This is a genomic window from Kribbella soli, from assembly GCF_004331345.1.
In the GTDB taxonomy this organism is placed as follows: Bacteria; Actinomycetota; Actinomycetes; order Propionibacteriales; family Kribbellaceae; genus Kribbella; species Kribbella soli.
In genome coordinates this window covers 971,649-1,027,773 of the sequence record NZ_SJJZ01000004.1, presented here as the reverse complement: position 1 = coordinate 1,027,773, position 56,125 = coordinate 971,649, and the positions used below count along the sequence as shown (strand labels likewise).

Sequence of the window (56,125 nt, the reverse complement as noted above, 5' to 3'; positions counted from 1 at the left end):
ACTGCCGCGTACGCTGGCACGTCGTGGAGATGTCCGACCCCGCGTTCCGGCAGGCCTTGCAACGCTACGACGACGGTACGGCGGAACGCGCCGACCTGAAACTGCTCACCAAGGAACTGTTGCAACGCCTGGTCGCGAAAGCACCCGGCCACGCGGTCGAGGTACGCGTTCCGCCGTACGGCGCTGTGCAGTGCATCGAAGGCCCGCGACACACCCGCGGTACGCCGGGCGCGGTCATCGAGATGCCGCCGGACCTGTGGATCGACGTGGCGCTCGGCCGCATCAGCTGGCCCGACGCCCGGATGACCGGCAAACTCCGCGCCAGCGGCGAACGCACCGACCTGTCCGCCCTGCTGCCCCTCAGCTGAAATCAGGTTCGTCCGGCCGGTCGGACCTGTCACTATGACTCGGTGGCAGCAAGTCTGAGCGCGCGGCTGGCCCGGTTGCGCGTCGATCTGACTCCGTGGCGTGGTTCCCGCGACTTCCGCATCCTGCTGGTCGCCGGATCGGTGTTCTTCCTCGGCGGCATGGTCGGGTACGTCGCCCTGCCGTACCAGCTCTACCAACTCACCGGCTCGAACTTCGCGGTCGGCGCGATGGGCCTGGTGACGATCGTCCCGCTGGTCGTGTTCGGCCTGTACGGCGGTGCGCTCGCCGACCACGTCGAACGCCGCACGCTGCTCGTCTCCACCGGATTCGCGCAGGTCGTGATCTCCGCGCTGATGGTCGCCAACACGCTGCTCCCGAACCCGCAGGTCTGGCTGATCTACGTCTGCGGCGCGCTGAACGCGATCGCCACCTCGCTGCAGCGGCCTTCGCGGGAAGCGCTTCTTCCGCGGGTGGTGAAGCACGAGGAGATTCCGGCCGCGGTCGCGCTGAGCTCGCTGACCTCGCAGATCGGGCAGCTCGCCGGTCCGGCGCTGGGTGGTGTCCTGGTCGGATCGGTCGGCGTGACCTGGGCGTTCTCCGTCGAGCTGGCCGGCATCGTCTTCGCGACGCTGCTCTACGCCCGGCTCGGTTCGTACCGTGCCGGCGAGCAGTCCACGGCGCCGAGCCTGCGGGCGATCGGCGGCGGGATCGTCTACGCGTTCCGGCGCAAGGACCTGCTGGCGACGTACCTGGTCGACATGGTCGGGATGTTCCTGGCGATGCCGATCGTGCTGTTCCCGGCGTTCGCGACGGACATCCTGAAGGAACCCAAGCTGCTCGGCCTGCTGTACAGCGCGGAGGCGATCGGGGCGATGTGCGCCAGCCTGACCAGCGGCTGGGCGAAACACGTCCACCACCAGGGCAGGGCGGTGGTGCTGGCCACGATCGGCTGGGGCGCCGCGGTCGGGATCGCCGGCCTGGCGCCGAACATCTGGTTCGCGATCGCGTTCTTCGCGGTGGCCGGCGCTGCCGACATGGTGTCGGTGCTGTTCCGTTCGGTGATCTGGAACCAGACGATCCCCGACGAGATGCGCGGCCGGCTGGCCGGGATCGAGATGCTCGGCTACTCGCTCGGCCCGCTCGGCGGTCAGGCCCGCTCCGGGTTGGTCGCCGACCTCACCACGGTCCGGACCGCGATCGTCAGCGGCGGCGTGCTCTGCGTCGCCGGCGTGGTCGGCACGTCCGTCTGGTTGCGCGAGTTCTGGCGGTACGACGCCCGTACCGATGAACACGCGGTCCGCGAAAGGGAGCTCCGGTCCGCGGGTTAAGGTTCTGAGTCATCATGCGTATCCGCCGGGTAGTGACCGCCTCCGCGCTGACCGTCGTACTGCTCGCGGGCTGTGGCGGTCCCGCCGAGGAGACGGCGCCGAACATGCCGCCGCTGGTGTCGACCGGTACGCCGCCGAGCTCGGAGACTCCCTCTCCGACGCCTTCGGTGCCTCCGTCGGAGACGTCCAAGGTCGCGGACACGATGTGCGTGCGGATGGACCCCACCTTGGTGCAGACCACGCTCGCGGTGCCGGTCGCGAACATCCAGCCCAAGGCACCACCGCCCGAGTTCGACATCCCGACGTACGACGTGTGTCAGTTCGCGCTCAGCACCAGCCCTGACGGACCGGTGCTGAGGGTCGGGGTGTCGGTGCTTCCGGCCACGCCGGCGACGCTGGCGGCGACCCAGAAGGCGTACGCCGCGCATCCGCGTGAGCCGGCCAAGCCCGTCCAGATCGGTCGGGGCGGGTACGGCACAAGTACGTTCCTGGTGTTCCTGTCGGCCGGCAGGATGTACAAGCTCTCCGGGCCGCAGGCGACCCTCGCGAAGTACGTCGCACTCGGCCAGGAGGTCCTGCGGCAGGGTGCCGGGCTGCCGGACGCCGACCGGCTGATCACGCGCCCGGACTGTGACCGCGGTACGGCGGCGGCCGAGAAGGTGCTGGGTGCACCGGCGATGGCCCGGCGCGACGGTGAGACCCTCGTCGGTGACCTGGTCTGCGGCTGGGTGACGTCGACAAGCGTGCTCTCGACGTCGGCACGCCGCGAGCCGGACGCCAAGGCGCTGATGGCCCCGATCCGCAAGGCCGCCACCTCGCAGTCGATCCCGCTCGGCGACGAGGGGTACGTCGACACCGCCACCGGCCGGACGACGATCCGCGTCGGCGACGACAAGATCGTCGACCTGGTCCCGCTCCCGGCCCGCAAGATCAACCCGGACCTGATGACCCAGTTCGCCCTCGCGATCGCCCCGCGCTACACCCGCTGAGGCTTGAAAGCGCCGTACCGCTTCAGCTCGGTTCGAGCGGGGTCAGGTAGCCGACCAGGGCCTGGTTGAGTTCGGCGATCCACCGTTCGCGGTGGGTGGCGGGGGTGGTGACGATGGTGCCGAGCAGGGCGGCGAAGATCTGGGTCGCGACGGCCGCGGTGGTTTCGAGGCGGTCTGTCGGTAGTTCGGGGTAACGGACGGCCAGGACCTCGGCGACGCGGCCGGTGACAGCCTTCTGGAGCGCGCGGGTCGGCGCGGTCAGCTTGTCCGGCAGGTCGCCGCTGCCGAACAGGGCCTTGAACCCCGGGTTCTCCAGATTGACCTCGACCATCGGGCGGATCATCCGGTCGACCAGGTCGGGCAGCGGGAGTTGCGCCGTACCCGGGTCGAAGGCCTTCTGGTGCGCGGCGGCGAGCTCGCTGCGGTAGCGCTCCGCGAGCGCCTCGGCGAGGGCCTCCTTGTTCGCGAAGAACTGGTACAGCGTGCCCGGTGAGACGCCGGCCTGGCGGGCGATCGCGTTGGTGGTCGCCTTCGCATACCCGGCCTCGGCGAACACCACCGCGGCGGCGTCCAGCAGCTGCACCATCCGCCGCTGCCCGCGTGCCTGACGTCGCGGCTCCTCGGGCATGGGTCGACCCTTCGTTGACAAACACGAGTAAATGCTCGTATTTTTCTGTATGCGAGCAACTGCTCGTGTTTGGTCATCCTACCCCCGCTCACCCGGAGGTCCGCCATGCCCGAAACCACCCAGCCGGTCCTGGTCCCGCCTGTCCTGCCGGAAGGCTCAGGTCACCGGCGCGAAGCCGGTCTGCTCGCGCGCCTCGGGCGGCTGGTGGTCCGGCGCCGGCGCGCCGTCGCGGTACTTTCGCTCGCCTGCACGGTGCTCGTGCTCGCCGTTGCGGCCGGCGCGCTCAACGCCCTCTCGCTGTCCCGGATCGCCGATCCGGCCGCGGAGTCGGATCGCGCCCGCCGGGTGCTCGCCGACCAGTTCCACACCGGGCCGCCGAACCTCGCTTTCCTCGTGACGGCGAAGACGGGGACTGTCGACGATCCCGCCGTACGGGCCGCTGGTGTTGGACTGACCAATGAAATCGCGAAGCAGTCAGGGGTCGCCGAGGCAGCGTCGTACTGGTCGCGTGACGGCAGTTCGGCCTTGCGCAGCAAGGGTTCCCGGCAGGCGCTGATCCTCGTCCACGTGCCGGGCGAGGTGAACGAGGCGCGACAGCGGGTCGGTGAGCTCGCCGCGCAGTACGCCGGATCGCGTGACGGGATCACCGTGCAGTCGGGCGGCCAAGACGAGGTGTTCCGCGAGATCGGGGCCCAGGCCCGTGCGGACTTCCTGCGCGCCGAGCTGATCGTGATCCCGATGGTGCTCGGGCTGCTGATCCTCATCTACCGCAGGATTTCGCCGGCTCTCGTGACCCTGGGGGTCGGGGTCTTCGCGACCGGCGGTGCGCTGGCCGGCCTGCGGGTGATCGCAGCGTTCACCGAGGTCTCGACGTTCGCCGCCAACCTCGCACTGGTGATGGGACTGGCGCTCGGCGTCGACTACTGCCTGTTCGTGATCGCGAGGTTCCGCGAGGAGTTGGCGGCCGGCGCCGAGGTCGACGACGCCGTGGTGACCGCGGTGCGCACGGCCGGGCGGACTGTCTTGTTCAGTGGCCTGACGGTCGCGGTCTCACTCCTCGCGCTGCTGCTGTTCCCGCTGTCGTTCCTGCGGTCCTTCGGGTACGCCGGTGTGCTTGTTGTCCTGTCCGCGCTGATCGGTGCGCTCGTCATCCTCCCGGCGGCGCTGGCGCTCCTCGGCCGCCGAGCGGTCCGTCCCGCGGCAACAGGCTCCGGTTCGGGTCGCTGGGCAACACTCGCGATCGCGGTGATGCGCCGCCCGGCACTCATCGGCGGCGCCGTCCTCGCGCTGATCCTGTTGCTCGCGTCTCCCGCCTTGGGTCTGCGCCTCGGCCTGCCGGACGCCCGGATCCTCCCCGCGGACGCGAGCAGCCGGATCATGGCGGACCAGGTGCGCCAGAACTTCGGCCAGGAGGAGTCCGACGCGCTGTACGTCGTGATGCCCGAGACGACCGATCCGGCGCGACTGGCGCCGTACGCGAAGACCCTCGGGCAGCTGGACGGGGTGGCGCAGGTCGACACCTATGTCCGCAACGGCGGGGCGTACCTGACCGTCGTCCCGACCGAGGCGGTGCTGGAGGGAGACATCGGGCAGCTCGTCGAACAGGTCCGCGCGGCCGAGGCGCCGTACCCGGCGATGATCGGTGGTTCGCCGGCCGAGATGTCGGACTGGCGTGCGGCACTCACCGAACGGATCCCGCTGGTGCTCGGGTTGATCCTGCTGCTCAGCGTGCTCGTCCTGTACGTCGCGACCGGCAGCGTGCTGCTGCCGTTGAAGGCGACCGTGCTGAACCTGCTCAGTCTCGCGGTGATGTTCGGCGTCATGGTGTGGGTGTTCCAGCAGGGCAATCTGTCCGGGCCACTCGGCTTCACCGCGACCGGCGTACTGGAGGCGAGCATGCCGACCCTCATGTTCTGCATCGTGTACGGACTGTCGATGGATTACGAGGTGTTCATCGTGTCGCGGATCCGGGAGGAGTACCTGCGGACCGGGGATACCGAGCGGGCGGTGGCGACGGGGCTGCAGCGATCGGCCCCGTTGGTCACGACCGCGGCCGCCGTACTCGCGCTGTCGTTCGCGGTCTACGCGACCGGTGGGGTCGTGTACCTGAAGATGATCGGGGTCGGGATGGCCGTCGCGGTGCTCGTGGACGCGACGGCGATCCGGGGCGTGCTGCTGCCCGCGTTCATGAAGCTCGCCGGGCGCGCGAACTGGTGGAGCCCGATCAGCTGACCTTCGCGATCGTCGCGATGGCCTCGGTGATTTCGGTGGGGGTGCGGGCGGCGTAGCCGAGGACCAGGCCGGGGGCGTGCGGGAGTTGGCAGTGCCACGAAAGAGGGTGGGTTTTCACGCCTGCTTCGAGGGCGGCTGCGGCCAGTTCGGTGTCGTCTCCTTCTGCAAAGGTGATGGTGAGATGCAGGCCGGCGGCGGCGCCGTGAATGGTTGCGGTGGGCAAGTGGTTGCGGATGGCGCTGACCATCGCGTCGCGGCGGGTGCGGTGCCGACGGCGGAGGAAGCGGAGTTGGCGCTCGAGCTCGCCGGACTCCATCAGAGCGGCGAGGGTGAGCTGCGGGAGGCCCGCGTTGCCGAGGTCCGCCAGGCGCTTGCGGGCAATCAGTTCTTCCTTGTACTGCGGGGGTGCGAGCATCCAGCCGATCCGCAGCGCCGGGGCGAGCAGCTTGGACACGCTGCCGGCGTAGATGACCTGGTCGGGCAGCATCGAGCGGAGCGCCGGGACCGGCGGCCGGTCGTACCGGTGCTCGGCGTCGTAGTCGTCCTCGATCACCAATCCGCCGTCCGTTGCCCACTGGATCAGCTCGCGACGACGTTCGCCGTCCAGTACGACGCCGGTCGGGAAGTGGTGCGCCGGCGTCACCATCACCGCGCTCGCGCCGGAATCCCGCAGTACGTCGACCTGCAGCCCGCGATCGTCGACGGGGATCGGCGGCGTCCGCATACCCCAGTTCTGCAAGTGCTGACGGGAACCGAGCGAGCCGGGGTCCTCGACCGCGATCTCGTGGATGCCGTGCCGTTCGAGCATCTGGGACACGAGCCCGATCGCCTGGGCCACGCCGGCCACGATGATCAGGTCGTCCGGGTCCGCGGTGATCCCGCGGTACTGCGCCAGCCACGCGGCGACCGCGCGTCGCAACGTCGGCGTACCCGCCGGGTCGCCGTACCCGAAATCGGCCGACTCCAGATCCGCTAGCACTGCTCGCTCCGCGCGCAGCCAGGCGCTCCGCGGGAACGCGGCCAGATCGGGCACGCCGGGCGTCAGGTCGATCCGCGCCGGCAGATCCCGCAACCGGTCGAACACATCGTCGGCCACTGCCAAGCTCGGACGTCCGAAGAACCGTGGACCCTCGGACTTTCGGACGTCACCGATCATCGGGGCAGCGACGACGATGGTCCCGCGGCGGCCGTGCGTGGAGACGTGGCCGTCCTCGGTGAGGCGCTGGTACGACTCGGTGACCACGCCTCGGGAGAGGCCGAGGTCGGTGGCGAGGGTGCGGGTCGCGGGGAGGCGGGTGCCGACCGGGAGGTGGCCGGTGGAGATCGCCGTCCGCAGGCGATCGGTGAGCCAGTCCGCGAGACCGCCAGGTGGCGCATCGGCCGGGTCGAGTTGGAGGAAGTCCGCTCCGCCATTGGACCTGCCACTTATCGCCGGATTGGACCTGTTCACAGGACCATTGTGGCGCGACCTTGGAGGTATGGGAACCGACTACGTCCACGGCTACACCCCGGCGGAGACCCGCCGGCTGTCCGACCAGGCCGGCACGCTCGCCGACCTGCTGCACGGCGGCACCACCTACCCACCCGGCAGCCGCGTACTGGAGGCCGGCTGCGGAGTGGGAGCACAGACCGTTCAACTGGTCACGCGAAGCCCCGGCATCGACCTGGTCTCGATCGACATCTCCGAAGCATCCCTCGCCCAGGCCAAGGCTCAGGTCGCCGAACACGCACCGGACGCGACGGTCGACTGGCGGCACGCGGACCTCCACGACCTGGCCGGCGAGAAGTTCGACCACGTCTTCGTCTGCTTCGTCCTCGAGCACCTTCCCGACCCTGCGGCCGCGCTCACCCGGCTCCGGGGCCTCCTCAACCCCGGCGGCACGATCACCGTGATCGAAGGCGACCACGAGTCCGCCTTCTTCCACCCGCGCAGCGCGCACGCCCAAGCCGTCATCGACTGCCTCGTCGACCTGCAGGCTGCCGCGGGCGGTGACTCGCTGATCGGCCGGCGGCTCCAGCCGTTGCTCGAGCAGGCCGGGTACGACGACGTACGGGTCGGACCGCGCACCGTGTACGCCGACCAGAGCCTCCCGCAGCTCGTCGACGGCTTCACCCGCAAGACCTTCATCGCGATGGTCGAGTCCGTCCGCGACCGCGCGATCGCCGCCGGCCTGCGGACCGAGGCCGAGTGGGCCGCGGGCATCCGCGACCTCGAGAAGTCCGCCGGACACGGCGGCACCTTTCACTACACGTTCTTCAAAGGAGTGGGCAGGACATGATCGCCTTCCTCGTCCTGATCGGATTGATCTGCTGGGCCCTCAACCACAACCGGCGCCGGCAGATCCGGCCCACGATCGGCGGCTGCACCGACCGCGATCTGCAACGATTGGTCGCCGATCTCAGGGCAAATTCATGAACGGCTGGTAAACAATGGGGTATGGCCCCGACTGAGCAGCTCGAGATCGAGACGAAGTACGACGTCGACACGAGCGTGATCCTGCCGGCGCTGCACGAGCTGCCCGGGGTCGCGAGCGTCGCGCAACCGGTCGAACTCGAGCTGGAGGCGGTGTACTACGACACCGCCGCCCTCGACCTGGCCGCTCACAAGGTGACGCTTCGCCGACGGACCGGTGGTGAGGACGACGGGTGGCACGTGAAGTTCCCGGGGTCGTCCGGTGGACGGCTCGAGGTTCGGCACCCGCTCGGCCGGTCGGTGCGCAACGTGCCGATCGCGGTCGTCCGTACGGTCCGCGTGCATGTCCGCGACCAACAGTTGGTGCCGGTCGTGACGCTGCACACCCGACGGATCGTCCATCGGTTGCTGGACGCGGACGGCGGTGTCCTCGCGGAGCTCGCCGACGACCACGTGACCGCGACGGTCGCGGGCGGTGAGCCCGAGAGCTGGCGGGAGTGGGAGGTCGAGCTGGTCGACGGCGACGGCCTGCTGCTCGAGGACGCGGGTGAGTTGCTGACGGCCGCGGGCGCTCGTCCGGCGAGCGGTCCGAGCAAGCTCGCACGGGCGCTCGGCGATCGCGTTCCGGCGTACGACGAGTGGACCTTGCCGAAGAAGCCGCGGACGTCGGACCTGTTCCGCGCGTACGCCGGCGCGCAGGTGCAGGCGATCCGCGAACGGGACCCTGAGGTACGGCGGGACGTCCCGGACTCGATCCACAAGTTCCGGGTCGCGACGCGGCGGCTGCGGTCGGCGCTGGCGACGTACCGTCCGGTGATCGATCGTGCGGTCGGCGACCCGTTGCGGGACGAGTTGAAGTGGCTGGCCGGTGAGCTCGGGGTTGCTCGGGACGCGGAGGTGCAGCGCGAGCACTTCGCGGCCGAGGTCGCGGAACAGCCGGTCGAGCTGGTGATGGGACGCGTCGCGGGGCGGATCGACGACCATCTGCGGCGGGTCTACAAGGACGGCCGCGCCGGGGCGCTGGCCGCGCTGGAGAGTCCGCGGTACTTCCGGCTGCTCGACGCGCTCGACGAACTGCTCGCGAAGCCGCCCGTGACGGGGGACGACCGGAAGGCGAGCAAGCAGATCGGCGAACTCCTCGACCACGACTACCGGCGGATGCGCAAGGCGGTACGCCGTTCGCAGCGGGCCGAGACCGTGGCGGAGCAGGACCACGAGCTGCACGAAGTACGCAAGTCGTCGAAGCGCCTGCGGTACGCCGCGGAATCCGCCGTACCCGTCCTGTCCGACGAAGCCGCCGACCTGGCCGCCCGCGCCGAGCAGGTCCAGGAGATCCTCGGCGAACACCAGGACTCGGTCGTCTCCCGCGAACTCCTCCACCACCTCGCCCTCGAGGTCTACGCCGAAGGCGGCAACCCCTTCACCTACGGCCGCCTCCACGCCACGGAGGAAGCCCGAGGCAACACCTCCCGCGAAGCCTTCTACGAACTCTGGCCCACCCTCAAATTCCACTGAGCCTTTCCGGAAGTTTTCTGCCGCCCGGTGACGGTTTTGTTCCGGAAAGACGTGCGAGACGGACCCGGTGCAGGGGCCGGGTCCGTCTCGGGGGGGCGGGGTGGGGCTGCCAGGCAGGACCGCGTCGAATCAGCAGGGCCTGCCTGACAGGTCTTCTAGTGCGGGACCGCCTTCTCGGCGCCGGCGCCGGTCAGTGAGCGGACCTCCATCTCGGCGAAGCGGTCGACGTCGACCGGCTCCTTGCTGGTGATCGTGCCGAGCCAGCCGAGCAGGAACGCCAGCGGGATCGAGACGATGCCGGGGTTGTCCAGCGGGAACCAGTGGAAGTCGATGCTGGTGTCGGTGATCATCGACAAGCTCGCGCCGGTCTTCTTGTCCACCTTGCCGGAGACGACCGGGCTGAAGATGATCAGGATGATCGTCGAGCTCAGACCGCCGTAGATGCTCCACAGTGCGCCGCGGGTGTTGAAGCGCCGCCAGAACAGGGAGTACAGGATCGTCGGCAGGTTCGCACTCGCCGCGACCGCGAACGCCAGGGCCACCAGGAACGCGATGTTCTGCCCGTTCGCGAAGATGCCGCCGACGATCGCGACGATGCCGATCACGACCGCGGTGTACCGCGCAACCCGGACCTCGCCGTCGCCGCTGATCTGGCCCTTCTTGATGATCTGGCCGTAGATGTCGTGCGCGAACGAGGTACTCGCGGTGATCGTCAGACCGGCCACCACGGCCAGGATCGTCGCGAACGCGACCGCCGAGATCACCCCGAGGAGCACCTCACCACCGAGCTCGAAGGCGAGCAGCGGCGCGGCCGAGTTCGCCTTGCCGGGTGCGGCCTTGATGCGGTCCGGTCCGACGATCGCGGCAGCGCCGTACCCGAGGACCAGCGTGAACAGGTAGAAGATGCCGATGATCCAGATCGCCCAGCTGACGCTGCGCCGCGCCTCCTTGGAGTCCGGCACCGTGTAGAACCGCATCAGCACGTGCGGCAGGCCGGCGGTGCCGAGCACCAGGGCGAGCGCGAGCGAGATGAAGTCCAGCTTGGTGACACCGGTGAGGCCGTACTGGAGACCCGGGCTGAGCAGCTTCTCGCCGGCCGCCGGGCTCTTGTCGACGGCCGCACCGAGCAGGCTGGACAGGTTGAAGGAGTACTTCGCCAGCACCCAAATCGTCATGATTCCGGCGCCGATGACCAGCAGCACGGCCTTGACGATCTGCACCCAGGTGGTGCCCTTCATGCCGCCGACCAGGACGTAGGTGATCATCAGGATGCCGACCACGGCGATCACGATGCTCTGCCCGGCCCGGTTGCTCACCCCGAGCAGCAGGGCCACCAGACCCCCGGCGCCTGCCATCTGCGCCAGCAGGTAGAAGAAGCAGACGCCGAGGGTCGAGATCGCGGCCGCCATCCGGACCGGCCGCTGCTTGAGCCGGAACGACAGTACGTCGGCCATCGTGAACCGGCCGGTGTTCCGGAGCAGCTCGGCGACCAGCAGCAGCGCGACCAGCCAGGCCACCAGGAAGCCGATGGAGTACAGGAAGCCGTCGTACCCGTTCAGCGCGATCGCGCCGGCGATGCCGAGGAACGACGCGGCGGACAGGTAGTCGCCGGCGATCGCGATGCCGTTCTGCGGGCCGGTGAACGACCGGCCGCCGGCGTAGAAGTCGGCCGCGGTCTTGTTGTTCCGCGACGCCCGGAACACGATCCCCAGCGTGGCCAGCACGAACAGCGCGAAGATCACGATGTTGACGGTCGGGTTACCGATATCCGTTGCCATTGGCAACATGAGCGGGGCGGTCACTGCGGTGCTCCCTCGATCTGGTGGCGCAGCTTCTCGGCGTCAGGGTCGATCCGGCGGTCCGCCCAGCGGACGTAGATCATCGTGATCGCGAACGTCGACACGAACTGCCCGAGGCCGAACAACAGGGCCACGGTGATGTTGCCGCCGACCTTGTGCGACATGAAGTCGTGCGCGTAGGCGGCGAGCAGGACGTAGACGAAGTACCAGACCAGGAACAGCGCGGTCATCGGGAACACGAAGCGCCGGAACCGGCGACGCAGCTCGGAGAAGTCCGGTGACAACTGGACATCCCGGTACGTCGTCAGGTCGCGATCACCTATATCACTCATCGCGAGGACCTCCAAAGAGGGATCGTGCCGGGCGGATTTGAAGCCGGCGAGGTTGCTGCGTCGTACTGTGGCCCGCGTCACGGCCCTCCCGACAGCACCGGCGCGCACCGGTCGCTCAGCGGACCACACCAGTCGCTCGGTGGATCACTCAACTGCGGTGAGCGGTAGGAATCACGCGACGAACGGCGGACGCCCAGCACTCACCAACCGTCGGCCCGCGGCGCCCGCTAGGCGTGACGCGCGGGTCGCGCGGCGCTCGTCGAGCGGTTGGTGAGTGGCGCAGGTCCTCGATCCACGTCGACCGCTTCGGGGGTGTGGAGCCGCACCATGCTGCGGGCCGTGCCGGCCGGGATGCGGTCCGGGGTGAGCTTCGAGACCACGATGACGGTGAGGAACGCGAGCGGCATCGTCCACGCGGCCGGCTGACCGACGAGCGCCCGCGGCCAGCCGCCCTGCGGCGCGCCGGACACGTTCACGAGCGCCGCCGCGCTGGCCGCGATCCCGCCGACGACCAGGCCGGCCGCGGCGCCGGTCGTCGACATCCGCCGCCACCAGATCCCCAGCACCAGCAGCGGACAGAACGTCGAAGCGGCCAGCGCGAACGCGAGTCCCACGGTGTCCGCGAGGCTCAGCGCCCCGGTCACCGTGAACGCCAGGTACGGCACGATCATCGCGATCAGCGCCGCGATCCGGAAGCTGTTCACCGCGACGTAGTCACCACCGGTCCACCGGTGCAACCGGCTCCGCAACAGGTCCTGGTCGATCACCCCCGCGATGGCGACGGTCAGCCCCGACGACGTCGACAGGAACGCCGCGAACGCCCCCGCCGCGACCAGTGCGCCGAGCAGATCCCCTGCAGTACCAGGGAAAACTCGCCCGGGCAGCTCGAGTACGACGGTGTCCCCGCCCGTGCCCACCAGGTCGGGCGCGAACGTCCGCCCGAGTACGGCGTACATCGGTGGGAAGAGGTAGAACAACCCGAGCAGTGCCAGTACGACGACGGTGGTACGCCGGGCCGCGCGGCCGTCGGGGTTCGTGTAGAAGCGGACCAGGACGTGCGGGAGCCCCATCGTCCCGAAACAAAGGGCCAGGAGCAACGAATAGGTCGCGTACAACGGGTGGTCGCGCCCGCCGGCACGGGACAGCGGCTCGGCCCATTCGGCGGCTGCCCCGTGCAACGAGTCGAGGACGCCGACGGGCTGGTGCCAGACGAGCAGGATGACGAAGATCGGCGTCGCGAGTGCGGTCAGCTTGAGCCAGTACTGGAAGGCCTGCACGAACGTGATGGATCGCATCCCGCCCGCGGCCACGTTGATCACCACGATCACCGCGACGATCATCGCGCCCACCTGCGGCGGCGCGCCGGTGACGGTCTGGACGGCGAGGCCGGCGCCATGCAGTTGCGGCAGGAGGTAGAGCGTCCCGATACCGACCACGAGCCCGGCGCAGATCCGACGTACGACGGGGGACTCGAAGCGGGTCTCGGCGAAGTCGGGCAGCGTGTACGCACCGGACCGGCGCAGCGGAGCGGCGACCAGGACCAGCAGCATCAGGTAGCCGACGGTGTAGCCGACCGAGAACCACAGCATGTCGGCGCCGTTCACCAGCACCAGCCCGGCGACGCCGAGGAACGACGCTGCGGACAGGTACTCGCCGCTGATCGCCGAGGCGTTCCAGCGCGGGCTGACCGCGCGGCTGGCGACGTAGAAGTCACTGGTGGTCCGCGAGATCCGCAGGCCGAACAGGCCGATCCCGATCGTTGCCACGACCACCAAGCCGATCGCGGTCAGGCTGATCGCCGGCGACACGCTACTGCCGCCCCACGAACTCGGTGAACTCTGTCTCGATCCGCTCCGCGTTCCGGACGTAGATGCGGGCGGCGACGTACACGACTGGGTACACCAGGATGCCGAGGATCACCCAGGGCAGCGGCAGGCCCAGCACGGACAGCGTGCGGGTCGGAGGGACCAGCCAGAACAGCATCGGGATGCTGCCGAGCACGAGCACCACGCTGCCGATGACGGCCAGCGTGAGCCGCAGTTGGGACTGGATCAGCGACTGCATGTAGACCTGGCCGAGACGGGTCTGCTCATCGATCTCACGCGTACCGGTGGGCATGATCGGACGCCGGGCCGCACTGGTCCGAGGACTGGTGACGCGGACCCTGCGCGGTCCTTCCGGCGTACTCATGTCATCTCAGCGACGTCGAACGGACCAGGAGGTCGCGGAGCTCCCGCGTGTGCCGGCGACTGACCGGGAGCCAGTCTTCACCGACCCGGACCGCGCAGCGGCCGCCGTCGACCCGCATCTCGTCCACGTGCTGCAGAGCGACCAGAGTGCTGCGGTGGATCCGCGTGAAGCCTGCGTCCCGCCAGCGTTCTTCCAACGTGCTGAGCGGGATGCGGACCAGATGCGAGTTCTGGCCGGTGTGCAGGCGGGCGTAGTCGCCCTGGGCCTCGACGTACCGGACCGTGGAGCGCTGGACGAACCTGGTGACACCGGCGAGCTCCACCGCGATCACCTCGTCGTCGGTCTCCTCCGGTGACGGCAGCGCGGGCGGTGCGCCGTGGGAAATCACGCGCTGGATCGCTTGGGACAGGCGTTCGGGCCGGACCGGTTTCATCACGTAGTCGGTGGCCTCCAGCTCGAACGCCGCCACCGCGTGCTCGTCGTACGCCGTGACGAAGACGATCTGCGGGCGGCTGGCGAACTTGGACAGCACCTTGGCCAGGTCGATGCCGTCCAGCCCGGGCATCTTGATGTCGCAGAACACCACGTCCAGGTCGCTGGCCTGCAGGATCTTCAGCGCGTCCGGCCCGTTGGAGGCCGTGCGGATCTCGCCGATCCGGGGGTCCTGGTTCAGCAGGTACACCAGTTCGGCCAGGGCAGGCTCCTCGTCGTCCGCAACCAGCGCGCGCAAGGGAGAGTCGGCCATAAGGCGAACACTAAACCCTCAGGTGCCGGCCTGCCTCGGCGCTGGCGGCGCCCAGGCACGCACCTCGCGGCACTTGAGGGCCATCCACGATGCTCCGCATCGAGGACGCCCCTCAAGCACCCCGATGCACGCACCTGGACACCGCCATCGCTCGAGCCAGACCGGCACCTGAGGGTTACGGCGACGCATGCACTCCTGAGGAGTATTTGGGGATCCGGAACGTCACCTTGGTTCCGGCGTCCACGGCGGTCTCCACGACCAGGCCGTACGTGTCGCCGTACACCTGCCGCAGCCGGGCGTCGACGTTGCCGAGGCCAACCGAGTCGCTGCCGGACTCGCCGGACAGGGCCGCCCGGATCACCTCCGGGTCGCTGCCGGCGCCGTCGTCCTCGACGCTGATCTCCGCCTCGTTGATCTGGTCGCGCGCGCGGATCGTGATGTTGCCGACGCCCGTCGTACCTTCCAGGCCGTGGCGTACGGCGTTCTCCACCAGGGGCTGGACGACCAGAAACGGGATGACCACCGGCAGCACCTCAGGAGCGATCTGCAGCGACACCTTGAGCCTGTCGCCGAAGCGGGCCTGCTCCAGCACCAGGTAGCGCTCCACGTTGCGTAGCTCGTCCGCCAGCGTGGTGAACTCGCCGCCACGCCGCAGGGCGTAGCGGGAGAAGTCCGCGAACTCCAGGAGCAGCTCACGCGCCCGCTCCGGGTCAGTGCGCACGAAGGACGCGATGGCCGCCAGAGCGTTGTAAATGAAGTGCGGGCTGATCTGGGCGCGTAGTGCGCGCAGCTCCGCCTCCATGGCACGCGTGCGCTCCTTGTTGAGCTCTGCGAGCTCTACCTGACCAGAGACCCACCTGGCGACCTCCTCGGTCGCTCTGACGAGTGCTGCGGAGGTGTTGTTGCTGTACGCGACCAGTACGGCGACCACGCGCTCCTCGGTGACGATCGGCGCGACGACCGCGGTACGGATCGGGCATTGCGGGTCGCCGCACGCCACATCATGCGCGCCGAGTACCGCCGTACGGCCGGAGCGGAGTGTCGTTGCAGCGAGGTCCTTGGCGTCGCGGCGGTGGTTGCTCTCGTACGGTCCGCCTACGCCGTCCCACGCCAGTACGCCGGAGGAGTCGCAGATCGCGATGGCCGCCGTACCCAGGAGGTCTCTCAGGTGGCGGCTGGCCTTGCCGGCTGCAGCGGGTGTCAGGCCCTCGCGCAGGTGGGGACTGGCCAACGAGGCGGTATGCAGGGTCGCATACGTCGCCTTGTCGGCCGGAGTCCCGAAATGCTTCCGCCGCCGCGCGAACACCCCCTGACGGTAACCGCTCAGCCCTCCGCGCGCGGCCTGAACGCCTCCAGCGCCTCCGTGTCGGAGTAGGTGTGCAGCAGGTACTCAGCGACCCACTCCGCACGACCCGGGTACGTCGACTCGCTCTCGATCCGGGCTGCAGCTTCGGCCGCGTCGAGCGGTGCACGCCGCAGCTGTACGCCGTCCTCGGTCAGGAGCGCCCAGCTCGGACCGGGAGCGCCGTACGGCATCCCGACGCTTCCGGCGTTCACCACCAGCCGCCGATCGACCTGCCGGGCGAACGGCATGTGTGTGTGCCCGCAGACCACCGTCCTGACCTCGTCCGGCAGTCCCTCGAACACCTGCGCCCACCGGGAGATCGGGCTGTCCACCAGCACCATCTCCTCGTCGTCGCGCGGAGTGGCGTGACAGAACAGCACGTCCCCGATCGTCACGGTCGTAGGCAGTGCAGCAAGCAGCTCAACCTGGTCCGGCCGCAACTGCTCCGCAGCCCAAGGACTCACCGCATCCGGCGCCTTGGCGTCATAGGTCCCCCGAGCCATCTCCACAAGCTCCCGGTCCGCGTTGCCGCGCACCCACACCACCCGCTCGCCCAGCCCCGTCAACAAATCCAACGTCTCCACGGGCTGCGGCCCACTCGCGATGTCCCCGGCCAGCACGATCAGCTCGGCCTGCTGTGCATCTGCCAGCACCGCCTCCAGCGCAGGCAGCACGCCATGAATGTCAGCCAGAACGGCAACCGTCGTCATGCCCGCAGTCTGCCGCGAAAACCCTTGTGGTGCGGGGACATCTGCTCAGGGCAGATCACCGGGCGAAGTCGATCTGTTTGGCGCTGACGACTTCGGTCGCGCGTTCACACGCTGCGGTGCCGAGGGAACAGCGTACGACTGTGCTCTTCGTGTTCGGATCCTGACCGCCGCCGGCCACCACCGCGACCATCAGCAGGTGCTGTTCGTCCTCTGCGACGGCCTCGTAGAAACAGCCACTCCACTGATGCTGTACGGCGCCGGTGCGCGAGTCCAGCGCGGTAATGATGTTGCTGCAGTAGCTGTCGCCGTACGCCGGTGTACCGATCGCAACGGCGCCATCGGGGGTGAAGCCGGTGACCCGGTAGTCGCAGGTCTTGAATCGCTTCTTGCCGGTGGCGATCTCGATGACTGTGGAGCAGCCGTCGCCGCTGCTGTTCGCAGGCAGTGCAGACGCCAGGCGGCCGTCCTGCGAGACAGCCATCGCGTCTCCGGCGACTGTCTTCACCAGAACGGCTTTTGCTGCGCCTGGCGTCCAGGAATACAGCTTCAAGGTCGTCTCGGCGCCCTTGACGGAAGCCTTGTAGTAGATCGTGTCCTTCGTGTAGGCGAGCACAAAGATGCTCTGGACGTCCGGGAGCTCCAGGGACTTCGCCGAGGCCCCGTTGTCCGCGTAGAGCGTCGCGCCGTACGTCTGCTGCCCGACGACCACTGGTGGGGTGGTCGCGTACGCCACGGCCGACTGGTCCGCCGTCCCAGCCAGGGTCATGACATGCGGCGTACGGCGAACCACTGCGCCGCTGGAGCTGACCTTGAGCAATTCGCCGCCGGAGGTCGTTGCGAGCACGCTGGTACCCAGGCGGGCGACCTCCATGAGGCTGCCGCTGCTAGGGACCTTCAGCTCCTTCCCGGCGCCGAGCACCGTGCGATCGAAGCGATAGGCCAGCTGCGGATCCTGGCCCTGCGTCAGCTTGGCGGCCTCGAGAGCAACCGGACCGGAGGGGATCTGGGGTGTCGTCGACGCAGACCTCGGCGTGAGCGACGGCTTCGGTGTCGGGGTCTGTGTGGGCACTACGACCGGGGTCGTGCTGAGCACCGGGGTCGGCGGCGTGGGTGACGGCGTAGGGCTCGGGGCGCCGCCCAGTGGTGCGGCGACGGTTGAGGAGGCTGACTTGGGGCCCTGGCGGTAGGCGAGGCCTCCGCCGGCAGCGACAGCAGCCACAGCCGTGACCGCCACAACAGCGATCAGACGGCCAATGCCGTGTCGCACCGGCGGAGGCGTCACGTCAGGCGCCGATCAGCAGCTGGCCCTTGGCGAGCGGAGTGGCGAGCTCGCAGGCGCCGCTGGAGATGGTGCAGCGCACAATCGACGCCGGAGTCTGGTCGCCGGTGTCGGCGAGCAGCAGGATGTGCTGGTCGTCCTCGGGAACCGCCTGCCGGAACACACCGGACCACTCGTGCAGCAGGCTGCCGTTCTTCGCCGACAGCACTGCCGCGATGCCGTCGCCGTACCCGTCCTGGTACTTCGACCCGGCGATGACTGTGGCGCCGTCCGGTGTAAAGCCGGTGATCATGTAGTCGCAGGTGCGCCACAGCCGCTTGCCGGCCGGGACGGTGAGGAGGCTGCTGCAGCTGCTCTGGTCTGCCAGCGTGGTCAGCGAGCCCGCCGTACCTGCACCAGACACCGCCAGCGCCTTCGGGATGCTCTTGAGCAGGGTGGCCTTCGACTCGCCCGGCGTCCACTCGTACAGCGCGGAGACCCCGTCCTGCGTGGTGGAGGCGTCAAAATAGACCTTGCCGTCGACGTACGCCTCCAGCGTGGTGTTCCAGATATCCGGGACGGTGATCTTCTGGACGCCCTGCGCCTCGGCCTGCTCGGCGTAGATGGTAGCGCCGGCCGTCGATTCGCCGGTGTCCTTGAGCTTCGTGCCGGCGTACGCCGCGGCGCTGCCGTCGTCCGTGGTGACGATCTGGGTGACGTCCGGCGTCCGTCGGGTGATGTTGCCTTCGCTGTCGAGGGTCAGCATCTCGTTGCCGAAACCCTTGGTGACCACGGCGAGCGACGTATTGCCCAGCCGCGCGACCTCCTGGATGTCGGTGGCGCCGGGGATCTTGACGTCCTCGCCGGCGCCGCCGCGGATCGTCCGGCCGCTCAGGTACGTGATCTGCGGCGTCCGGCCCGGGGTGAGCTTCTTCAGGTCGATCTTCGTCTTCACCGGACCGGCCGACGTGGTCGACGGTTTGGAGGAAGGAGTCGACGTCGGGGTCGGCGTCGGTTTGGCCGTGGTGGTGCTCTTCGTCGGGGTGCTGGTCGCCGGTGACGGGGAGCTGGACAGGGGAGCCGCGTCGGCTTCTGCATTGGCCTGCGGGCCTTGGCGCCACGCGAGGGCTCCGCCGCCCGTGATGGCGGCGACGGCGACAGCTGCGACGAGGGCGACCAGGCGGCCGTTCTGCACTCGCATCGGCGATCTCCTCAACAATTCATGGTCAGGTCACGGTTACGGACCGTGCGGCGGACCACGGCCGGGGCGGGAGATCAGCATCCCGCTGTCGCAGATGTGACGCCGGAAAATACCGCTTTGTTCACTCCAGCGAACGGGTCGCAGAACGGATCGAGCATAATTACGCCATGGACCAGCCACCGCGGATCGGCCGGTACTCCCTGGTCCGCCGGGTGGGTGCCGGGGGTTTCGCGACCGTCTGGCTGGCGCGCGACGAGCAACTGGACGCCGAGGTCGCGGTCAAGATCCTGTCCGAGAACTGGGTCGAGGACGAGGACGTCCGCCGGCGGTTCCTGGCCGAGGGCCGGTTCCTGCGCAAGGTCGACTCGCTGTACGTCGTCGGCGTGCACGACATCGGCGAGGCCGACGACGGCCGCCCGTTCATGGTCCTCACCTACGCCGACGGCGGCACGCTCGCGGACCGGATCAAGGCCGGCCCGCTCGAGTTCGGCGAGGCGGTCCGGATCATCACGCAGGTCGGCCGCGGCCTGAAGCACCTGCACGCCCGCGGTGTCCTGCACCGCGACGTGAAACCGGCCAACGTCCTGTTCCGCAGCGATCCGAACGGCGACCGGGCGATGCTGTCCGACCTCGGTCTGGGCAAGTCGCTCGCTGAGGTCTCGCGGATCACGATGCCCGGCGGCACCCCGGCGTACGTCGCACCGGAACAGGTGATGGGCGAACGGCTGGACCACCGCGCCGACCTGTACTCGCTCGGCGCGGTCGCGTACGCCGCCTTCACCGGCCAGGCACCGCATGGCGTGGCCAGCCTCGGTGCGGTGATGCAGATCGAGGCACCGCCGCCCTCGATGACCACACTGCGCGAAGACGTGACGGATGCGATCGACGTCGTCGTACGGCGTGCTCTCGAGCCCGACCGGGACAAGCGCTGGCCGGACCTCGACAGCTTCCTCAACGCACTGCGCGAGGCGCACACCACGGGCAAGATCCCGGCGGGGCTGGTGCCGGCCGCAGAGATGCCCACACCGAGCGCCGCGACCGCTCCGGTCGACCAGGCGACCGCACTGGCCAGCGCCGGCCAGTCCACCGTTGCTGCGAAGCCCCAGCGTCGCGGGCGGGCAGGTGTGTTCACAGCACTCGCTGCAGTGGTGCTGGCAGCCGGCGGCGGGTACGGCGGCTACCAGTACGTCCTGACCCGCCCGGTGAACGTGGAGAACAGAGGCCTGTCCGTAGAGGTCCCCCGCCAGTGGGGCGAGCAGGCGACCGCCGACAAGTCTCTTGTGGTCAGCACAAACACGTCTACGTGGCAGACCGACCCGGACACCGAAGGTGTCTACCTTGGCCTGGTGAACGCCACTCAACTGCCGACGAGTGCCTCCCCGCCGCCTGGGTGCACCGGAGGAGGTGACCCGGAGAAGTCTGGAGATGTCGTCACCTTCAGGTACAGCTGCAACGACGTGCCAACCGTGCTGGAGCAGTACAAGAAGGTGAACGACACGACTCTCCTCCGGGTGCAGGTACGCGACGACAACCCGAAAACGCGTCAAGCAGTCGTGGACTCAGCGACGTACACGTCCTAAGGAACCAGTGACGTCAGGGACGAGATGGTTGCCTTGTGCATGCGGGGGATGACGTTCAACGTGGCGGGGTCCGACGCGTACAGGTGTGAGCCGGACTCGTAGACCAGGTACGCGGTGCCGTTGTACTCCGTGATGCCCTCGGTCATGCTCGGGGCGCGGAAGCAGCTCAGCGCCGCCGCGTCCAGATCCTTCTGACCGCGCTTCACCACGTAGATGTTGCTGCGGTTCCCACGCCCGTACGACGTGCTGTAGATGAAGTGGTTGGCGGTGATCGTCAGCCCCTGCGTCTTCGTCGGGACCTCCCAGGCGCCGGCCAGCGTCGTCAGCGTTCCGTCGTCCGCGATCTTGTACTCGTACATGGTCCCGCGACCGGTCTCGTTGAACGTCCCGGAGAACAACGAGTCCCCGTAGCTCCCCATGAACGACGATCCGGCCACGTCACGCGCCGTACCGACCTGCCCGAGGTACGGCGTACCGGCGGCCTTCAACGCGTCGCGCAACTCCGTCAGCCGGTACTTGCGGATGCTGCTGCCTTGGCCGGACACGAACGCCCAGCCCTTGCTCACGGTGATCCCGCCGACGTGGGACTCGGCGATCGCGACCACGCCGACCGTCGAGCCGGTGGACGGATCGATGCCGTAGATCTGCGAGTCGGCGCCCGCGCGGTACGCCGCGATCAGGATCAGGTTCTTGCCGGAGCCGTCCCAGTTGTACCAAGTACCGGCGCCTTGCGGGGTGTGCGTGCTGAGGTTGGGGATGCTCGCGCTGTTGCTGAACCGGGCGTCGTACTTGTAGGAGGCCGACGGTCCGTCGTAGAACGTCGAGCCGCCGCTGGTCGAGGTGTCGCAACTGATCGCGGCATGCGCGGGCAGTGCAGTTGTCAGGGCGCTCGTGAGGGCGGCGGCTGTGGTGAGGATGGCGGTCGAAATGGCAAGAAAGCGCATGATGACCTCTGGAGGTTGGGCGGAAACCTACGAGAATTTCAGAGTAAATCGGCAATGAGCAACGCGCGAGGGTTCACCGGGCGTCGGCTCCGCGAACGGACGCCGTACGGTTGTCGCATGAGCGATCTGTCAGCGGCGATCGACCGCGTTCTGCCCAGCGTCCGTGCCGACCTCGAGGACCTCATCCGGATCCCGTCGGTCAGTTACGAACCGGCCCGCGCGGCCGATGTCCAGCGATCCGCGGAGGCGACCGCGGCGTTGTTCGAGGCCGAAGGCTTCACGGTGAAGATCGTCCAGGCCGGCGAGGGCGCGCCCGCGGTCATCGCGAAGAAGGCCGCGCCCGCGGGCAAGCCGACGGTGCTGCTCTACGCGCACCACGACGTCCAGCCGACCGGGGCGGTCGAGCAGTGGACGTCGGACCCGTTCGAGCCGACCGAGCGGGGCGACCGGCTGTACGGGCGGGGCGCGGCCGACGACAAGGCCGGGATCGCCGCACACCTGGCCGCAGTACGGGCCTTCGGCAACGATCTGCCGGTGGGCGTGACGGTGTTCGTCGAGGGCGAGGAGGAGATCGGCTCACCGACCCTGCTGCAGCTGCTGGACGAGTACTCCGACGAGCTCGCCGCCGACGCGATCGTGATCGCGGACTCGGGCAACTGGGATGTCGGCCGGCCGGCGCTGACGGTGTCGCTGCGCGGTCTGGTCGAGGCGTACGTCGAGGTGCGGACGCTCGATCATGCGGTCCATTCCGGTTTGTTCGGTGGGCCGATCCCGGACGCGCTGTCGACGTTGTGCCGGCTGCTCGCGACCTTGCACGACGACAAGGGCGACGTCGCGGTGGACGGGCTGCACGCCTCCCGGGCAGCCGATGTGGAGTACCCGGAGGACCGGCTGCGGGCCGAGTCGAGCGTTCTGGACTCCGTTCGGCTGACCGGCTCGGGCTCGTTGGTCGACCGGTTGTGGACGCGGCCGGCGATCGCCGTACTGGGGATCGACGCGCCGTCCGTGGCGGAGGCCAGCAACACGCTCGTGCCGGTCGCGCGGGCCAAGGTGAGCCTGCGGGTCGCGCCGGGCGACGACGCGATCAAGGCGAGCGCGGCGCTGAAGGCGCACCTCGAGAACCACGCGCCGTGGGGTGCGCAGGTCACCGTCACCGAGGGGCAGAACGGTCAGCCGTGCAGCGTGAACGCCCGCGGCGCCGGGTACGAAGCGGCCCGGGCGGCGTTCAAGACCGCGTGGGGTGTCGAGCCGATCGACATGGGTATGGGCGGGTCGATCCCGTTCATCGCGGAGTTCCAGCAGACCTTCCCGCAGGCCTCGATCCTGGTCACCGGCGTCGAGGATCCGGACACCCGCGCGCACGGTATCGACGAGGGTCTGCACCTCGCGGAGTTCACCAAGGTCTGCCTGGCAGAGGCCCTTCTGCTGCAGAACCTCGCAAACCAGTCGTGACCGGGCTTTTCGGCGACCCAGTGTTTGGCATAGGTTTCGGCGAGTGAAGATCGCAGTCGTACGGGAGACCAGACCGGCGGAGCGCCGGGTCGCGCTGGTGCCGGAACAAGTCGCGAAACTGATCGAGCTCGGTTACGAGGTCGCGGTCGAGCCGGCCGCCGGTGAACGCGCGCTGTTCTCCGACGACCAGTACCGCGACGCCGGCGCCGAGGTGGCCTGGGGTGCTGACCACGCCGCCACCATCGTGGCGTCGGTGCAGCCGCTCGAACGCGAGCGCCTGCAACGGTTGCACGCCGGTACGGCGCTGATGTCGTTCCTGCCGACGAACCCGCCAGACGTGGTCCGGACCGCAACCCGGGCCAAGCTGACGGTGTTCGCGATGGAGCTGATCCCGCGGATCTCCCGGGCCCAGTCGATGGACGCACTGTCGTCACAGGCGCTCGTCGCCGGGTACCGGGCCGCGATCGTCGCCGCCGAACGGCTGCCGCGATTCTTCCCGCTGAACATGACCGCGGCCGGCACCGTCCCGCCGGCCCAGGTCCTCGTGCTCGGCGCCGGCGTGGCCGGCTTGCAGGCGATCGCCACCGCGAAACGCCTCGGAGCGGTGGTCAAGGCGTACGACGTACGTACTGCCGCCGCGGAGGAGATCGCGTCGATGGGCGCCGTACCGATCGAGCTCGAACTCGGCACGCTCGACGGACCCGGCGGCTACGCCCGCGAGATGACCCCGGAGCGCGCGCAACTCCAGCGTGAACTGCTCACGCCGTACGTCGCCGCCGCGGACGCCCTGATCACGACGGCCGCCGTACCGGGCCGGACCGCGCCGATGCTGGTGACACGGCAGATGGTCGAGCAGATGAAGCCGGGGTCGGTCGTGGTGGACCTGGCGTCCGAGCAGGGCGGCAACGTCGAGGGATCCGTCGCCGGGACCGAGCTGACGATCGGCGACGCACTGGTCTGGGGCGGCGCGAACGTGCCGTCGCAGATGGCCGGGCCCGCCTCGCGGCTCTACGGTCAGAACATCGCGAACCTGATCCGGCTGATGACCCGGAACGCCGCGTTCGATCCCGACTTCGACGACGAGATCGTCCGCGGCTGCTGCGTCACCCACGACGGCGCCGTACTCCACGAGCCCACCCGAGAGCTTTTGAAGGGCCAGGCATGACGGAATCCATCGCGTTGCTGACGATCTTCGTACTCGCGGCGTTCGTCGGGGTCGAGGTGATCAGCAAGGTCTCCTCGACACTGCACACCCCGCTGATGTCGGGGGCGAACGCCATTCACGGCGTCATCCTGGTCGGCGCCATCATCGTCACCGGCGCGGCCGACTCCGCGATCGTGGTGATCGTCGGGCTGCTGGCCGTCGTACTGGCGACGGTGAACATGGTCGGCGGGTTCGTGGTCACCGACCGGATGCTGGAGATGTTCAAAGGTCCGGGGGCTCGCAAGAAGGAGCTGCACAAGTGATCCCCACCTGGGCCCAGATCGGGTATCTGGTCTCCGCGGTCTGCTTCATCGTCGCGCTGAAGGCACTGTCGTCGCCGCGCAGCGCGCGCACCGGCAACCTGATCGGCGCCGCCGGAGCTGTCCTCGCGGTGATCATCACGTTCGCTGCCTACAAGCCCGACCACCTGGCGTCGATCCTGATCGCGCTGGCGATCGGCACCGTCGGCGGTGTGATCGGGTCGCGGCGGGTGCAGATGACCCAGATGCCGCAACTCGTTGCCTTGTTCAACGGCGTCGGCGGCGGCGCGGCCGCGCTGGTCGCCCTGGTCGAGCTCGGCGACGTGCCCTCCGACGCGACCGTCGCGGCGATCGCCACGGCGTTCACGGTCCTGGTCGGCGCGATCAGCTTCTCCGGCTCGGTGGTCACGTTCGCCAAGCTGCAGGAACTGATGACGACCCGTCCGGTGACGTTCCCGGGTCTGCCCGTGCTCTTCGTCGCCTCGCTGCTGGGCGGCATCGCGCTCGCGGCCTGGCTCGTGTCGGATCCGCGGGTGTGGGTCGGCGTACTGCTCTGCCTCATCGGTCTCGCGATCGGCGTGATGCTGGTGCTGCCGGTGGGTGGTGCCGACGTACCGATCGTGATCTCGCTGCTGAACGCCTTCACCGGTCTGACGGTGGCCGCGGGCGGTTACGTGCTCGGGAACACGCTGCTGCTGGTCGCGGGCACGCTGGTCGGTGCCGCCGGTACGTTGCTGACCAAGCTGATGGCGGACGCGATGGGACGGTCCGTCTTCAACATCCTGTTCGGTGCGGTCCGCGGCGGGTCGACGCTGGGCGCCGGTACGGCGTCCGACCGGCCGGTCATCTCGGCGGGACCGGAGGACGTCGCGATCCTGCTCGGGTACGCGAGCAAGGTCATCATCGTGCCCGGGTACGGTCTCGCCGTCGCGCAGGCGCAGCACACCCTCCGCGACCTCGTCGAGGAACTGCAGAGCCGCGGGGTCAAGGTCGACTACGCCATCCACCCCGTCGCCGGCCGGATGCCGGGCCACATGAACGTGCTGCTCGCCGAGGCCCAGGTGCCTTACGAGCAGCTGCGCGAGATGGACGACATCAACGGCGACTTCAAGACGACGGACGTGGTCCTGGTCGTCGGCGCCAACGACGTGGTCAACCCGGCCGCCCGCAACACCCCGTCGGCCCCCATCTACGGCATGCCGATCCTGAACGCCGACGAGGCCCAGCGAGTCATCTTCCTCAAACGCTCCATGCGCCCCGGCTTCGCGGGAATCGAGAACGAACTCCTCTACGACCCCCGAACCACCCTCCTCTTCGGCGACGCCCGAGACTCCCTCACCAAACTCCTCACCGCCCTGAAAACGGTCTAGACCCGCACCAAATGCAACGGCCGTCGGCGCCCGCTCAAGCGGTGCGCCGACGGCCGAACTGTTTTCCGGTAACTAATTGGCACCTGGTGGCAGAAAGTTTCCGCAAAGCGGCCCCGGAAGCAGGTGGCCACCCCCGGCCAACGACCTCCCCGGCCAGTGCCGCCCGTTGCCCGCGCCGCGGGCGCTCTGTTTGACTCTCGTACCGAGAGGCCGGGCGGCGCACCTTTCCTCTCTCCCTTCGCGCCCCACAGAGGAGAACCCTTTGACCCGCCGTACCAAGCCCCTTTCCCGCTCCTGGGACTGGGGCTAATCCACCCACCCCCGCTGCGCCGCCCGAACCCCCAACTCAAACCGCCCCGAAGCCCCCACCTGCTCACTCAACTTCGCCGCAATCCGCCGCACAGTCCGCATCGAAACCCCAAGCTTCCGAGCCACCTGCTCATCGGTCGCCCCATGCACCAGGAGCCGAAGAAACTCAGCCTCCTGAGCACTGATCCCACCGTCCCGAGCACGCTGTTCCTCGGCGAATGGCTCGAATCCCTGGTCCCACAGACTGAGGAACAGTTCTTCAGCCATCCGCACCACAGGGCGACTGTGATGCACAACGGCGCCGACTGAGCTGTCATCGGGGTTGATCCCCATGACTGCCGATTCGCGGTCGAAGATGACCAGTCGGAACGGCACAGCCGGAGCGATCCGTACCTTCCCGCCTTCGCCGACGATAAAGCGGTCGAACTCGGGTGCTCCAGGGCGCTTCCATTAGGCGTCTGGAAAGAGGTAGCGAATCTTGATGCCACGCTCGAGATGCTGCTTGTCGGGAAAGACTTCGGGATCCATGCTGGTAGACCTCTGGGATTGAGTCATTCCCCAGAGCGAGTTCTTCGGATGGAAGCGCTGCATTCTCTGGTTAGCGAGTTCACGTCCTTCGAGGATTTCGACGTCACGCGTCGTCCGCTGAGCCAAGAAATTTGCAAGGTCGGGTCCGCCCCATTTCGGTGGCAAGCTCGTTCAACCGCGTGGCACGCCCGAGCTCCGGCCGCTGCAGCAGGAGCCGGTAGACCGCGAGGAGATCCTCCGTAAGTCCTGCGGAGTCGAACAACGTCGTTAGACCCAGCCGCGCTTGGCGGCAGCCACTCCGAGTTCGAAGCGGCTGGCGGCGTCCAGGCGTTCGGAGAGGTTGGCGGTGATGCGGCGGGCGGTGCGGAGCGAGATGCCGAGGAGGCGGGCCACCTGCTCGTCTTTGGCTCCACCGGCCAGAAGGCGCAATACCTCGGCCTCGTGTGGTGTGAGCGGCGTCTCGTCGTCGCGGTCGTCGGCGTCGAACATCTCGGTCGCGCGGGACCAGTAAGCGTCGAACAGCGCCAGGGCGACCGACACCACCGCCGGGGTGCGGTGGATCACCGCGCCGGCGGTCGGGCTCTCCGGGTCCATCGGCATGACTGCGATCTCCTGATCGAAGATCAGGAGCCGCATCGGCAGCGTCGGCGTCGCCCGAACCTCGCCACCGAGCCTGTGTATGGTCTCGGCGTACTCCACCGCCAGTTTCGAGGCGGTCATGCTCTGGAGGTACACGGTTCTCATCTTGATGCCGCGTCCCAGGAGCTCGAAGTCAGGCGAGCGCTCCGCCCTCGGGACTGCGTCGTCGAAATGCGCTGGCACCAGGCCCCAGGACGTGTCCTTGGTCTTTAGCGCGAGCTCCTCGATCCGGCGCGAGGCGTTGGCGCGGCCTTTGAGTACCTCGACGTCCCCGCTGCTGCGCGATGTCAGTAGTTCGTTGTACTGCTCTGCGATGACCTCGGCGGAGGCTTCGGCTTCCTTCAGCTCGCCGAGCGCCTTGTTCAGCTCGGTCCGCCGCCGTTCGGCCAGGCCGGTTAGCCCGACGCGAGGGTGGACTGCGTGCTCGCCTTCGGGGTTGGTCCAGGTCGGGACCAGAAGCTCCAGCCTTCGGAGCTGGTCCATCAGTTCTTGGACTTCGGCCGTCGAACGATCTACTAGCGCCGCAATCTGCTCGGGCGTACTGTCTGGGTGGCTGAGAAGGGCGTGATAGACCGCAAAAGTGGCTTCGTCCACCCCCAGCGGCTCCAGCACGATCCTTCTCCTCCAGAAACTTGTCGGAACCGACCATATACAGAGTGCGTCGACAATGAGCACCCAATGGTGGTTTCGGATTATTTCTGAAGGGACGATACGTGATCAAGAAGCTGCTGACGGTAGTCGGCGTTGCGCTGCTTCTCTTCGCGGCCACACCCACGGTTTCGTTCGCGGCGCCTGGCAGCGACCCCGACTGCATCGGGCACATCTGCTGGTAGGACGCTGGTAAGTCGCCGTCGTCGCGTCCCGTAGACTGCTGGTGTGGCTCGTGGCGATGGTCGGCTTACTCATGAACTCGACCCGCAGGATCTGGGTCCGCAGGACGCCTGTGGCGTCTTCGGGGTCTGGGCGCCGGGGGAAGAGGTTGCCAAACTCACCTACTTCGGGCTCTATGCCTTGCAGCACCGGGGGCAGGAGTCGGCCGGGATCGCGGTCAGTAACGGGAGTCAGATTCTCGTTTACAAGGACATGGGGCTGGTCAGCCAGGCGTTCGACGAGGCGACTCTCGCCTCGCTCCGCGGGCATATCGCGATCGGCCACTGCCGGTACTCGACGACCGGGTCCAGTGTCTGGGCCAACGCGCAGCCGACGTTCCGGTCTACCGCGACCGGGTCGATCGCGCTCGGTCACAACGGCAACCTGACCAACACCAGTGAACTTGCCGCGAGCCTGAACGGCGAAGGTGACCTGGATCTCGGTCTCGACGCCGACGTCGACCACGCGAAGGCGAACGCGAAGCACGGTGCGTCGAGTGACACCGACATCCTCACCTCGATGCTCGCCGGGTACCCGGACCTGACCATCGAGCAGGCGGCCGCGAAGATCCTCCCGAAGGTCAAGGGCGCGTTCAGCCTGGTCTTCATGGACGAGAACACGCTGTACGGCGCCCGCGACCCGCAGGGCATCCGCCCGCTGGTGCTCGGCCGGCTGGAGCGCGGCTGGGTGATCGCCAGCGAGACCGCCGCCCTGGACATCGTCGGCGCGAGCTTCATCCGCGAGGTCGAGCCGGGGGAGATCGTCGCGATCGACGCCGACGGGCTCCGCTCGACGCGGTTCGCCGAGACGGACCCGAAGGGCTGTCTGTTCGAGTTCGTGTACCTGGCCCGCCCGGACACCCAGATCTCCGGCCGCCGGATCTACTCGACCCGCGTCGACATCGGCCGCCGCCTCGCCCGCGAACACCCGGCCGAGGCCGACCTGGTGATCGCGACGCCCGAGTCCGGCACCCCCGGAGCGATCGGGTACGCCGAGGAGTCCGGCATCCCGTACGGCTCCGGCTTGGTGAAGAACGCGTATGTCGGCCGCACGTTCATCCAGCCGAGCCAGACGATCCGCCAGCTCGGCATCCGCCTGAAGCTGAACCCGCTGCGCGAGGTGATCGAGGGCAAGCGCCTGGTCGTCGTGGACGACACGATCGTCCGCGGCAACACCCAGCGCGCCGTCATCCGGATGCTGCGCGAGGCCGGCGCCAAGGAGATCCACGTCCGGATCACCGCGCCGCCGGTGAAGTGGCCGTGCTTCTACGGCATCGACTTCGCCAGCCGCGCCGAACTGATCGCCAACGGGCTGAACACCGAGGAGATCTGCCGTTCGCTCGGCGCCGACTCGCTCGGGTACATCAGCCTGGACGGCCTGGTCGAGGCGACCACGGTGCCGATGGACAAGCTGTGCCGCGCGTGCTTCGACGGGGTCTACCCGGTGGCGCTGCCGGAGCCGGAGCACCTCGGCAAGCACCTGCTCGAGCTGCCGGTGGCGACCGATGCCGATGGCCTGGCGACGGTCTCCGGCGGTGGCGGCGCCGCGGACGCGCTCAGCCGCCCGTAGTACCTCAAGGGAGAACAGAACGTGAGTCAAGGCGCGAGTTACGCCGCTGCCGGGGTCGACATCGAGGCCGGTGACCGGGCCGTCGAGCTGATGAAGGAGTGGGTGGCGAAGGCGACCCGCCCCGAGGTGGTCGGCGGGCTCGGCGGTTTCGCCGGGTTGTTCGACGCGACCGCGCTGACGGCGTACCGGCGGCCGCTGCTGGCGACGTCGACGGACGGGATCGGGACCAAGGTCGCGATCGCGCAGAAGCTGGACAAGCACGACACGATCGGGTTCGACCTGGTCGGGATGGTCGTCGACGATCTGGTCGTGTGCGGCGCGGAGCCGTTGTTCATGACCGACTACATCTGCACCGGCAAGGTGGTGCCGGAGACGATCGCGCAGATCGTGAAGGGCATCGCGGAGGCGTGTGTCGAGGCCGGTACGGCGCTCGTCGGCGGAGAGACCGCGGAACACCCGGGGCTGCTGGAGCCGGACGAGTACGACGTGGCGGGTGCGGCGACCGGTGTGGTCGAGGCGGACGAGGTGCTGGGCGCGGAGCGGGTGCGCGAAGGGGACGTCGTACTGGCGATGGCGTCGTCGGGACTGCACTCGAACGGGTACAGCCTGGTGCGGCACGTGTTCTTCGACCGTGCGAAGTGGGAGCTGGACCGGGTCGTGCCCGAGCTCGGTACGACGCTCGGTGAGGTACTGCTGACGCCGACGCGGGTGTACGCCAAGCACTGCCTGGAGCTGATCCAGGAGCTGAACGGCGGCGACGACAAGCCGTTGCACGCGATGTCGCACATCACCGGTGGCGGCTTCGCCGCGAACCTGGCGCGGGTGATCCCGGACGAGCTGTCCGTGCGGATCGACCGGTCGACGTGGACGCCGGCGCCGATCTTCGGGCTCGTCGGGCTACTCGGCGACGTCGCGCTCCCAGAGCTCGAGAAGACGCTGAACATGGGCGCCGGCATGGTCGCCGTACTGGACCCGTCGTCGGCCGACGCCGCGATCCAGGCGCTGGCGGCCCGCGATATCCCCGCCTGGGTGTGCGGCGAGGTCACAGCAACCCCGAGCGGCACGGTCACCCTCGAGGGAACCTACGCCAAGTAGGTCAGCTGACCACCTGCGAACGGTTCCGCAGTCCAGCCGTCCGACGCCTCGGGCGGCTGGATCGCTGGTCCCGTCACAGGTGGTGCTGGTGTGATGGAACACGTCGGCGCACGGAGAACCGCCCAGCCACCCGCGAGGGGCACCTGAGCAGCTCAGCCGGGCTGATGTTGCTTACCGACGGGGGTGGTAGTCGTCGGCGTCGTCACCGTCGCCGTCGTTGTCACCGTTTGCAGAACGGTCGCCACCCTGGTCACCGGACAGCTCACGCTTGAGCTGGTCCAAGTCGGTGTCCCAGGTGCGGTACTTCAGGTCGCGTGCGACCTTCGTCTGCTTGGCCTTTGCACGGCCGCGCCCCATAGCGTCGACCCCCTCGCACAAGTCAACCGGGTACGCTGCGTGGCGCCCACGGATCAGTCGTCAGTAATCGTGGTTCAAGGATACCCGGAGCGGCGGATCGACACACGCACCGCCCCCTGACCGAAGCCCAGAGAGGTCCGATCATTGCGTCGGCGGGGCGTGCCGGTCCCCTCAAACCAGCCCGCCCCGCCGCCTCCGCCCCCGCTACTTGACCTCGCGACGTGAGCTTGCCCACAGTCCGAGGACGGTCGGAAGAACGATCCACACCCCCACCGCGACCAGCGTCTCGGGCACCATCCCGTGCAGATCACGCTCCGCGATCCGGCCGAGCGCGCCGAACACGTCCAGCCAGTTCGCGTTGTCCTTGAACAGCGCCGGCCCGGCCAGCGACCAGGCGGTCGGCGCGATGAAGTACGCCAGGATCGCGACCGCGGTCTGCGGGATGACGGCACCGAAGGCAGCGCCCATCACGACGTTCAGCGCGACGGTCAGGTAGGCCCCGGCGAGCTGCCCGCCGAGTCCGGCGTACGACGCGGCGTGGTCGGTGATCCCACCGGCGAGGGCGGTGCTCGCGAGCGCCAGTACGACGACCGCGGTCATCACGACCACGCTCAGCACGACCGCCGACACGAACTTGGCCAGCTGCACGCGGACCCGGCGCGGCGACAGCGTGAACGTGGTCAGCGCGGTCCGCTGGGTCCACTCCGACGTCATCGCCATCACGCCGATCACCGGCAGCAGCAGCATCACGCCGGTGGACGCGGCGCCGAGGAACCCCTCGAAGCCGGCGTCACCCGTCGGCATGTGGGTGAACTGCCAGGTCAGCGCGGCGAGTGCGATCAGCAGGATCGCGGCGATCAGGACCCGGCCGCTGCGGGTGTTGACGGACTTGCGGAGCTCGATGGTGACGAGCTTCAGGAAGGACTGACCGCGTGCGGGCGGCAGGCTGGTCGCCACCTCGCTGCGGTGCTTGCCGGTTGTCGCAGGCGCGACGTCGGTCACGGTGGTCATAGAAGTCTCCAGAGAAAGTTCGAGGTGATCAGGCGGCTGCGGCAACGGGCTGTGACGGTTGAGCTGTCAGCTGGAAGAACAGGTCCTCCAGGCCGGCGCCGTCGCTCTGGCGGAGTTCGAGAAGGATCTGACCGGAAGCGGCGGCGACCCGCCCGACCTGCTCGGCGGTGGCGTCGACGCGCAGCGCGCCGTCGTGCAGCGGCTCGAGGTTCAGGCCGGCAGCGGTCAGGGCCTCGTTCAGGCCGATCGGGTCGAGGCCGCGGACGAGCGTGCCGGAACCGGCCAGCAGCTCCTCCAGCGAGCCGTTGGCGACGATCCGGCCGCCGCCGATGACGACCAGCCGGTCGACGGTCGCCTGCACCTCACCGAGCAGATGGCTGGACAGGATCACCGTGCCGCCGCGGGACGCGAAGTCCTGCAGCAGGCCACGCATCCAGCGGATGCCTTCCGGGTCCATCCCGTTCGCGGGCTCGTCGAGGATCAGTACGGCGGGATCGCCGAGCAGCGCGCTGGCGATACCGAGCCGCTGCCGCATACCGAGCGAGTACTGACCGACGCGGCGCTTCGCGGCGTGGCTGAGTCCGACCGCCTCGAGCATCTCGTCGGCGCGCGTCTTCGGCACGCCGAGCAGGCTCGCGTTCAGCAGCAACGTCTCGCGGCCGGTGCGGCCCGGGTGCTGCGCGGCGGCGTCCAGCATGACCCCGACGACACGGCCCGGGTTCGGCAGGTCGACATACCGCTTGCCGGTGATGGAGGCGGTGCCGGACGTCGGCGGCGTCAGCCCGGTGAGCATCCGCAGCGTGGTGGACTTGCCGGCGCCGTTCGGGCCGAGGAAGCCGGTGATGCTGCCGGGCTGAACGGTGAACGACACGTCCTGGACAGCCGTGGTGCTGCCGTAGCGCTTGGTCAGGTTCTCGACGGTGATCATGACATCGAGTCAACCGTCACCGACCCCCGTCGCACATCGGACGAGCGGCTGCTGTGACCCCCTACGAAAGTTGTCCGATCGGCTACGGAACCCACCCGGAAGGGGGACGTGATCGCGTCGACCATCGAACTACAGTGACGGAATGCGACGGTTGCGCCGGTGGTACGCCTGGTGGTTCAGGCATGCCCCGCGCCTGCGCGACATCCTGTTCGTCGGCTTCAGCCTGCTGACGATCGTCCTGCAGGCGGCGTCCGGTGCCGGCGGCTGGAGCCCCAGGGACTGGTACGTGCTGGGCGCCGGCATCGTCGCCTCGGTCGCGCTGCTCTGGCGCCGGCGGTTCCCGGTGACCGTCACCGCGATCGCCGTGCTCGCGATGCTCACCGGGTCGATCTTTGTCCCGATGGGTCTCGCCCTGCTGACGCTGGCGATCCGCCGCCGCGACATCGCACTCGCGATCCTCGGCCTGGCCGCGTATGCCGCCTACGTGCTGAACAGCTGGGGCACCCAGAACCAGATCTGGGTGTCGATCTTCACCGGACCGTTCCTGGTCGGCACCTGGATCGCGATCGGCGCGTACATCGGTGCACGCCGCGACCTGATGGCGTCGCTGCGGGACCGCGCCGAGCGCGCCGAGGCCGAACGCGAACTGCGCAGCGAGCAGGCCCGCCTGGGCGAGCGCGCCCGGATCGCGCAGGAGATGCACGACGTCCTCGCGCACAAGGTCTCGCTGATCGCGCTGCACGCGGGCGGTCTCGAGGTGAACCCGTCCGTCGGCCCCGACAAGGTCGAGGGCTCGGCCAGGTTGATCCGCGAGACCGCGCGGCAGGCGATGGAGGACCTCCGCGAGGTCCTCGGCGTACTGCGGTCCGACATCAGCGTGGACGGGGCGGACCTGACACCCGTTCCGAAGGCCTCGGACCTCGAGCGGCTCATCATGGCCTCGCGAGACGCCGGAGTTGCCGTGGGGTACGACGTCGCGCTGCCGGACGACGTACCGGTTTCTGTCGGGCGGACCGTCTATCGCTTGGTGCAGGAGTCGCTGACCAATGTGCACAAACATGCGCGCAGCGCCGCGACCGACGTACAGGTCCATGGCGCACGTGGTGAAGGCGTGACGGTCAGGGTGACGAACGTCCGGCCGGTCGCTGCTGGTTCACTGCTGCCTGGTGCCGGTGCCGGTCTGGTCGGTCTGCGGGAGCGGGTGCAGCTGGTCGGCGGCCGGCTCTGGACCGGACCGACGACGGAAGGCGGCTGGCGGGTGGAAGCCTGGCTGCCGTGGGCGGACAGCCGCGAGCCGTCCGACCCGCTGCTGCCTGACCAGGTCGAGGCCCTGCACGGAGACGCGGTATCGCACGGAGAAGAAGGAGAGCGATGACTCGGCTGTTGATCGTGGACGACGAGGCACTGGTGCGGGCCGGGCTGAAGATGATCCTCGAGTCCGACGACGAGCTCGAGGTGGTCGCTGAGGCAGAGGACGGCGCGGACGCGGCGAGGATGGTGAAGGAGCACCGGCCGGACGTGGTGCTGATGGACATCCGGATGCCGCGGCTGGACGGGCTGGCCGCCACCCGGGAGGTGCAGGCGCTGCCGGACCCACCGAAGATCGTCGTACTGACGACGTTCGACCTCGACGACTACGTGTTCCGTGCGTTGCAGGCCGGGGCCAGCGGGTTCCTGCTCAAGGACACGCCGCCGCGGGAGCTGGTGCAGGCGATCAAGGTGGTGGCGGCCGGGGATGCGATGCTGTCGCCGGCGGTGACGCGACGGCTGATCGGGCACTTCGCGGGGGATCCACGCGCTGACCGGAAGCGGGCCGCGCAGGAGCGGATCAACAAGCTGACCGAGCGCGAGCGGGAGGTGCTGGTCGCGGTCGGCCGCGGTCTGCAGAACGCCGACATCGGCCGGAAGCTCTTCATGAGCGAGGCCACCGTGAAGGCGCACGTCTCCCGCGCCTTGGTGAAGCTCGACGCGACCAACCGCGTCCAGGTCGCGATCCTGGCCTACGAAGCCGGCCTCCTCGACGACTGAACCCGTCACAAGGAAGACGGCAAAAGGAAACCGGCCCGATCCGTCGGAGGGGTGGGGGCGACGGTTCGGGCCGGTTTCACAAGTCAGCGTGCCTGGGGGGATAGGACGCTGACGACCGGCGGCGCCCAATGGGGGGAAGGACGCCGGCCGGTCAGGACTCAGACGCGGCCGAAGGCCACGCTGCTGGTCCAGATCTTCGCCTTCCGGACTGGGGTGCCCGGCTTCGAGGCGTGCCACAGCATGTTCCCGCCGGCGTAGATGCCGACGTGGTACACACCGCCGCCACCGTTGCGGAAGAACACGAGGTCACCCGGCTTGGCGGTCTTGCGGCTGATGTGCTTGGTCGCGCTGTACTGCTGGCGCGACGTGCGCGGCAGCTTCTTACCGGCCTTCTTGTACACGAAGCCGGTGTAGCCGGAGCAGTCGAAGCCGCGGGTCGTCGTGCCGCCGTAGCGGTACGGCGTGCCCTTGAGCTTGGCCGCCTCGCGGAGCACCTTGGCGCGGAACGTGGTGGTGCCGCTGCTGGCGCCGTACTTGCCGTAGAGCACCTTGTGCTTCGCGGCCCAGGTCAGCCGGCCCCAGGTCTTCTTGTCCATGTAGCCGGTGGCCTTCAGACCCCAGGAGGTCTGGAACTTCTTCAGGACCCGGACGGTGCTGGTGCCGAAGTAGCCGTCCGGACCCAGGTGCAGGGCCCTCTGGACGTACTTCACGGTCGGGCCGCGGTCGCGGAACCGGAGCAGCGGCTTGCTCGGGATGCTCCAGTATCCCCGCGGCGTCGTCGTCGCGGTGGCGGAGGTGGTTGCCGCGGAGGCAGCGGGGGTGGTGCTGACGGTGAGAGCGGCTCCACCGCCTACCGCCAGGCCGACCGTCAGAACGGCGGCTGCAGCCCGGGGAGTCCCAGGACGGGTGGTGGACCTACGGTGCTTCGCCAGAGTCCGGCCGGTAGGCCGGTTCGTACTGGATTCAGCGGTCTGGCTGACGGCGCGCAGAAGCGACGTCCGTCGGGCAGTGACGGGCATGGTTGTCTCCCGACGCCTGTGAAGTTAGCTGTCGGGTTCGGGCTGGGATTCATAGCCCGGTCCGCTCCCGCGGACTTCACCCCAGGGTCTCGGCCACTCACGGTCGAGACCCAACTTCATGGGTCCCCCACCCCTGCCATGTAGTTCGAGGGGAGCACATGGGCCCTGGCAGGGCTCGGCGTTGACCCGTGTGCGGTTCGTGTTGTTTACCGAACCGCCGACGACTGTATAACAGAACGATCACGACGCAAACCCTTAGATCCACAGAGTCGCTCCCAAAAGGCCCTGAGGGGGCTCCTGACGGGTCAGTGAGTCCTGGTGAACACCAGGTGTCCTGAGCGCGTCTGAGCGGGGCTGAGGCGGCAAATGAGCGCTCCCATGTGGCCTCGGTCACATTCTGCGGTAGCTTTCTGTGACAACGGGCACAGAGGGTGGTCAGGGCACCCTAAAGTTCTTGCGTCTTCAGCTATTTCCGAGCAGCTCGTGGAAGCGCTCCAGCCCCACATTCCCGCCTGACAGCACCACTCCGACGCGCTCCGGCAGCCCGTGGATCCGTCCGGCCAGCAACGCGGCCAGCGCACTCGCCCCACTCGGCTCCAGCACGATCTTCAGCCGCTCGAACGCGAACGCCATCGCCTCCAGGATCTCCGCGTCGCTGACCAGCTCGAACGACTCCACCAGCCGCTGGTTCACCGCGAACGTGAGCTCGCCCGGCGTCGAGATCGCCTGCCCGTCCGCGATCGTCCGCGGTATGGCGATCTCCACCCGCTCGCCCGCCGCCAGCGACCGGGCGTGGTCGTCACCCGCGGCCGGCTCGACACCGATCATCCGGATCCCGGGCGAGATCATCGTCGCCGCGGTCGCACAACCGGCCATCAGCCCGCCGCCGCCGACCGGGACGAGCAGCGCGCCCAGGTGCCCGACCTCCTCGATCAGCTCGAGCGCCACGGTTCCCTGCCCGGCCATCACGTCGGGGTGGTCGTACGGCGGGATCAACGTCCGCCCGCGCTCGGTCGCCAACTCCTGAGCCAGCGCGGTCCGGTCCTGCGTGTACCGGTCGTACGTCACCACCTCGGCGCCGTACCCGCGGGTCGCGGCCAGCTTCGTCGGCGGGGCGTCCTCCGGCATCAGGATCACCGCCGACGTCCCGGCGAGCCGTGCCGCCAGCGCGACGGCCTGCGCGTGATTGCCCGACGAGTACGCCGCCACGCCCGCTGCGAGCTGCTCCGGGGTGAGGCGGCTGACTGCGTTGTACGCCCCGCGGAACTTGAAGGCGCCGATCCGCTGGAAGTTCTCCGCCTTGAGGAACACCCGCGCGCCGACGCGCTCGTCGAGCGTCCGCGACGTGAGGACCGGCGTACGGTGCGCGACTCCGGCGAGGCGATCAGCGGCGGCCCGGACATCTGTGAGACTCAGCACGGTCATGGGCTGACGTTATCGGTGCGGAAGGCATGTCAAGGTTCGCCGGCCCGCTCCGTACTGATGGATGAGAGGCGCCCACCAACGGGGGCCGCGTGCGAAGGAGACATCGTGAAGTACCTACTGGTCCTGAACATCAACCCCGACGTGCTCGCCGCGCTGACCGAGGAGGAGCAGCAGGCCATCGGCAGCGGGCACCAGAAGTTCATGGACACGATCAAGGCGTCGGGCGAGTTCCACAGCACGGTCGCGCTGCAGCAGCCGGCCGACTCCGCGGTGGTCAAGGTCCGCGACGGGCTCCCGGCCGTCACTGACGGGCCGTTCGTGGAGTCGAAGGAGTTCCTCGGCGGCTACTACCTGGTCGACGTCGCGTCCCGGGAGCGCGCCTGCGAGCTGGCCGCGCTGATCCCGGACGCGGGGATCGAGGGTCTCGGCGTCGAGGTCCGCGGGGTCGAGTTCGCGGACGGTCTCTGAGACGAACGAGGAGGGTTTCTCCACAGGATCGTGGAGAAACCCTCCTTGTTTTACAGGGTTTACAGAGTTTGCAGGGGATTGCAGGGGGTTTCAGTCGGTCTGGTCGTCGACCTTCGCGTCGGCCGCGTTCTTCTTGATCGACTCGATGCCGTTCTCGGCCGCGGCCTTGGTCGTGTAGCTCTCGCTGCTGGTCGCGATCACCTCGCCGTTGCCGGCCTTCAGACGAAACCGGAACTCGCCGGACTTGTCCTTGTACAGCTCGAACTTCCCCGCCATCGGTGTACCTCCATAGAGAGTGGTATCGCTCCGTTTCGGAGCGTAGTCCTCTCCGGCCGCCTCCGCCGCCCGCACACGCCCTAGCTTCTGGCTACGCCGCGGATGCCGGCGACGACGAGCTCGAGGCCGAGGTCGTAGTACCGGTCCCGGGACGACGGGCAGATCAGCGCGCCCGCTGCGGACGTGATCAGCGGGTAGCGCTCGGGCGACAGGGCGCCGAGCGAGGCTCGCTTCCGCCGCAGCGACGCCTCACGGGCCTCCGGGTCGCTCACCTCGCGGACGATCGGGTCGGTGGTGACCAGCGCGATCAGCGAGCAGATCGACTGCCGGCCGACCTCGGCCGCGTCGTCGGTGGAGAATCCGCCCTCGATCAGCAGCCCCAGTGCCCGCTCGGCCAGTTCGAGTCCGGACTCGGCGACCAGGATCCGCGACAGCGTCATGTCCGCCAGCCGCGGGTGCGCGCGCAGCGCGGTGACGAACGCGCCCAGCAGCGCCTGCAACTGCACGTCCCACGGCTCGTCGGTCGGCTCCGGGAGTACGACCTCCGCGAGCAGGCGGTCGCCCAGCGCCGCCAGCAGGTCGTTCTTGTCCTTGAAGTGCCGGTACAGCGCCATCGGTGTGACGTCGTGCTGCGCGGCCAGCTTCCGGAACGAGACCGCGGCCGGTCCCTCGTCGTCGGCGATGGTCAGCGCGGTGTCGACGACCTTCTCCGGATCGAGGCGGCGCGAGGTCTCTTTGGTGATCACGTTGACAAGTGTACACCGTAGACCTACTGTCTACTGCGTAAGCGTACGCCGTATACATACGGTGTAGACAAACCTTGCTACCGAATGAGGTACGGCGATGCGACGCAGTCCCTGGGCCACCCTGGCGGTGCTGGCTCTCGCGCAGTTCATCGTGGTGCTGGACGTGACGATCGTGAATGTCGCGCTGCCCCACATCCAGGCGGACCTGAACTTCTCCGCCGACTCCCTGCAGTGGGTGATCAACGCGTACACGTTGCTCTTCGGCGGCTTCCTGCTGCTCGGCGGGCGGATGGCCGACCTGCTCGGGCCGCGCCGGGTCTTCACCGGCGGCCTGCTGCTGTTCGGCGTCACCTCGCTGATTGCGGGGCTGTCCAACTCGCCCGAGTTCCTGATCGGGGCCCGGGCCGTCCAAGGCCTCGGGGGTGCCCTGCTGTCGCCGGCCGCGCTGGCGATCCTGACCATGACCTTCGCCCATGGGCGCGAACGCAACATCGCGATGGGCGTCTGGGGCGGTCTGGCCGGCCTCGGCGGCACGCTCGGTGTCGTCGCAGGCGGCGTACTCGTCGACTCGCTGAGCTGGCAGTGGGTCTTCTTCGTGAACGTGCCGATCGTGCTCGCACTGATCGCGCTGATCCCGGTGTTCGTCCCCGACGTACGACTCGCGACGGGTCGCCGTACCTTCGACACCCTCGGGGCGGTGCTCGCCACGACCGGTCTGATGGCAGTCGTGTACGGCGTGGTGCGGTCGGAGCCGTCCGGATGGGGATCGTTCGAGGTCGTCGGCGTACTGACCGCGGGTGTTGTCCTGCTGGTGGCCTTCGTCCTGGTCGAGAGGCGGTCGTCCGCCCCGCTCGTCCCGTTGCGGTTGTTCCGGTCCCGGGCGTTGAGCGTGTCCGGCGCGTCGCTTGCGTTGAACGGTGCCGGATTCCTGTCGATGTTCTTCTTGACTGCTATCTACCTGCAGCAGGTTCGCGGGGACAGTGCGCTGGATGCCGGCATCCACTTCCTGCCGATGGGCGGCGCGGCGATCGTCGGCGCGGTGCTCGCGTCGCAGTCGGTGCAGCGGTTCGGGACGCGGACGGTTCAGCTCGCGGGTGCGGTGCTCAGCGTCATCGGGTTGCTTCTGCTGTCGCAGGCGGACGCCACCGGTAGCTACAGCTCGCAGTTGCTTCCCGGTCTGATCGTCTTCGGATTCGGCATCATCGGCGTCGGCGTACCCGGTCAGATCAACGCGGTCTCCGAGGTCCGTCCCGCTGAGGCCGGCGCAGCGTCGGGTGTCGTCAACGCGATGTACCAGGTGGGCGGCGCTCTGGGTCTGGCGATCGTTACGACGCTCTCCATCACCCACACCACCAACGAGCTCACCCACGGCGCGACTCAGCTCCAGGCGCTCCAGGCCGGCTATGAACGAGGCCTGCTCGCGGCCGCGGTGTTTGCCGTCGCCAACGTCCTGCTCACCTTCGCCACACCGCAGCTCCAGCCAACCGCAGAGCAGCTCGCCGAAGCCACCGCCGCCGCATAAGTTGCCTGCAGCAACGTCCGGCCGATCTAGGGTGGTTGTCGTGCTCCCTCTGATCTGGCCGGACTGCAGCAACGTGCGCGACCTCGGCGGCCTACCGACCACAGTTGGTGAACTAAAGCCCGGCCGCCTGATCCGAAGCGACAACCTCGACCAACTGACCCTCGCCGGCCACGCCGCCGTCGAGGCCGCCGAAATCACCAGATTCGTAGACCTCCGCAGCGCCTGGGAATGCGAGACGTGGCCGTCGCCGTACGCCGATGACGCGCGGTGGCGGAACGTCCCGCTCTGGGACCCGGCGGACCCGGACGTGTCGGATCTGGGATTGTTCGAGCAGTACGTCGTACTCGTCGACGACTACGGCGCTCGCATAGCGTCCGCCATGATTGCGATCGCCGACGCACCACCCGGCTGCGTTGTCGTGAACTGCCACGCAGGCAAGGACCGAACCGGCGTCGTCATCGCCCTGACCCTGGATCTGGCCGGCGTACCCCAGGCCCTCATTGCCACCGACTACGCCTCCTCCGAATCCACGATTCTGCGCCTGCTTTCTCATGTGCAGCAGCGGTACGGCGGGACTCGTGAGTACCTGTTGAAGTCAGGGGCTACCACTGAAGAATTGAATGCGTTGACCAGTCGTCTGGCGGGGTGAATCCCAGGGCGATCCCCGATGTTTGTGCTGTCCGCTGCCGGGAGGGTTGAGGTCATCGGACGCACAAGAGGAGATCGGGATGCTGGTGGCATTGGTGACGGCGGCGGTTGTGGGGTTGACACCGGGAGCGGCTTCGCCGTTGCAGAAGGGGCTCGATGGCGTGGTGGCGATCGGGGCCGTTGCTGAGGTGCGGGACGGCGGGGCGGTATGGCGGGGGAGCAGTGGGGTTGCGGAACTCGGGAGTTCGCGGAAGGTTCCGGTGGCGGGGCGGTTCCGGATCGGGAGTATCACGAAGACGTTTGTTGCCACCGTCGTACTGCAACTCGTTGCCGAGAAGCGGATTCGCCTCGAGGACTCGGTAGAACGCTGGTTGCCGGGCGTCGTGCCGAACGGCGCGAACATCACGGTGCGCCAATTGCTCAACCACACCAGCGGTTTGTACGACTTCAAGGACACGTTGCCGATGCCGCCGAGCGCAGAGTTCTACGCGCTGCGCTACCGCACCTGGACCGCGGCCGAGCAGATCGAGCGAGCGCTCGCGAATCCGCCCGTGTTCGACACGCCGGGCTCGCAGTACGACTACTCGAACACCAATTACCTGCTCATCGGCGAGATCATCGAGAAGGCGACCGGCCGGACGTACGCCGAGGAGATCGAGCGTCGCCTGATCCGCCCGCTCGGGCTGCACGGTACGACGCTTCCCGGTACGTCGACGTACATCAAGGGACCGCACCCGCACGGCTACATCCCGAAGGACGGCGGGCAACTCGACTTCACCGAGATGAACCCGACGCTGTTCGGTGCGAGTGGCGACATGATCTCCACGACGCGCGACCTGAACCGCTTCTTCGCCGCCCTGCTCGGCGGGCACCTGCTGCCGGCCCGGCTGCTCGACGCGATGAAGACACCAGGTACCTCGGGCGGGTCGTACGGCCTGGGGCTGTCGTGGCACGACACCGCGTGCAAGGTCCGGGTGTACGGCAACGACGGCGACGCGCTCGCGTACCAGGCCTACTCGTTCTCCACGGAAGACGCCCGGCGGCAGGTCACCGTCGCCGTGACTCCGCACCTCCCGGACAACCCGGACAAGTCCGTCGACGCGTTCGTCGACCAGGCAATCTGCCGCTGAAACCGGTCACTGGATGTGACATTGTCGGCGAGCCGGTTTGGTGCTCTGCGGTTTGATGATGGGGGGAAACGGCGACACTGGTATGGATGCCTTGTTGCCATCTCCCGAAGGGGTCCGGGACCTTGGAACTCGCCATGCTCGGTGCCGACGACTGGCCGATCGCCCGGGACGTCCGTCTCCGGGCCCTGAAGGACTCGCCGTCGGCGTACATCGCCGACTACGAGGACGAGGTGACCGTCGGTGAGGACGGCTGGCGCGAACGTTTCACCCGCATGCAGTGGGCGGTGGCCCGGGACGAGACCCGGATCATCGGCTTGGCAAGCTCCGTCCGCGTCGCCGCCCGCCCGACGTACGAACGCCACATCGAGTCGGTCTGGGTCGACCCGCGGTACCGCCGCAACGGCGTACTCCGAGCCCTCCTCGGCCAACTGGCAGCAGCAGAACCCCAAGTCACCGAGTGGCGAGTCTGGGTCCTGGACACCAACACAACCGCCCGCGAGGTCTACGACCGCCTCGGCTTCTACGCGACCGGAGAACGTCAACTCCTAGCAGACAGCTCCGGCCGACGCGAGATTCGTCTCCGATTCGGTCGGTAGACCGTAGCCACAGGAGATCCATCTCGGCAGCTTCAGTTGAGCCAGCGCGTCCTGCTTGGTCAGCCTCGACGGAAGGTTGCTGAGCATCTTCTGCCAGAGTTCCTCGTCTTCCTGCCAGCTCTTGACGAACTCCACACACAGCTCCGAGGAGATGCTCAAGGCCCAGTCCTTCGCGGTCTCCAGCGACTTCTCGATGCGTCGGTACTCGGTGTCGCCGAGCGACGACTTCGCCGCCTTGATGTCGGCGAGCGTCTCCGTGATCGTCTTGAGCCGGACGCCCTTGAAGTAGTCCCAATAGCCCGGCTGCATGGCGATCCGCAGCTGCTCCTCGAACGTCGCACCCGACTGGCCCTCGAACGCGGCGTACAGCCCCTCGGCCAGCAGGTCGCCGAACTCTTCCCGGGCTGCCCGTTGCGGATCGGCGAACGGGTCGTACTCCAACTGCCGGACCTCGCCGATCTTCGGGATGGCCCGCCGCGCTGCGTGCCGGGCGAAGAAGAACCAGTCTTCGTTGTAGATGTCGGCGAAGAAGGACAGCTCGGGGCGTTGCAGATCGACGCCGAGTACGGCGCCGCTGACGAACACGTCCTGGGGCCGGACCTTGCGCCGGGCATGGCAGACCACCGAGTTGTCCGGGAAGTCCGAGCTGACCATCGATGCGACCGGGTGCCGGTCGAGGTACCCGGTCAGGCGCCTGACGTCTCTTGCCTTGAGCGCCCGGATGTCGTCGTCGACGAAGAGGATCTTGTTCCACCCGAGCAGCCGACCGAGCAGCAGGCCGATGTTGCGCTTCACGCTGAGGTCGCTGGACCGGCCGGCCGAGGCCTGCTGGAACTTCTCCGCGGATGTCTTCGGAGCCGGGCACGGCGGCCGGTAGTCCTCTGGCACCTCGATCACCAGGGCCTGGGCGCGGAACGTGTCCTTCACGCGTCGGACGACCTGTCCGAGCTGTGTACTGCGGCTGCAGAGAACGACCAGCGGCACGTCCAGTTCGGCGGCCAGGTTGATCACGGTCTGCAGCTCCGACGCCGGCCGCGCGGCCGGGACGACGATCGCGTCCAAGCGCGTGTTCGCGGTGGCTGCTACCGGCGCGGAGCCGTCGAAGAGCAGGCCCGCGTGCGATGCCTTGATTTGTCTGGTTCGACGGCTCATGCGTCCTCGTCCTCCTGGGACCATTCGAAGAGCCGGTTGTCGTCGATCTCCAGGTCCGGGGTGACGGCCTCGCCGTTGATCACCGGGACGCGCATCAACAGGCCGAAGATTCCGCCGGGGAATCTTTCGGCCAGATACGCCTCGTTGCGCTCGCGCACGGCGTCGTCGGTCAGCGTCCGGACGGCGCCGAGGACGCCGCGACTGTAGACTCCGTTGCAGATCGTGATGGTACGGCTGTGGTTGAAAGGATTGGGCAGCCGGGCCAACAGGGCGACGTCCTCGACGAGCTCACGGGGAGTTTCGTCGCGCCACGCGTCCTGGGCCTGGACTGCCTCGAGCTCTTCCTGCGACGGGGCCTCGTCCTCGGGGACAGCTTCCTTGCTGTCCTCCCAGACCGGCCGATACTCCTGACCGTCGCGGGAGCGGAAGATCTCGCCGTCGGCGAGGTCCGGCACCGCCATCTGCCGGATCGGCAGGTTGTCGAGAACCCGCAGCAGCCTGCCGGTGACCCGGTTCCAGGCGATGCCGCCGATCAGGATGAGATGGCCGGACAGGTGGTCCGCGCTCACCTCCGCCGGCAGGCGGTGCCGTACGCGCAGTTCCGGGTTGGACGCGCGTACGTGACCCCACATCTCGATCAGTGCGTCGAGGTCGGCATACCTATAGAGCTTGGTGTGGTTCGGGTTGTTCTCGTCCGCGAGTGAGGAGCGCCCCACCGCGGGGACCTCAGGGCAGATCAGTGTGATCCGCCCGGACTCGAAGTCGAAGGTGTACGAACTGCTCGACGACGGCGAGCCGGTCTGCTGCTGGCGGACAGCTTCGCGCAGCGAGCTCAGTTCCCGGTGCAGAGCGTTGAACCGCTCGCGTTCGGCGGTGCTCAGGTCCTGCTCGCGCGGCAGCCGCCCGAGGGTCGGGGACATCGCGAAGAACAAGGCGTACGTCCGCAGCCGCTCCTCCGGGGGGAGTTTCGGATTGGACTGCGACTCCCATGAGCTGATCGTTGCCACCGCGACACGGGTGTCCGCGCTGAGTGCCTGCGACAGGTCCTTCTGCGTAAGTTGCTCGGACTCACGCAGGTCCCGGAGACGCCTGGCGAGTCGTACGGCCTCTGGAGGGGGGGCCACTCTCACTCCCGTAAATGGTCGACCAACTTGCGGGTGCGGCGGATCGGCTGATCCTACACCCCGCTCTACCCGACTTCACCGAGCCCGCTGTACTGCGCACCGCCGGGGGTCACCCGGCCGTCCTGCTGTCCTGGGGAAGGGGCTCTCTTATACGGCTTGGATCGCCATTGCTCCTGACAAACTGGCGATTGACCGCAGTTACACCGTGGATCTACCGTAATACTGAAGTCGACCTGAAGCCAACTGAAACCACGCGACGCGCGGAGATAGGGGAAATTCAAGGATCCGGACGGGGTGTTCGTACCAACCTGAGCAGGTGCCCATGCGCAGATCATCAGCCTCACCGACGATCGCGGCAGGCGATCTCGAGGCGATCGGCGCATTGGAGTCGGGGAACTGGCGAACCGCCCTGCGGGTGCTCGGTGCTGGCCGGGTCGCGGACGCGTATGTCGGGGCGAATCTGCGGACCGTGGCGCGTGCGATGGCGTTCCGTGCGGCTGGTGAGCACGGGCGGGCCTGGGAGACGCTGGGGGTCGCGGCGGCCGGCATTGCTCGTCGCCAGCCAGGAGTACCGGTGGTGACCACCGACGTCGTACGGCTGGCGCTTCCGCCGGAGCATGCGGGCCCGGCGTTCCGGACGATCCGGTTGATCTGGCGGGAACAGAGCGAACTCAGCAACCTCCGTAGCCTGGCCGCGGACCGGCCGAGTGGGATGCCTCAGGACCGCCACATTCTGGTGCTCGCGTTCGTCGAGTACTTGTCCTGGCTGGAGCTCGATCTCGACACCAGCCTGACCGAGCTGACGACCGACGAGGGCCGCCCGCTCGTCGGGCAGCAGCTCTGCGAGCTGCGTGATCGGCGCCGGGAAGGGTTCTTGCGCAGCGCGACCGACCTACGGCAGCTACCGCTGCCGAGGGCGGGCACGATGACGAAGACGGTCTGGGGTCGAGCCGGCGGGTACCACGGTCTACGCCGCTTGGCCCTGCTGGAGCTGGCGGACCGGCCGGAGCCGCCGTGGACCGATTCGCCCGCGCCGGCGAGCTGCCCGGCACGTACCGGTGCGCGGATGGCCTGGATGCTGGCGCAGGCCGCCTGATCGGTGCTCTCTTTACCTGGCCTTTACCAGGCGGAACTTGGGTCATAACCTTTGGAGATCGTCTCCATCCGATGGTGCGCTGTTCGAGATCGTTGACTTCGACAACGATGGCGGGCGCCGACCGGCCGCGCGTGAAGGAGGGTTCGACCTGATGTTGACCCTCCGGACTGCCCCGGGGATCGTCGGGCGCCCCGACGTACGGCTCACGAGATCGACGCCGGCCGACCTGGTACGGACGACGGAACTGGCGCCTGGGGTCAGTGTCGAGATCGATCTCGCCGACCCGTCGCGCTGGTACGCGGCCGACGTACGGCGCTGGGCCGCGGCGGACCGGGATCTGCTCGAGGCGCTGCTCGGGCCGGCCGCGGTACGGGAGGTGACCGGTCTGCTCGCGTCGGGTGATGCGGAGGCCGGCGTACCGCTCGAGGTCGCGCCGGCCACGGTCTGGCGGCGGCTCGCGGTCATCGATGCGTTGGACTGGTGGTTGCAGCTGCCTTTGAACCAGGGGCTGCTGGATGCGGAACGCGCGATCGTCCGCGCCCGTGCTGCGACGTCGCTTCGGTCGGGTGCGCTCCGGCGTACCTTTGTCGATCGTGCCGTTGTCCTCGCTCGCCGGTCGGCTGACGAGGTCAGCACCTATCTGAACGGGATCGCCGGGGCGTCGTTGCCTAGGGCCCTCTTTTCAGGGCTGTCCCGACTGGCCGGCGGGTATGCCTCGTTGGCTCGTGAGGTCGACGGGCCGGACGCGGTGCTGGCAGCGGTACAGACCGCGTGGGAGCGCGTCTCTCGGGCGCCTTCGATGTCGGTGGCGCCGGTTGTCGGGACACTTCCGACGCTGGCAAGATCGACGAGTGGGGTTGACCCGCGACAAGTACGTGCCCGCATCGTCGGTAGCGACGTACAACTGATCCCAGCCCCACAAGGTACGGCGGTGCGCGTGGTCGTGCCCGCTTTCGCGCCGCAGCCGTCGCCCGTCGTTGCCGATCGGCTGATGGTGCGCCTCGTCGACCGTCGCTCCGGTGAGGCTCAGGTGCCGACGCTGCTGACGCTACACACGAGCGCGGCCGGAACGCCTGTGTTCACTGAGGTTGTGCCGCTTCGCGGGGCGTCGGTAGAGGACCTGCGCGCGGATGTCTTCGACGCTGACAGTGCGGAGCCGGCCACCTCCGACACCGACCTGCTGCGTCAGCGGCGCGCACAGCTCGTTCTGAGCGAGTGGCGACATGCGGCGGCGGAGTCGCGGCTGTCGCGCAGCCTGCGTGCCCGCAACCGCGGGCTCGTTCGCCTCCTCGATGCACTCGCTCCCACCACCGGACCGCTCTTCCACGGCGGTCCTGCTCGCTCAGACATCTCTGACCTCGTCAACGGCAGCAGCAACCACCCGTGGTTCAGCACCACGGCGGCGGCCGGCGGTCCCTTGGTGGCCGAGTTGGCCGCCGCGTACGACGACCACTGACCAGGTGGTGCCGTCGCGGCATCGATGTTCGCGCTCTGTGTGCAGGTCATCGCGTAATGGAACACGCGACCGATCGACCTCCCGAGGAGCGAGCCATGACCGTCGTCTCTCGAGCCACCAGCCGCCGCACCCGCCCCGGCAACAACCGCCGTACCCGCACCACTCCCCGCGCCGGCCGCGGCCCGACCCGCGGCCGGACTCGTAGTACGAGGCGCTATCTGGTGCCGGCACTGCTCTCACGCACCTCAGACCGCGCAGTGGTCCGCAAACGTGCCGACGTCCGCGCTGCGATCGTCCTCTGGTTCCTGATGGCTGCCGACTTGGCCACGGTGATCTGGATGTACACGCTGGGCGAGTGGCTGGACCACGCCTCCAAGTTCACCGCCACCGCAACCCTCGGCGGCCACCACTACATCGTCCTGGCCACCGCTGCCGCAGCCTTCACCACGCTGGCCGCAGTCGCCATCCTCTCCGACGGCTTCACCAAAACCACCCGTTCCCTGACGATCGCCAGAACCGCCGCCTGCGTCCTCTCCCTAACAGCCCTGACCGGCCTGGTGGCTCTACTCCTAGCTGCGCTCGTAACTCGCCTACTAGTAGGCCCTCTCCGCCCCTGACAGCCGCAACGAATTGCCATGCTCAGCGCGTCATCTAGGTATGAGGCCCTCGTACTTGATTCCTGCCGCTGTACTCGTCGCCCTGACTCTGCCGGCGTGTGGGAACGAGGCAGCGTCAACCCCTACCGCAAGCAGCCCCACGCCCTCCGCCCAGCCGGCGACGGCGCATGATGCGGTTCCGACGCCGATCCCGCCAGGTCCCGCGATTCCGGCGTTTCTCGATCGGGCACGCGCTGTCGAGAAAGCCGTCCGGGCCGCGGGGATCCCGAAGCCTCCGGAAGGGATCTTCCTGTACTCGTCCCGAACGCCTGGCCTGGGCTTCGACACGACCGTGCAGAAAGTTGCGTGGGGGGCCGGGTACGTCACCTTCGCGCCGGGCGTACGACTCGGATCAGCTGGCACCACCAGCATCGATTTCGGCGGCGGATCGAGCGTCTCGGTGAACGTCCTCGATCCCCGGACTGCGCTGACTGAAGGGATCGGAGAGACGTACGACAACTGCGGACACATGGCAGTACCGGCAGCGAAGTGCAAACTCACGATCACCGGCGCCTCCTTGAAAACAGCCGACGTGGACACGAGCGCCGGCCGCGCGACCGTGCCTGCGTGGTCCTTCACCGTGAAGGGCTTGTCGAGACCGATCGTCGCCTTGGCCGTTTCCTCAGCCGTACTCAAGCCCCTGGTCGATCCCGCCCCACTGCCGGGCCTCGCCCCGCTGGACCGCAACCTCCTCCCGATCGGGAGGCTCACCCAGGCGGACGACAACACGCTCACCTTCAACCTTCACCACGGGAAATGTGACCCCGACCTGCAAGCCCACGTCCTGGAGTTGGAGGACATGGTGATCATCGGCGGAAGCCACAGCCCAGTGCGAGGCGGCTGCGTAGACGTAGGCCTCAGCACTCCAGCCACCGTCACCCTCACCGAACCCCTCGGAGACCGAGCCATCATCAGCGCCGGCACAGGCGCCAGACTCACCGTCTACCCGCACCTCAAGTAGACCTCTTGGGTGATGTGGTCTCCGATCGGACGGCAGGTGCGTACGTCGATCGTATTGTCGACGCATGGTGTTTAGATCGCCCGTGGAGCGGGCCACGCCGAATCGTCTGGCTGACGAGCGCGACGCGCTGACACAGCAACTCGACTTCCATCGCGCCACCCTGCTGCAAAAGCTGGAAGGACTCGAAGGCGAGCCGCTGCGCCGGCCGATGACGGCGTCTGGACTCAGCCTGCTGGGGTTGGTGAAACACCTGGCCGAAACGGAGCATGGCTGGTTCCTCAAGATCTACGGAGGGTTGCCCGAGCCAGATCTGTTCTCGACCGACGGTGACGCAGATGCGGACTTTCGCATCGGTCCCGATGAGACGGCCGACGTCGTGGTCGGGCAATACCTACGGACCTGCGAGCGAGCCCGGGCCGTCGTGGCCGCCGGCGACCTCGACGACGTGGCCACAACGCCGTCGGGAGCGCAGGCCAACCTGCGGGCGATCCTGCTCCACATGATCCAGGAAACCGCCCGCCACAACGGCCACGCCGACATCATCCGAGAGACCATCGACGGCGCAACAGGCCACTGACCGCTTTACTCGGAAACACTGACCGATTCACGCTCAGAGATAGCGACTACGGGCGGTCGCCGGTTGAACCAGGCCGGCGTCCACCAGTTTGCGTCGCCCAGAAGTTTCATCAGGGCCGGTACGAGGATCAGTCGGACGATCGTCGCGTCGACGAGGACCGCGGTGGCCAGGCCCAGGCCGAACATCTTGGCTGTTGGGTCGTCGGCGAGGGAGAAACTGACGAAGACCGCGATCATGATCAACGCTGCCGAGGTGATCACGCGGCCGGTGGTGGTGATGCCGTGGATGGTCGAGGCGGTGTTGTCGCCGGTCCTGACGTACTCCTCGCGGATCCGGCTGAGCAGGAAGACCTCGTAGTCCATCGAGAGCCCGAACACCACGGCGAACATGAACATCGGGATGAACGGGAGGATCGGAATGGTGGACTCCAGCCCGATCAGGTCCGCGGCCCAGCCCCACTGGAAGATCATCACCATGACGCCGAAGGACGCGCCGATGCTGAGCAGGTTCATCAACGCGGCCTTCAGTGGTACGACGACCGACCGGAAGACCACGGTGAGAAGTACGACGGACAACAGGATCACCGCGCCGATGAACCACGGCAGCCGATCGTTGACCTTCGCCCCCACATCCGCGAGGGTCGCCGTCTGACCACCGACATGAGCCTTCGCCGGACTGTCCCGCAGTACCGAGGGGAAGACCTCCTCGCGTAGCCGTTTGACTGTCGTCATCGTCGCGGCGTCCTGCGGTCCCGTCGTCGGTACGGCGATCAACGACGCGACTCCGGCCGCGGTATTGACCGTAGGAGGTGCGACCGACGCGATGCCCCGATCGGCGCGGACGGCGTTGAACAAGGGCTGTACGACGGCCGGGTCTCGAGAGATGTCGATGGCGATCACCAGCGGACCGTTGCTGCCGGCACCGAATCCCGCGGCAACCAGTTCGTAGGCACGACGCTCGGTGCGTTGCACGGGAAGCGCGCCGTCATCCGGCGTACCGACGCGGAGTGCGAGTACGGGTGCGGCCAGCGCCAACAGCAGGATTGTGGCGCTGACGGCGTACGCCGCGGCGTGCTTGGACACATGCCCCGCCCACCGCTGCCAGCCAGCACCTGGAGACGACTTCACCCGCCGTACCCGAAGGCGGTTGATCCAGTGCCCGGCCAGACCCAGGAAGGCGGGCAGCAAAGTGATCGAAGCGAGCACCATGGTCAGCACGATCAATGAGATGGCAATCCCGCCGGCGGTCATGAACGGTACGCCGGCCACCACCAGCCCGAGGATCGCAATCACTACCGTGCCACCGGCGAACAGCACCGCCTGTCCAGCCGTGGCGACCGCCCGCCCGACGGACTCCTCTACCGTCATCCCGCGGGCCAGGTACTCGCGATGCCGGGTAACGATGATCAGCGCGTAGTCGATGCCCACGCCGAGCCCGATCATGCTGCCGAGCACGGGCGCCCAACTGGGCAGGTCGATGAGGTACGTGACCAAGGACAGCGAGCTGATCGCCAGCGCGAGGCCGAACAAGGCCATCCCGATCGGAAGTCCCATCGCGATGATCGATCCGAACGCGAGCAGCAGGATGACCATCGCAGCGATCAGCCCCACCGCCTCGCCGAGACCGGCCTGGGCTTCCTCGAACGCGTAGAACAGATCCCCGCCCAGCTCGATCCGCAGCGGTGAGTCAACCGCCGTCAGGGTCTTGAGCTGCTTGAGGTCGCTCGGCTCCAGCTTGTCCAGCACCGGGTACTGCAGCCGGATCAGCCCGACGCGGCCGTCAGGCGAGATGACGGGATCGCCGGCTGCCAGCACGTGCGGCAGCGAAGCCGCGGTCGACCGGACCTGCGTCAGCGCGGCCTGCAGCTCGGGCGAGGTGAGTGTCGCGCTCTTATCGAGCGGAGTCACGACCACCTTCGCGGTCAGCCCGGCTTGATCCGCTCCCGCGGCCGACAGCAGGTCGGTCGCGTACTGCGAGTCCACGCCAGGCGCTCCGAACGACTCCTCGAGCTTCTTCCCGAAGGCGCCGGATGCGGCGATCACGAGCGCTGCGACCACCAGCCACGCCCCGATCACCACCCAGGGCCGACGTGCGGCGTACCGGCCCAGTCTGTACAGATTCGACCTCATCGTGGATCCCCTTCAGCCAGAGTTGGACTCATCGTGTGGCCGACGGGCCGGCCCGCACCTCGGGCGATGAGCCGGACTTCCCTCGGCCGAACAGCTGGGTCGTGTCCCGTACTTTGAGCCGATCCGATCGGCGCCCGGAGTCCCTACGCTGTGGTCATGTTGAGAAACGCCGTCCGCTCGCTACTGGCCGAGCCGCGAGCACCCGACGCACCCGGGCGGGTGTGGCGCGACTGGGTGCTCGTCGCCGGCCTGCTGACGGCGGCCGTTCTCGAAGGCGTACTCCGTGAGGACGTCGTCTGGAGGCCCGCCGCGCTCGTGGTCGCTGCGGTGACCGTGTGCGCTCTGCTGTGGCGTCGTACCCACCCGTTGGGCGTGGTGGCCGCCGTGTTCGGCGTACTGATCGTGGTCAACGTCGTGGCCCTGATCAGCGGGGACGCGACCTTCGGCCTCTACATGATGATCTGTGTGGTGTTGCTGCCGTACTCACTCGTCCGCTGGGGATCCGGCCGCGAGATCCTCATCGGGCTGGCGTTCATCCTCGTGGCGCTGGTGCTGGGACTCGCCAGTGACTTCCCCGGGTACGGCGAGGCCGCGGCCGGCAGCATGTTCCTGCTCTTCCCCGCGACAGTCGGACTCGCAGTCCGCTATCTGTGGACCGCCCGGAACCGTGAGCTGGGGCAGGTACGGCTCCGGGAGCGCGAGCTGTTGGCCCGGGAGTTGCACGACACGGTCGCTCATCACGTCTCGGCGATCGTCATCCGGGCCCAGGCCGGCCGAGCCGTCGCCGCCACCCGCCCGGAAGCCGCGGTCGATGCGCTCGCCATCATCGAGGCAGAGGGCACGCGGACCCTGGCCGAGATGCGGTCGATGGTCGGCGTACTGCGCGATGACGGTACGGCGGCGCTCGCCCCACAGCCGGGAGTGGCCGACCTGGAGCGGCTCGCCCGCAGCGTCGGGGACCGTCCGCGGGTCGAGGTCGAGGTGTCGGGCGACCTCGACGACCTCGGACCAGCGGTCGGCGCAGCGATCTATCGCATCGCGCAGGAGTCGATCACGAACGCCGTACGGCATGCCCGGCAGGCAACGCGCATCGACGTCCGGCTGACGTCGTACGACGACTCTGTCCGGCTGACTGTCCGCGACAACGGGGAAGCGACCTCGAGGAACCCGGGAGGTTATGGGCTGGTGGGGATGACCGAGCGCGCGACGCTGCTCGGCGGCACGTTCGCCGCGGGGCCCGGTTCGGACCGGGGCTGGTCTGTTGACGTGGTGCTTCCCCGAACGGCGGGCGGCCGATGACGATCCGGGTGCTCGTCGCCGACGACCAAGATCTCGTCCGGACCGGACTCGCGATGATCCTCGACGCCCAGCCCGGTATCGAGGTGGTCGGTCAGGCGGCCGACGGTCTGGAAGCAGTGGAGTTCGCCCGCCGGCTGCGGCCCGACGTGTGCCTGCTCGACATCAGGATGCCCGGACTGGACGGGATCGCGGCAACCCGCGAACTAGCCGGACCCGGCGTCGTGGACCCACTGCCGATCGTGGTGATCACGACCTTCGATCTCGACGAATATGTGTACGGCGCTTTGAAGGCAGGCGCGCGTGGATTCCTCCTCAAGGACGCCGGCCCCGACCTCCTGGTCCAGGCAATCCACGCCGCCGCCAACGGCGACGCACTGATCGCGCCGAAGATCACCGCACGACTGCTGTCCGCATTCTCCGAACCACCGACCGGCCGCACACCGGTCCAACCCGTCGATCCACTCACCGCTCGCGAAGAACAGGTCCTGATCGCCGCAGCCACCGGCCGCACCAACGCCGAGATCGCTGTGGAGCTGCACATCAGCCTCAGCACCGTAAAGACCCACCTGACCAGCGTCATGGCCAAGATAGGCGCCCGAAACCGCGTCGAGATCGCCATCTGGGCCTACGAAACCGCCCGCATCAAGCCCTAGTACTACAGCCGGACTTGGGGAGGATTTTGTGCCAAATCGGGCACATAATCCTCCCCAGACCGGCTGTGCGTACCGACTGGTCTGGCCGCCGGCGAGCGTGCGCTTTCGTGGGCACTGGACGCGGGTCTGGCAGCACAGTGCCCAGCGTCAGAGCTGGCCGCACGCTTCGAACACGAGGTTGGGTAGACCTCACTGTGCTGGTCCGACCTTGGTGATCTTGCATTCGATGCCTGCCGGTCCGATGGGAGCTTGCGCCGGGGTGGTTCCCCCGAAGGTGGTCGTGTCGCGGACCTCGAAGGTCTGACCGCCGATCCTCTGCTGGGAGGCTGCATCAAGGACGTCGACGGTCACTCCGTAGCTCGACGCGTCGCCGGTGATCGTGCCGTTGATCGTGACCGTGCCCTGCGATCCGACTGTGTTCACCTGGCAGTCGACGTTGGTCTTGTAGCTCGTCGCGTCGAGGACCGGAGTACCTTCACCTGGCGTACCTGTCATGTAGCGCACGGCGAAGACACTCAGGCACGCCAGCACACCCAAGCCGATGATGATCTGAACCCTCCGCCAGGTGCGCCGAGGCGAGCCGTATCCATCGGTCCACTCGTGAGTCGGCATTTCCTGTCCCCCAGAACCCCTGATCGATCGTGCTGCACGCAGCAAGCGGCGGTCAGCCTACATCGCAGTATCCGTAACCAGGACAGGCGAGTTCGGCAGTTGCCGTGAGCACAGTCGCGTCGTCAGAGGTGAATGCGTAGCACGCGTGGAAAAAGAAAAATCCCTCCCCGGTTGAGCGGAGAGGGTGGTGGTGGTCAGGGGCGGTCTCGAACCGCCGACCTTCCACTTTCAGCTCGACAGGCGCCCTCAGGCTGCTAACGAGAACCGTTGCCCAGTGAGTCGATCCGTCGGGTCCGGTCGGTTGCTGACGTTGGCCGTTGCGGTCCCTGTAGCGGTCGCTACCAGTGTCACTTCGGGTGGCTCAGCACGTCTTCGGTGCGATTCGTAGCATCTCGGGCGACCTTCCGCGAGGGCACGAGCCATCGCACTCTTACCCACCGCAGGCCCACCTGTGAGGACTGACGGTGGACGAGTCGTAGCTCAGCCGACCCAGGTCACGTCGAAGATCCGGATCTGCTCGCGATCGTCGTCGACCTGGAAGGACAGCAGGCCGAGGTCACCGAAGGTGCATTGCCGAAAGCTCGGCTCATCTCGATCGAGGGTTTGGGTCTCCCACGGCGCACCGACCAGCTTGCTGACGCGTTCGACCAAAGCGTCGAATGCTGATGGAGGTAGTCCTTGCAGCTGGGCCAATGCAGACGCGTGAAACTCCACGCGGTAGCTCACTGCCGATCTGACCAGCCCGGTATCGCCTGCTCGGCCGGCACGAACTCGTCAGCTCGATCCTCGCGGGCCGCTTGCAGTGCCTGATCGAAGCCCGGATCGGAGTACGCAACTGCTCGCAGGCGCCAGAGATGCAACACATCGCGCAACTGCTGAAAGCGCCACACCTCGTGGGCAGCGTCTAGGGCTCCGTGGTACTCGCTAAGGAACTGCTCATGCCACTTCGCCGGCAATAGGCGGAGGATCTCGCTGGGGTCATCCGGCGAGCTCTGCATCGGCTGAGCAGTCATGGCACCCAGATTACTCTGAGCAGCCCTTCCACGTCTCAAGTTATCCACACCCCACCGGCTTGCCCGGAGCTCCTGGCGAATGCTTGGCGGGAAGTCGGACGCCAGGACGGTCAGTCCGTGCCAGATCGGGCTGGTCCCAGTTGCCCTGAGCACTCTTACGTTGCGAGAGGCGGCTGGCGTTGGCCGTCGAGGCGCGCGATAAGCGCGCAGCCGCGTGCGTGGGAAAGAAAAATCCCTCCCCGGTTGAGCGGAGAGGGTGGTGGTGGTCAGGGGCGGTCTCGAACCGCCGACCTTCCGCTTTTCAGGCGGACGCTCTACCAGCTGAGCTACCTGACCGGGGAGAAAGTTCGGCGGCGGTGTTGTGGACAC

55 protein-coding genes, 1 tRNA gene and 1 riboswitch are annotated in these 56,125 nt (G+C 68.1%); of the genes, 28 read left to right on the top strand and 28 right to left on the bottom strand.

Annotated elements, in window-relative coordinates; genetic code table 11:
- Positions 1-29 precede the first annotated feature (29 nt).
- Genes E0H45_RS35730 through E0H45_RS35720 form a run of 3 tightly spaced genes read left to right on the top strand, consistent with a single transcriptional unit; the run spans position 30 to position 2,686 of the window.
- Positions 30-368 (top strand): sterol carrier family protein, encoded by a 339-nt coding sequence (locus E0H45_RS35730; RefSeq protein WP_131346060.1) that lies wholly within the window; start codon positions 30-32, stop codon positions 366-368.
- A 42-nt stretch (positions 369-410) separates the two neighbouring features.
- Positions 411-1,697, top strand: a complete 1,287-nt coding sequence (locus tag E0H45_RS35725; protein WP_131345737.1) for an MFS transporter — start codon at positions 411-413, stop codon at positions 1,695-1,697.
- A 14-nt stretch (positions 1,698-1,711) separates the two neighbouring features.
- Entirely contained in the window at positions 1,712-2,686 is a 975-nt protein-coding gene (locus E0H45_RS35720; RefSeq protein ID WP_238155538.1) for a hypothetical protein, read from the top strand.
- Positions 2,687-2,708: 22 nt separating this feature from the next.
- Here the strand turns inward: E0H45_RS35720 and E0H45_RS35715 are convergent, their stop codons facing one another.
- Entirely contained in the window at positions 2,709-3,314 is a 606-nt protein-coding gene (locus E0H45_RS35715) for a TetR/AcrR family transcriptional regulator (RefSeq protein WP_202872662.1), read from the bottom strand.
- A gap of 105 nt (positions 3,315-3,419) precedes the next feature.
- Between E0H45_RS35715 and E0H45_RS35710 the strand changes: the two genes are divergently transcribed.
- Entirely contained in the window at positions 3,420-5,546 is a 2,127-nt protein-coding gene (locus E0H45_RS35710) for an MMPL family transporter (protein WP_131345734.1), read from the top strand.
- On the opposite strand, the gene pdxR is transcribed toward E0H45_RS35710, so the two are convergent.
- Complete coding sequence (gene pdxR / locus E0H45_RS35705) at positions 5,539-6,996, bottom strand: MocR-like pyridoxine biosynthesis transcription factor PdxR (RefSeq protein WP_131345731.1); 1,458 nt, start codon at positions 6,994-6,996, stop codon at positions 5,539-5,541. The two genes, E0H45_RS35710 and pdxR, sit on opposite strands and share 8 nt — an antisense overlap.
- Before the next feature lie 28 nt (positions 6,997-7,024).
- Here pdxR and E0H45_RS35700 point away from each other — a divergent pair, with 28 nt between their 5' ends.
- From E0H45_RS35700 to E0H45_RS35695, 3 genes are read left to right on the top strand one after another with little or no spacing between them, the layout of a single operon-like run.
- Positions 7,025-7,825: a methyltransferase gene (locus E0H45_RS35700; RefSeq protein WP_131345728.1), complete on the top strand. Its 801-nt coding sequence runs from the start codon at positions 7,025-7,027 to the stop codon at positions 7,823-7,825.
- Positions 7,822-7,962 (top strand): hypothetical protein, encoded by a 141-nt coding sequence (locus E0H45_RS42660; protein WP_165546705.1) that lies wholly within the window; start codon positions 7,822-7,824, stop codon positions 7,960-7,962. Before E0H45_RS35700 ends, E0H45_RS42660 begins: the two co-directional genes overlap by 4 nt.
- A gap of 21 nt (positions 7,963-7,983) precedes the next feature.
- On the top strand, positions 7,984-9,474 hold the full coding sequence (locus E0H45_RS35695) for a CYTH and CHAD domain-containing protein (RefSeq protein WP_131345725.1): 1,491 nt from the start codon (positions 7,984-7,986) through the stop codon (positions 9,472-9,474).
- A 155-nt stretch (positions 9,475-9,629) separates the two neighbouring features.
- On the opposite strand, the gene E0H45_RS35690 is transcribed toward E0H45_RS35695, so the two are convergent.
- The 9 genes from E0H45_RS35690 to E0H45_RS35650 form a co-directional block, all read right to left on the bottom strand.
- A complete protein-coding gene (locus tag E0H45_RS35690; protein WP_131346051.1) occupies positions 9,630-11,261 on the bottom strand; it encodes a solute symporter family protein in 1,632 nt (543 codons plus the stop codon).
- 11 nt (positions 11,262-11,272) lie between these two features.
- Positions 11,273-11,605 carry a DUF485 domain-containing protein gene (locus tag E0H45_RS35685; protein WP_131345722.1) on the bottom strand — a complete coding sequence of 111 codons (333 nt, stop codon included), beginning with the start codon at positions 11,603-11,605 and terminating at the stop codon, positions 11,273-11,275.
- A 227-nt stretch (positions 11,606-11,832) separates the two neighbouring features.
- Positions 11,833-13,413, bottom strand: coding sequence for a sodium/solute symporter (locus tag E0H45_RS35680; protein ID WP_131345719.1), 1,581 nt, complete (start codon positions 13,411-13,413; stop codon positions 11,833-11,835).
- Between the two features lies 1 nt (position 13,414).
- Positions 13,415-13,795: a hypothetical protein gene (locus E0H45_RS35675; protein ID WP_131345716.1), complete on the bottom strand. Its 381-nt coding sequence runs from the start codon at positions 13,793-13,795 to the stop codon at positions 13,415-13,417.
- Position 13,796: 1 nt separating this feature from the next.
- Positions 13,797-14,540, bottom strand: a complete 744-nt coding sequence (locus E0H45_RS35670; RefSeq protein ID WP_131345713.1) for a LytR/AlgR family response regulator transcription factor — start codon at positions 14,538-14,540, stop codon at positions 13,797-13,799.
- A 175-nt stretch (positions 14,541-14,715) separates the two neighbouring features.
- Positions 14,716-15,846 carry a histidine kinase gene (locus tag E0H45_RS35665; protein WP_131345710.1) on the bottom strand — a complete coding sequence of 377 codons (1,131 nt, stop codon included), beginning with the start codon at positions 15,844-15,846 and terminating at the stop codon, positions 14,716-14,718.
- A 17-nt stretch (positions 15,847-15,863) separates the two neighbouring features.
- Positions 15,864-16,595 (bottom strand): metallophosphoesterase family protein, encoded by a 732-nt coding sequence (locus tag E0H45_RS35660; RefSeq protein WP_131345707.1) that lies wholly within the window; start codon positions 16,593-16,595, stop codon positions 15,864-15,866.
- Between the two features lie 55 nt (positions 16,596-16,650).
- On the bottom strand, positions 16,651-17,814 hold the full coding sequence (locus tag E0H45_RS35655; RefSeq protein ID WP_131345704.1) for a hypothetical protein: 1,164 nt from the start codon (positions 17,812-17,814) through the stop codon (positions 16,651-16,653).
- 64 nt (positions 17,815-17,878) lie between these two features.
- Entirely contained in the window at positions 17,879-19,054 is a 1,176-nt protein-coding gene (locus E0H45_RS35650; RefSeq protein ID WP_165546704.1) for a hypothetical protein, read from the bottom strand.
- 167 nt (positions 19,055-19,221) lie between these two features.
- On the opposite strand from E0H45_RS35650, the gene E0H45_RS35645 reads away from it, so the two are divergent.
- Positions 19,222-20,634: a serine/threonine-protein kinase gene (locus E0H45_RS35645; protein ID WP_131345698.1), complete on the top strand. Its 1,413-nt coding sequence runs from the start codon at positions 19,222-19,224 to the stop codon at positions 20,632-20,634.
- Here E0H45_RS35645 and E0H45_RS35640 read toward each other — a convergent pair.
- Entirely contained in the window at positions 20,631-21,578 is a 948-nt protein-coding gene (locus E0H45_RS35640) for a hypothetical protein (RefSeq protein ID WP_238155536.1), read from the bottom strand. The two genes, E0H45_RS35645 and E0H45_RS35640, sit on opposite strands and share 4 nt — an antisense overlap.
- Before the next feature lie 117 nt (positions 21,579-21,695).
- On the opposite strand from E0H45_RS35640, the gene E0H45_RS35635 reads away from it, so the two are divergent.
- The 4 genes from E0H45_RS35635 to E0H45_RS35620 are packed head-to-tail and all read left to right on the top strand — an operon-like array spanning position 21,696 to position 25,864.
- Positions 21,696-23,030, top strand: a complete 1,335-nt coding sequence (locus E0H45_RS35635; RefSeq protein WP_131345693.1) for a dipeptidase — start codon at positions 21,696-21,698, stop codon at positions 23,028-23,030.
- A gap of 43 nt (positions 23,031-23,073) precedes the next feature.
- Positions 23,074-24,195 (top strand): NAD(P) transhydrogenase subunit alpha, encoded by a 1,122-nt coding sequence (locus E0H45_RS35630; RefSeq protein ID WP_131293104.1) that lies wholly within the window; start codon positions 23,074-23,076, stop codon positions 24,193-24,195.
- Positions 24,192-24,497: an NAD(P) transhydrogenase subunit alpha part 2 gene (locus E0H45_RS35625; RefSeq protein ID WP_131293106.1), complete on the top strand. Its 306-nt coding sequence runs from the start codon at positions 24,192-24,194 to the stop codon at positions 24,495-24,497. The genes E0H45_RS35630 and E0H45_RS35625 overlap by 4 nt, the downstream gene beginning before the upstream one ends.
- Positions 24,494-25,864, top strand: a complete 1,371-nt coding sequence (locus E0H45_RS35620; protein ID WP_131345691.1) for an NAD(P)(+) transhydrogenase (Re/Si-specific) subunit beta — start codon at positions 24,494-24,496, stop codon at positions 25,862-25,864. The genes E0H45_RS35625 and E0H45_RS35620 overlap by 4 nt, the downstream gene beginning before the upstream one ends.
- Positions 25,865-26,170: 306 nt before the next feature.
- Here E0H45_RS35620 and E0H45_RS35615 read toward each other — a convergent pair whose 3' ends face one another.
- Both E0H45_RS35615 and E0H45_RS35610 read right to left on the bottom strand, forming a co-directional pair.
- Positions 26,171-26,548, bottom strand: a complete 378-nt coding sequence (locus E0H45_RS35615; protein ID WP_131345688.1) for a helix-turn-helix transcriptional regulator — start codon at positions 26,546-26,548, stop codon at positions 26,171-26,173.
- A 420-nt stretch (positions 26,549-26,968) separates the two neighbouring features.
- Complete coding sequence (locus tag E0H45_RS35610) at positions 26,969-27,952, bottom strand: helix-turn-helix transcriptional regulator (protein WP_238155534.1); 984 nt, start codon at positions 27,950-27,952, stop codon at positions 26,969-26,971.
- Positions 27,953-28,216: 264 nt separating this feature from the next.
- Between E0H45_RS35610 and purF the strand changes: the two genes are divergently transcribed.
- Complete coding sequence (purF, locus tag E0H45_RS35605; RefSeq protein WP_131345685.1) at positions 28,217-29,779, top strand: amidophosphoribosyltransferase; 1,563 nt, start codon at positions 28,217-28,219, stop codon at positions 29,777-29,779.
- Between the two features lie 21 nt (positions 29,780-29,800).
- Complete coding sequence (gene purM, locus E0H45_RS35600; protein WP_131345682.1) at positions 29,801-30,874, top strand: phosphoribosylformylglycinamidine cyclo-ligase; 1,074 nt, start codon at positions 29,801-29,803, stop codon at positions 30,872-30,874.
- Between the two features lie 171 nt (positions 30,875-31,045).
- On the opposite strand, the gene E0H45_RS35595 is transcribed toward purM, so the two are convergent.
- From E0H45_RS35595 to E0H45_RS35585, 3 genes are all read right to left on the bottom strand, one after another.
- Entirely contained in the window at positions 31,046-31,231 is a 186-nt protein-coding gene (locus E0H45_RS35595; RefSeq protein ID WP_131293116.1) for a DUF3073 domain-containing protein, read from the bottom strand.
- 204 nt (positions 31,232-31,435) lie between these two features.
- Positions 31,436-32,242 (bottom strand): ABC transporter permease, encoded by an 807-nt coding sequence (locus E0H45_RS35590; RefSeq protein WP_131345679.1) that lies wholly within the window; start codon positions 32,240-32,242, stop codon positions 31,436-31,438.
- Positions 32,243-32,270: 28 nt separating this feature from the next.
- Positions 32,271-33,170, bottom strand: coding sequence for an ABC transporter ATP-binding protein (locus E0H45_RS35585; RefSeq protein WP_131345676.1), 900 nt, complete (start codon positions 33,168-33,170; stop codon positions 32,271-32,273).
- A 142-nt stretch (positions 33,171-33,312) separates the two neighbouring features.
- Between E0H45_RS35585 and E0H45_RS35580 the strand changes: the two genes are divergently transcribed.
- A complete protein-coding gene (locus tag E0H45_RS35580) occupies positions 33,313-34,545 on the top strand; it encodes a sensor histidine kinase (protein WP_131345673.1) in 1,233 nt (410 codons plus the stop codon).
- Positions 34,542-35,198: a response regulator gene (locus E0H45_RS35575; protein WP_131345671.1), complete on the top strand. Its 657-nt coding sequence runs from the start codon at positions 34,542-34,544 to the stop codon at positions 35,196-35,198. The genes E0H45_RS35580 and E0H45_RS35575 overlap by 4 nt, the downstream gene beginning before the upstream one ends.
- A gap of 158 nt (positions 35,199-35,356) precedes the next feature.
- Here E0H45_RS35575 and E0H45_RS35570 read toward each other — a convergent pair whose 3' ends face one another.
- Together E0H45_RS35570 and E0H45_RS35565 are read right to left on the bottom strand one after the other, a co-directional pair.
- Complete coding sequence (locus tag E0H45_RS35570; protein WP_131345669.1) at positions 35,357-36,217, bottom strand: C40 family peptidase; 861 nt, start codon at positions 36,215-36,217, stop codon at positions 35,357-35,359.
- A riboswitch (cyclic di-AMP (ydaO/yuaA leader) is annotated at positions 36,217-36,384 on the bottom strand. It overlaps the preceding gene by 1 nt.
- Positions 36,385-36,679: 295 nt before the next feature.
- Positions 36,680-37,642 carry a threo-3-hydroxy-L-aspartate ammonia-lyase gene (locus tag E0H45_RS35565; protein ID WP_131345667.1) on the bottom strand — a complete coding sequence of 321 codons (963 nt, stop codon included), beginning with the start codon at positions 37,640-37,642 and terminating at the stop codon, positions 36,680-36,682.
- Between the two features lie 105 nt (positions 37,643-37,747).
- Here E0H45_RS35565 and E0H45_RS35560 point away from each other — a divergent pair, with 105 nt between their 5' ends.
- Complete coding sequence (locus tag E0H45_RS35560; RefSeq protein WP_131345665.1) at positions 37,748-38,110, top strand: YciI family protein; 363 nt, start codon at positions 37,748-37,750, stop codon at positions 38,108-38,110.
- 90 nt (positions 38,111-38,200) lie between these two features.
- Here the strand turns inward: E0H45_RS35560 and E0H45_RS35555 are convergent, their stop codons facing one another.
- Together E0H45_RS35555 and E0H45_RS35550 are read right to left on the bottom strand one after the other, a co-directional pair.
- Positions 38,201-38,386 (bottom strand): YegP family protein, encoded by a 186-nt coding sequence (locus tag E0H45_RS35555; protein WP_130387097.1) that lies wholly within the window; start codon positions 38,384-38,386, stop codon positions 38,201-38,203.
- An 80-nt stretch (positions 38,387-38,466) separates the two neighbouring features.
- On the bottom strand, positions 38,467-39,132 hold the full coding sequence (locus tag E0H45_RS35550) for a TetR/AcrR family transcriptional regulator (protein WP_131345663.1): 666 nt from the start codon (positions 39,130-39,132) through the stop codon (positions 38,467-38,469).
- A gap of 97 nt (positions 39,133-39,229) precedes the next feature.
- Between E0H45_RS35550 and E0H45_RS35545 the strand changes: the two genes are divergently transcribed.
- The 4 genes from E0H45_RS35545 to E0H45_RS35530 all read left to right on the top strand — a co-directional run bounded on the left by E0H45_RS35545 (position 39,230) and on the right by E0H45_RS35530 (position 43,028).
- Positions 39,230-40,654, top strand: a complete 1,425-nt coding sequence (locus E0H45_RS35545; protein WP_131345661.1) for an MFS transporter — start codon at positions 39,230-39,232, stop codon at positions 40,652-40,654.
- A 40-nt stretch (positions 40,655-40,694) separates the two neighbouring features.
- On the top strand, positions 40,695-41,303 hold the full coding sequence (locus tag E0H45_RS35540) for a tyrosine-protein phosphatase (protein ID WP_238155532.1): 609 nt from the start codon (positions 40,695-40,697) through the stop codon (positions 41,301-41,303).
- 79 nt (positions 41,304-41,382) lie between these two features.
- A complete protein-coding gene (locus E0H45_RS35535; protein WP_131345656.1) occupies positions 41,383-42,432 on the top strand; it encodes a serine hydrolase domain-containing protein in 1,050 nt (349 codons plus the stop codon).
- A gap of 122 nt (positions 42,433-42,554) precedes the next feature.
- The gene (locus tag E0H45_RS35530; protein ID WP_165546703.1) at positions 42,555-43,028 is read left to right on the top strand and encodes a GNAT family N-acetyltransferase; all 474 of its coding nucleotides are present in this window, start codon (positions 42,555-42,557) and stop codon (positions 43,026-43,028) included.
- On the opposite strand, the gene E0H45_RS35525 is transcribed toward E0H45_RS35530, so the two are convergent.
- Together E0H45_RS35525 and E0H45_RS35520 are read right to left on the bottom strand one after the other, a co-directional pair.
- A complete protein-coding gene (locus E0H45_RS35525) occupies positions 42,978-44,180 on the bottom strand; it encodes a hypothetical protein (protein WP_131345651.1) in 1,203 nt (400 codons plus the stop codon). The genes E0H45_RS35530 and E0H45_RS35525 overlap by 51 nt on opposite strands.
- Positions 44,177-45,304 carry an XRE family transcriptional regulator gene (locus E0H45_RS35520; protein ID WP_131345648.1) on the bottom strand — a complete coding sequence of 376 codons (1,128 nt, stop codon included), beginning with the start codon at positions 45,302-45,304 and terminating at the stop codon, positions 44,177-44,179. The genes E0H45_RS35525 and E0H45_RS35520 overlap by 4 nt, the downstream gene beginning before the upstream one ends.
- Positions 45,305-45,626: 322 nt before the next feature.
- Here E0H45_RS35520 and E0H45_RS35515 point away from each other — a divergent pair, with 322 nt between their 5' ends.
- The 5 genes from E0H45_RS35515 (at position 45,627) to E0H45_RS35495 (ending at position 50,050) form a co-directional block, all read left to right on the top strand.
- Entirely contained in the window at positions 45,627-46,400 is a 774-nt protein-coding gene (locus E0H45_RS35515) for a hypothetical protein (RefSeq protein ID WP_131345646.1), read from the top strand.
- 151 nt (positions 46,401-46,551) lie between these two features.
- Entirely contained in the window at positions 46,552-47,856 is a 1,305-nt protein-coding gene (locus tag E0H45_RS35510) for a hypothetical protein (protein WP_131345643.1), read from the top strand.
- A gap of 95 nt (positions 47,857-47,951) precedes the next feature.
- The gene (locus E0H45_RS35505) at positions 47,952-48,473 is read left to right on the top strand and encodes a hypothetical protein (protein ID WP_131345638.1); all 522 of its coding nucleotides are present in this window, start codon (positions 47,952-47,954) and stop codon (positions 48,471-48,473) included.
- 331 nt (positions 48,474-48,804) lie between these two features.
- Positions 48,805-49,473: a hypothetical protein gene (locus tag E0H45_RS35500; RefSeq protein WP_131345636.1), complete on the top strand. Its 669-nt coding sequence runs from the start codon at positions 48,805-48,807 to the stop codon at positions 49,471-49,473.
- Between the two features lie 64 nt (positions 49,474-49,537).
- Positions 49,538-50,050 (top strand): DinB family protein, encoded by a 513-nt coding sequence (locus E0H45_RS35495; RefSeq protein WP_131345633.1) that lies wholly within the window; start codon positions 49,538-49,540, stop codon positions 50,048-50,050.
- 5 nt (positions 50,051-50,055) lie between these two features.
- Here E0H45_RS35495 and E0H45_RS35490 read toward each other — a convergent pair whose 3' ends face one another.
- The gene (locus E0H45_RS35490; RefSeq protein ID WP_131345630.1) at positions 50,056-52,179 is read right to left on the bottom strand and encodes an MMPL family transporter; all 2,124 of its coding nucleotides are present in this window, start codon (positions 52,177-52,179) and stop codon (positions 50,056-50,058) included.
- A 156-nt stretch (positions 52,180-52,335) separates the two neighbouring features.
- Here E0H45_RS35490 and E0H45_RS35485 point away from each other — a divergent pair, with 156 nt between their 5' ends.
- On the top strand, positions 52,336-53,478 hold the full coding sequence (locus E0H45_RS35485; RefSeq protein WP_131345627.1) for a sensor histidine kinase: 1,143 nt from the start codon (positions 52,336-52,338) through the stop codon (positions 53,476-53,478).
- A complete protein-coding gene (locus E0H45_RS35480) occupies positions 53,475-54,131 on the top strand; it encodes a response regulator (protein ID WP_131345624.1) in 657 nt (218 codons plus the stop codon). Before E0H45_RS35485 ends, E0H45_RS35480 begins: the two co-directional genes overlap by 4 nt.
- 189 nt (positions 54,132-54,320) lie before the next feature.
- Here the strand turns inward: E0H45_RS35480 and E0H45_RS35475 are convergent, their stop codons facing one another.
- The 4 genes from E0H45_RS35475 to E0H45_RS35465 form a co-directional block, all read right to left on the bottom strand.
- Positions 54,321-54,743, bottom strand: a complete 423-nt coding sequence (locus E0H45_RS35475; RefSeq protein ID WP_131345621.1) for a hypothetical protein — start codon at positions 54,741-54,743, stop codon at positions 54,321-54,323.
- Between the two features lie 480 nt (positions 54,744-55,223).
- Positions 55,224-55,394, bottom strand: coding sequence for a hypothetical protein (locus E0H45_RS42655; protein ID WP_165546702.1), 171 nt, complete (start codon positions 55,392-55,394; stop codon positions 55,224-55,226).
- A 71-nt stretch (positions 55,395-55,465) separates the two neighbouring features.
- On the bottom strand, positions 55,466-55,756 hold the full coding sequence (locus E0H45_RS35470; RefSeq protein ID WP_131345618.1) for a DUF6247 family protein: 291 nt from the start codon (positions 55,754-55,756) through the stop codon (positions 55,466-55,468).
- Between the two features lie 260 nt (positions 55,757-56,016).
- Positions 56,017-56,092: transfer RNA gene (locus E0H45_RS35465), tRNA-Phe, on the bottom strand.
- Between the last annotated feature and the right edge of the window lie 33 nt (positions 56,093-56,125).

What these genes read in the sequence shown, in the direction of transcription:
- E0H45_RS35730 (WP_131346060.1), top strand. Translation starts at nt 30, where the DNA reads ATGTCCGACCCCGCGTTCCGGCAGGCCTTGCAACGCTACGACGACGGT.
- E0H45_RS35720 (WP_238155538.1), top strand. Translation starts at nt 1,712, where the DNA reads ATGCGTATCCGCCGGGTAGTGACCGCCTCCGCGCTGACCGTCGTACTG.
- E0H45_RS35715 (WP_202872662.1), bottom strand. Translation starts at nt 3,314, where the DNA reads ATGCCCGAGGAGCCGCGACGTCAGGCACGCGGGCAGCGGCGGATGGTG.
- E0H45_RS35710 (WP_131345734.1), top strand. Translation starts at nt 3,420, where the DNA reads ATGCCCGAAACCACCCAGCCGGTCCTGGTCCCGCCTGTCCTGCCGGAA.
- E0H45_RS35700 (WP_131345728.1), top strand. Translation starts at nt 7,025, where the DNA reads ATGGGAACCGACTACGTCCACGGCTACACCCCGGCGGAGACCCGCCGG.
- E0H45_RS42660 (WP_165546705.1), top strand. Translation starts at nt 7,822, where the DNA reads ATGATCGCCTTCCTCGTCCTGATCGGATTGATCTGCTGGGCCCTCAAC.
- E0H45_RS35695 (WP_131345725.1), top strand. Translation starts at nt 7,984, where the DNA reads ATGGCCCCGACTGAGCAGCTCGAGATCGAGACGAAGTACGACGTCGAC.
- E0H45_RS35690 (WP_131346051.1), bottom strand. Translation starts at nt 11,261, where the DNA reads ATGTTGCCAATGGCAACGGATATCGGTAACCCGACCGTCAACATCGTG.
- E0H45_RS35685 (WP_131345722.1), bottom strand. Translation starts at nt 11,605, where the DNA reads ATGAGTGATATAGGTGATCGCGACCTGACGACGTACCGGGATGTCCAG.
- E0H45_RS35675 (WP_131345716.1), bottom strand. Translation starts at nt 13,795, where the DNA reads ATGAGTACGCCGGAAGGACCGCGCAGGGTCCGCGTCACCAGTCCTCGG.
- E0H45_RS35670 (WP_131345713.1), bottom strand. Translation starts at nt 14,540, where the DNA reads ATGGCCGACTCTCCCTTGCGCGCGCTGGTTGCGGACGACGAGGAGCCT.
- E0H45_RS35660 (WP_131345707.1), bottom strand. Translation starts at nt 16,595, where the DNA reads ATGACGACGGTTGCCGTTCTGGCTGACATTCATGGCGTGCTGCCTGCG.
- E0H45_RS35650 (WP_165546704.1), bottom strand. Translation starts at nt 19,054, where the DNA reads ATGCGAGTGCAGAACGGCCGCCTGGTCGCCCTCGTCGCAGCTGTCGCC.
- E0H45_RS35645 (WP_131345698.1), top strand. Translation starts at nt 19,222, where the DNA reads ATGGACCAGCCACCGCGGATCGGCCGGTACTCCCTGGTCCGCCGGGTG.
- E0H45_RS35640 (WP_238155536.1), bottom strand. Translation starts at nt 21,578, where the DNA reads ATGCGCTTTCTTGCCATTTCGACCGCCATCCTCACCACAGCCGCCGCC.
- E0H45_RS35635 (WP_131345693.1), top strand. Translation starts at nt 21,696, where the DNA reads ATGAGCGATCTGTCAGCGGCGATCGACCGCGTTCTGCCCAGCGTCCGT.
- E0H45_RS35625 (WP_131293106.1), top strand. Translation starts at nt 24,192, where the DNA reads ATGACGGAATCCATCGCGTTGCTGACGATCTTCGTACTCGCGGCGTTC.
- E0H45_RS35595 (WP_131293116.1), bottom strand. Translation starts at nt 31,231, where the DNA reads ATGGGGCGCGGCCGTGCAAAGGCCAAGCAGACGAAGGTCGCACGCGAC.
- E0H45_RS35590 (WP_131345679.1), bottom strand. Translation starts at nt 32,242, where the DNA reads ATGACCACCGTGACCGACGTCGCGCCTGCGACAACCGGCAAGCACCGC.
- E0H45_RS35585 (WP_131345676.1), bottom strand. Translation starts at nt 33,170, where the DNA reads ATGATCACCGTCGAGAACCTGACCAAGCGCTACGGCAGCACCACGGCT.
- E0H45_RS35580 (WP_131345673.1), top strand. Translation starts at nt 33,313, where the DNA reads ATGCGACGGTTGCGCCGGTGGTACGCCTGGTGGTTCAGGCATGCCCCG.
- E0H45_RS35575 (WP_131345671.1), top strand. Translation starts at nt 34,542, where the DNA reads ATGACTCGGCTGTTGATCGTGGACGACGAGGCACTGGTGCGGGCCGGG.
- E0H45_RS35570 (WP_131345669.1), bottom strand. Translation starts at nt 36,217, where the DNA reads ATGCCCGTCACTGCCCGACGGACGTCGCTTCTGCGCGCCGTCAGCCAG.
- E0H45_RS35565 (WP_131345667.1), bottom strand. Translation starts at nt 37,642, where the DNA reads ATGACCGTGCTGAGTCTCACAGATGTCCGGGCCGCCGCTGATCGCCTC.
- E0H45_RS35555 (WP_130387097.1), bottom strand. Translation starts at nt 38,386, where the DNA reads ATGGCGGGGAAGTTCGAGCTGTACAAGGACAAGTCCGGCGAGTTCCGG.
- E0H45_RS35545 (WP_131345661.1), top strand. Translation starts at nt 39,230, where the DNA reads ATGCGACGCAGTCCCTGGGCCACCCTGGCGGTGCTGGCTCTCGCGCAG.
- E0H45_RS35535 (WP_131345656.1), top strand. Translation starts at nt 41,383, where the DNA reads ATGCTGGTGGCATTGGTGACGGCGGCGGTTGTGGGGTTGACACCGGGA.
- E0H45_RS35525 (WP_131345651.1), bottom strand. Translation starts at nt 44,180, where the DNA reads ATGAGCCGTCGAACCAGACAAATCAAGGCATCGCACGCGGGCCTGCTC.
- E0H45_RS35515 (WP_131345646.1), top strand. Translation starts at nt 45,627, where the DNA reads ATGCGCAGATCATCAGCCTCACCGACGATCGCGGCAGGCGATCTCGAG.
- E0H45_RS35510 (WP_131345643.1), top strand. Translation starts at nt 46,552, where the DNA reads ATGTTGACCCTCCGGACTGCCCCGGGGATCGTCGGGCGCCCCGACGTA.
- E0H45_RS35505 (WP_131345638.1), top strand. Translation starts at nt 47,952, where the DNA reads ATGACCGTCGTCTCTCGAGCCACCAGCCGCCGCACCCGCCCCGGCAAC.
- E0H45_RS35495 (WP_131345633.1), top strand. Translation starts at nt 49,538, where the DNA reads ATGGTGTTTAGATCGCCCGTGGAGCGGGCCACGCCGAATCGTCTGGCT.
- E0H45_RS35490 (WP_131345630.1), bottom strand. Translation starts at nt 52,179, where the DNA reads ATGAGGTCGAATCTGTACAGACTGGGCCGGTACGCCGCACGTCGGCCC.
- E0H45_RS35485 (WP_131345627.1), top strand. Translation starts at nt 52,336, where the DNA reads ATGTTGAGAAACGCCGTCCGCTCGCTACTGGCCGAGCCGCGAGCACCC.
- E0H45_RS35480 (WP_131345624.1), top strand. Translation starts at nt 53,475, where the DNA reads ATGACGATCCGGGTGCTCGTCGCCGACGACCAAGATCTCGTCCGGACC.
- E0H45_RS35475 (WP_131345621.1), bottom strand. Translation starts at nt 54,743, where the DNA reads ATGCCGACTCACGAGTGGACCGATGGATACGGCTCGCCTCGGCGCACC.
- E0H45_RS35470 (WP_131345618.1), bottom strand. Translation starts at nt 55,756, where the DNA reads ATGACTGCTCAGCCGATGCAGAGCTCGCCGGATGACCCCAGCGAGATC.